Below are 56,919 nucleotides of genomic sequence, written 5' to 3' on the forward strand. Positions count from 1 at the left end.
TACCCGATCGGAGCATAGTTCCGTTAGCGCAGTTGGTGAAAGTACGTTAGCGGGGTCGGCGAAAGCGCGTTAGCGCATTCGGCGAGATGCGTTTGCGAAAGTGGTCAATTTTAGATTAGCGCTAACACCACTCCGCCGGGCCCAGGAAGGACGCCCGGCTGGTCAAGTCGGCGTTCGCGACGCTCTCCTTCCCCATCTCGGACATCGAGGTATTCCACACGGACCGCGGCAGCGAGCTCGACAACGCCGAGATCGACCTGATGCTCGAGGCCTTCGGCATAGAGAGGTCGCTGTCGGCCAAGGGCTGCCCCTACGACAACGCCGTCGACGAGCCGACCGACGGGATACTGAAGGCCGAGCTCGTCCACCGCGAGACGTTCGGCACGACGCGCGAGCTCCGGGCCAAGCTCTCGGACTACGTGCACCGGTACGACAATTTCAGGATCCACTCGACGCTGGGCTACATGTCGCCGGTCGAGTTCAGGGAGGCGGGGCTGTCCCTCCCGGAATCGTCCAAATAGGTGTTGCCAATCCATCCGCCGCACCCCGGAGGCCCGGCCGGCCAGGCTTTCCCCGGGCACTCCGCTGCCTCCACACCGGAGCGCCCTTCCCCTTCGATTGGATACCCGTCTGGCCTGGGACCTATCGCGGGTTAGGCCTATTGTTCGCTTGGATATCCCAGGTCAGACGCGTATCCAATTGCCGAAAGTTCCCGGTCGCGAGCGCGGCCGTCTTGATCGGAGTATCTATGTACCAGCGTATTTAATTACTGCGCTGGAATAGAACGCATGTTTGATAAATTAATTTAGCATCAGACAGCGGGCGCAGTTTCAGTCGAATCCGTGCCCGCTGCTGTATGTGTGAGCAGTGTGAATAGGGGACGTAGCCCTGTTCACACCTGGACCCATGTCGGCACCGGTCAATGCCCACGATGCTTTTGCTTGCGCTTCAGCTTCCGCTGCTCGAGTCGCGCCGCTTGGGGCTCGGGTCGCTTCTGCCCATCAGGGATGCATTCACGAAGGTCCTCATCGCCCGCGCGGGAGTTCGAACGCGCGCAAATCGATCCGGACGCAAGCGAAGCCCCAGTCAGCTCCATGACTTATGGGAAAGCCGCCCTTTGCAGGCTTCTTGCCCTTGTTGTGGCTGTTGTTGTTTACGGTGTTGTTTGCGTTCGCATTGGCAGAGGAGCTGTCGCCGTTGCCCCCCCCCGTTTTCGTCAGTACCGGGCTGGGTGGTTGCCTTTCAGCCTGCATGCAAGGTGAGCTCGGGCCCAGCGCCGTCTTTTTATAAGCGCTTTAGCGAAAACGTCCTGCTTATCAGGAGGATTTAAGTCCCAATTAAGAAAGGAGCGGAAAGAGAGCCATATGCAATAGCAATGATTTTGCTATTGCATCTTTTGCTTGCATTTGCCTTAATAAACCCTATATTAGAATGAGGCACAATCGTATCCTTTTACCAAATCTGAGCAAGCGCATGCATGTCCCAGCTCAGATTCAAAAGACTTTGAAAGCGAGATGCCATGAGCAAAAAATGCAGGGTGCTAACCTTTATCGCTGCATTGACACTCTATGTATTGACTGTGCCGATATCGGCCTTCGCGACAACCACTATCCCAGTAAGCAGCGGAGCTGAATTCAGTCATGCGGCGCAGACCGTAAGGACTGAAGAAGACGATGAGTACATCATTGAACTCACCGACGATATTCAAACTGGGGATGTTACGTTCGGCTATCGTAAGCATGTAAGTGTAAGTATTGTTGGCAACGGACACACCGTGACGCTTAATCCGAACAGCATGATTGCCGTAAATCCGAATGCTCAATTGAACTTGGGCGCGGCAGACCGTAATGACACGCTAATAATTAGCGGTGGAAACGTGCAGTGCGGCCAAGGATATTGCCTGTTGCGTATCGAAGGCATATGCAATATGTACCCTGGCGTTACCATTGCCGACCGTATGAACAATAACGACTATGGCGGCGGCGTAACCGTATGGGGCGGCACCTTCCATATGTTCGGCGGCACTATCACAAACTGCGGCATTACCGGCGGATCCGTTTGCTATGGCGGAGGCGTTGCGGTTATCTATGGTGGCTCGTTCATCATGGACGGCGGCGAGATCAAGAATTGCTTCGCCACTTCTCCCTTCAAAGCCTCGGATAGCGGCGGGCTTATGCATCCCCTCAATATCGTTTCTGCCGGCGGCGGCGTATTCGTTTCCGGCGGATCTTCGTTTGTCATGACGGGCGGAACCATTTCGAACAACAAAGCAAACGAAATGGGAGGCGGTGTTGCCGTTGTTGCATCACTAAAAGAAATCCAAAAGGTCAATGAATGGGGCAACCTCGAGAGCTCCGCGCAAATCCTTGGCGGTACCATCAGCGATAACGAAGCACACGACGGCGCAGGCGTGTTCGCTTCCGCGTTTTACTTCGCCAACGCACAGGGCCTGTGCGCTCCCATCCCGAACGTAGGCGCCGACGAAAACCCGGGCCTGTTCCTTAATAACACCACCATAACCAATAACACAGCGAATCAGGACCAAGGCTATGGTGCCGGCGTGTATGCAGTGTGGATGAAATCACCTGCCAAAGCAGAAATTCGCGGCTGCACGATAACAGAGAACAGCGGTGCAATAGGTGGCGGCGTTGCATCGTACGGCTACTTCCCCAGCTTGACCATCGACGGATGCACCATCACGGGTAACAAGGCGTCAAATTACGGCGGAGGCTTTGCCGCAGAATCGAATTCCGGCGAAGGTGCGGGCACCACCATCACCAGCACCAAACTGTGCAACAACAGCGCGGGCAAGGCGGGTTCCGACGTCTACCTGAGCGGCTCTGTTGCAAAATTGTCAGCCGCAAAAGACATGAACGAGCTTTACCTGGGCAAACCCGATGACGTGACTAATAAAAAGATTGACGGTTGGTATCTTGACAACGAAGATGCCCGCTACACAACGCAGACAAAAGATCAGCGTAGCGAGTACTCCAACTATGACAACATCGGCTCCGATAGCGAGGTTTATCTGGTTGCCGCCGCAAAACCGTCTTTGGTGAAAATCACCTTCGCGAATGAAGACGGCACCACTATCTATAGCGAAACCTTGTACGAGATCGGCACGAAAGCAGACCAAATCACGGCACCCACTCCTACGAAACCGTCTGACGACAAGTACGACTACGTGTTCGATTCGTGGGACAAGGAAATCACCGACGCGACAGAAGACGTTGTCTACAAAGCCAAGTTCAAAAAGGTGCCCAAGAACAATCCGGGCAATTCCGATGCCGGCAAACCCGACGCGGGCGCCCCAGGCAACAACACCCCTGGCGCGGGCGGATCTCAAGCTAACGGCAGCAACGCGAACGCCGATAGCGCCATTCCTCCGGTGGGTGATCATACGGCAACAGTGCTTGGCGCTGCTCTGACCGGAACGGGTGTGCTTGCATTGGCAGCTGCAATCTGCGCGCGCAAAAGAAAGCGCATCTGATAAAACAAGGCGCTCTCTTTTCGCTTGCCGCAAGAAGTCGGTACCGCGCGGGTGCGAACTGCGGCCCAAACTTATACGGCTCAATAAATAAGCTGCAAGGGACTGGCCCCGGATTTTCTCCGGGGTCAGTCCCTTCAATTTGACCCGACCCCTCCGAGCGTTTCAGTGGGTTGCGTAGGCGTCGAGGTCAGTCATCCCTAAAGGGCCCGAAGTCGAATCACGTCCGCTCCGATCCCGTCCTCGATATGACCGAAGGCCTGTTCCGCCGGCTCGCTATCCAGGTAGTTGTCCTTGACGCCTATTCCGAAGGAGGCATGCGAGCGATATCAAGTCGTCGCGATTCCCAATGCTCATCTTGACCGCCTGCCATCTGGGCAGGCGGCGCAACCATGGCTCCCTTGTTGGTTTTCGACGTTGTATAAGGCAATCGCAATCGTCTTGAGCTTCTTTAGGGAACTTGAACAAGAGATATGGCCTGCTGGCGATTGATTAAGTCCATACGTTTTGGTTACAAGAAAACACACTGCGCGCCTGCAGCATGAAGAAGAGGGAATCCATATGAATATCGTTGTATTGAGTGGTAGCCCGCGCAAGGGCGCCAATACCGACATTATGGTCGAGGCGTTTGCCGAGACCGCGCGCGAGGGCGGCAATACGGTCGACGTCGTCCGCGTTGCCAGCAAGAAAATCGCTGGTTGCCTGGGGTGCCAGTATTGCTTCGCCCACGAGGGCAATTGCGTGCAGAAGGATGACATGGCCAACGTGATCGAGTCGCTGCAAGACGCCGACATGGTCGTCTTCGCTTCGCCAATCTACTGGTTCGATATCACCGCGCAGGAGAAGGCCGCCATCGACCGCCTGTACGCCTTCGGTGCTACGGGCTTCCCGTTCACCAAGACGGCCCTTTTGCTCGATAGCCACAGCGAGGGCGCCTATGATGCGGCGATCGCTATGTACAAGTCAGCCTGCGCGTACTGCAAGTGGGAGAACCAGGGCATTGTCACCATCAGCGGTATGACCGAGCGCGACAGCATGGCATCGTCGCCCAAGCTGGAAGAGGTGCGAGATCTCGCTCGCAAGCTCGCCTAAGGACAAGAAGAACGCATGGCAATCGGTGTTATTTGAACTGCTTGCCGTCCTTGCCAGGTGAATCGTTGATTGCCATGCGCCGTTGCCCTTGCGGACAATCTCGGCGTGCTAGGAGGCCTTCTCACTCAGGAACTCCCTGAATGCGGGGATGTCAAAGCCAACGAGACCACGCCCGCGCTCTCCGATGACGCCGTCCTCGAGGAGACGGCGTTTATATTGGCTTGCATAGTTGCCGGCAACGCCCATGCGTTTGGCTATCTCCGAGACCCTGCTGGGGCCAGAGTCGGGCAGCATCGCGAGCAAAAACTCAATGTCTTTATCGGAAAGCTCCCGATAGGTCGTTTCGAGAATTCGATCGCGCAGCTCCATACGGGCAAGCAGAGAACCCTGCTGGACATCAGGTGCGCTGATTTTGGGCGAGTTCTCCGAAACATCCCATGTGCGATATCCGACGAGCTGCATCATGTAGGGGAATCCGTCGACGGCCTTCACAGCATCCTCGAGCGCTTCTGGTGTGATTGAACGTCCTCCGGCCTCAACAGTTTTGCGAAACGCGTTTGCAATTTCAACGTCAGTGATTCGTCCTAACTGATGATATTGGGAACGCCTGAGGAACGAGACGGAATCGTTACGCAGCAACGCCGATACTTTGTAGGGCAGTCCTGCCATGAGTAGGGCAACTTTTTTACCTTCGCGTACAAAGTGCTGGTAAACAGAGGCAAATTGAAGCATTTCTTCGAGATCGACGGTGACTTCATCGATGGTGATGAGAAGTCCGATGTCATGTTTTTCGAGTTGCTTAAAGATACCATTCATGCGTGTGCGCCAGTTGCCCTGGGCCTCTTGAGCATATGTCCAATCGATGCCCACTGGACCAATTTGAACGCCGTTTATGCGCGCGTGAGGCTGTGAGAGATAGCTGTCTGCGGCTTCTTTGGTTCGCTCGATAATATCTTCGAGCATGCCTGGCATGGCGGAGACATTTGCTGCGATCCAGCCGTGTTCAAGCGCCGTTTCTGAAAGGAGCGAGAGAAGCGCCGTCTTGCCCGTTCCCCTTGCTCCCGTAATAATAGTCGACAGGTTGGGATCTCCCGGGCCGTTGATAAAGCCACGGTTGATGTCGCGCAGGATATGCTCGCGACCCGCTAGAAAGGGAGGGACGCTTCCAAATGTTGGGGTAAAGGGGTTCTTGCTGTACTCCATGGTAGCTCCTTTGCAAGTTTTGCTAATTTTTGCAAGTTTTGCTAACTTTTGCAAGTTTTGCTAACGACAGACCAAAGGGCATCGAAGCAGTGGCGCTGACATGTTTTACGCAGAAAAATAAGCAGAAATCAATTTATCTGCGTTAAAAAATAGTTGAGAAGAAAAACGACGAGTCCCGGGCGCAATGCCGTTGCGTTCCGGGCCTCGTCGCTTTGCGAAGTGTCTAACGATCTCGTTGCCGTCGTCCTAGTCAAACAGACTCGGCATGTCGTTTTCTTTCATGAGGGCACCGGCGGAGGGTAGACTCTGCGCGGTGAACTTCTCGGCCGAGACGCCGGCGCCAAGGATTTCCTCGGTCGTGCCGACGGTGGTGACCGAGCGACCCTTCTTGGCGGTAAAGGCCTGGACGCCCTGCGTGTTGGTGGTCGTCTTGGTCTTGAGCAGCGACGTGTTGAAGTTCATCAGGCGGTAGTCGCTCGAGACCAGCGCGATGTCGCGGTCCTCCTTGAGTACCTGAGCATACAGCAGTTTGCTGCCGCCGTAGATGGCGTTCTTGAGGCGCTTGCGGTTGGTCTTGGTAACGTATCCGGCAAGTGCGACACGCACCACGCGGCCGTTCTCAAAGACAAACAGCACGTCGGCCCTGTAGTCCTCGGGGTCAATGACCCAGATCACGCTCTCGTCGGGTTCCATCTCGAGGTCGGTGGGCAAGTACGAGCCCAGCTGGGCCGACTTGGTGTCCTCAAACGCTGCGACCTTGCACTTGTACACCTGGCTCTTGTTGGTAAAGACCAGCAGCTCGTGGGTGTTGGAGGACGGGAACTCGATAAAGGGTTTGTCGCCGTCCTTGTATTTGAGCGTCGCAGCCTTCTTGAGCACGCGGTCGGTCATCTTTTTGAGATAGCCCTCGCGCGAGAGCATGATGGTAACCGGGTACTCCTCGAGCTCGGGCTCCAGGCTTACCTCGATAACCTCGTGGGGCTCAATCCTGCCCGTGCGGCGCGGCATCACGTACTTCTTGTTGACCGCAGCCAGCTCGTCGCTGATGACCTTCTTGATGTTGTCCTCGCTGGAGAGGATCTCCTCTAGCTCGGCAATCTCGCCCTCAAGCTTAGCGATGTCCTTGGTACGGTTGAGGATGTACTCCTCGTTGATGTTGCGGAGCTTAAGCTCGGCAACAAACTCGGCCTGGGTCTCGTCGATGTCGAAACCCTTCATAAGGTTGGGCACGACCTCAGCCTCGAGCTTGGTGCCACGGATGATGGCGATGGCCTTGTCGATGTCGAGCAAGATCGCCTCGAGGCCGTGCAGCAGGTGCAGGCGCTCGGACTTTTTGCCCAAGTCAAAGTTAATGCGGCGACGCGTGGACTCAATACGCCACTTGACCCACTCGTGCAGGATCTGGCGTACGCCCATAACGCGGGGGTAACCATCGACCAACACGTTAAAGTTGCATGAGAACGAATCCTGCAGCGTAGTCGAGCGATAGAGCTTGGCCATGAGCTTGTCGGGGTCAACACCGCGCTTAAGATCGATGGCGATACGCAGGCCCGAGAGGTCGGTCTCGTCACGGATGTCAGCGATCTCCTTGACCTTGCCCTCTTTGGAGAGCTTGACGATGCGATCGATGATGACATCGGTCTTGGTGGTGTAGGGGATCTCGTAGACCTCGATAATGCGCTCTTCGGGAATCCAGCGCCAGCGGGAGCGGATCTGGAAGCTGCCAAGGCCGGTCTCGATAATCTTTTCCATCTCCTCGCGGCGGTAGATAATCTCGCCGCCGGTCGAGAAGTCGGGCATGGGCATGTACTCGAGCAGATCGCAGTTGGGATCCTGCAGGTAGTGCATGGTGGCGGTGCAGACCTCGTTGAGGTTGAAGCCGCAGATGTCGGACGCCATGGCGACGCCGATGCCCTTGTTGGCCGACACAAGGATGTTGGGGAATGTGGTAGGCAGCAGGCGCGGCTCCTTCATGGCGCCGTCGTAGCTGTCGACAAAGTCGACCGGGTCCTTGTCGATGTCCTTGAAGATCTCGGCACTGATGGGGGCGAGCTTGGCCTCGGTGTAACGCGAGGCAGCGTAGCTCAGGTCGCCCGAATAGTACTTGCCAAAGTTGCCCTTCGACTCAACGAAGGGGGCGAGTAGCGCCTCGTTGCCGGTGGCCAGGCGCACCATCGTCTCGTAGATCGCGGCGTCGCCGTGCGGGTTGAGCTTCATGGTTTGGCCCACGATGTTGGCGCTCTTCTGGCGCTCACCTTTGAGCAAGCCCATCTTGTACATGGTGTAGAGCAGCTTGCGGTGCGAGGGCTTAAAACCGTCGATCTCGGGGAACGCACGCGAGACGTTGACGCTCATGGCGTAGGGCATGTAGTTGACCTCGAGCGTCTGCGTGATCGGCTGATTGGTGACCTCGGAGTGCAGGCCGATGACGTTCTCGGCGTTGACCTGCTTTTTCTTTGGCTGGTTCTTCGTCTTCTTCTTTGCCACGATTTCCTCTTGAACTTCTTATGGGCCGTCGTTATCGATTTGCTGCTACTGCAGGTCCAGCTGGTCCAGGTATTCCTTGCCGTGCTCCGAGATATGGCGCTTGCGGCCCGCCTCGTCGCTGCCCAGCAGAAGGTTGAACATGGTCTCCATCTTGGTGACGTCTTCGGACTCCACCTTGATCAGACGACGCGTCTCGGGGTTCATGGTGGTGAGCCACATCATGTCCGGGTCGTTCTCACCAAGACCCTTGGAGCGGTTGATGGAGCACTTCTGGTCGCCGATCTCCTTAAGAATGCCGTTCTTCTCGAGCTCGGTGTAGGCAAAGTAGGTCTTTTCTTTGCAGTTGATCTCGTAGAGCGGCGACTCGGCGATATACACGTAGCCTTCGTCGATAAGCGTGGGCACCAGGCGATAGAGCATGGTGAGCACGAGCGTGCGGATGTGATAACCGTCGACGTCGGCGTCCGTACAGATGATGACCTTGTTCCAGTTGAGGTTGTCCAGGTCAAAGGCACCGAGGTTCTTGATGCGCTTGTCCTTGATCTCCACGCCGCAGCCCAGCACGCGCATGAGGTCCATGATGATGTCGGACTTAAAGATGCGCGGATAGTCCTCCTTTAGGCAGTTGAGGATCTTGCCGCGGACGGGCATAACGCCCTGGAACTCGGCATCGCGCGAGGTGCGAATGGCGCCTGCTGCCGAGTCGCCCTCTACGATGTAGATCTCGCGGCGGCTCTTGTCCTTGGAGCGGCAGTCGATGAATTTCTGCACGCGGTTGGCCATGTCGGTCTTCTGCTGCAGGTTGGTCTTGATGCTCTGGCGCGTCTTCTCGGCATTCTCGCGCGAGCGCTTGTTGATGAGCACCTGCTCCATGATCTTGTTGGCGGCATCTTTGTTCTCGATCAAGTAGGTCGAGAGGCGCTCCTTAAAGAATGCCGTCATGGCCTGCTGGATAAAGCGGTTGTTGATGGCCTTCTTAGTCTGGTTTTCGTAGGACGTCTGGGTGGAGAAGCAGTTGGTCACCAGCACCAGACAGTCCTGGACGTCCTGCCATTTGATGCCGCTCTCGTTTTTGTTGTACTTGCCCTGTTGCTTAATGTAGGCATCGATGGCGCTGGTCAGGGCGCTGCGGGCCGCCTTTTCGGGTGAGCCGCCGTTCTCGAGCCAGGAGGAGTTGTGGTAGTACTCCTGCATCGTGAAAGTGCGCGAGAAGCACATGCAAGCAGTGATTTTTACGTTGTAATCGGGCAGATCCTCGCGATCGCGACCGCGACGGTCGGCCTCGATAAAAAAGGGCTCGGTAAGGTAGTCGGCACCGACCTTCTCGAGCACGTAGTCCTCGATGCCCTTGGGATAGCAGAAGTCCTCTTCGGAAAACTCGCCGTCGTCGCCCTCGATGCGCAGCCGGAAGGTCACGTTGGCGTTGACCACGGCCTGGCGGCGCATGGTCTCGCGATACCAATCGTGGGGGATGCTGATGGAGGTAAAGACCTCAAGATCGGGGCGCCACTTGATAGTGGTACCGGTGCGGTCCTCGTCGCTGGGCTCAACCTCGAGTGCTTTCTTTTTGGCGCCGACGACCTTGCCCTTCTTAAAGTGCAGGGAGTACTTGTTGCCGTCGCGCCAAACCGTGACGTCCATGTATTCGGAGGCGTACTGGGTTGCGCACGAGCCCAGGCCGTTGGTGCCGAGCGAGAAGTCGTAGTCGCCGCCCTGGTTGTTGTTGTACTTACCGCCGGCGTAAAGCTCGCAAAAGACGAGTTCCCAGTTAAAGCGCTTCTCGGAGGGGTTCCAGTCAAGCGGGCAGCCGCGGCCGTTGTCCTCTACCTGAATGGAGCCATCGCGAAAGGCGGTAAGGGTGATGAGCTTGCCGTAGCCCTGGCGCGCCTCGTCAACGGCGTTGGACAGGATCTCGAAGGCGGCATGCGCGCAGCCGTCGAGCCCGTCCGAGCCAAAGATGACGGCAGGGCGCAGGCGTACGCGCTCCTCGTCCTTGAGCTGACGAATACTGTCGTTACCATAGTTTGCGGTGTTCTTTGCCATGCTCGCTCTCTCGATGCTCCTTTGCTGCGTTTTAGTCATATAGATAGTCAAGGTAGCATAGCCCAGCCCTTGGGCGATTCCAACCAACACGAAATCCATCGAACAATCGTTCGGAGTTCGATAAGGTTTCGTTTACTCGCACAAAACCGAGTCGGTATTGTGCGAGTAAGTTTGAATTGCGAACCGAAGTTGTAATGTCCGCATAGCGATGACGAATGAGCCGAGTCGGCGTCTCTCACAAAAGCAACTAGGAGCTAGCGGGGCCTATCCGAATTGACCTCATTGGCGGTGTCGGTTTCGAGCGCCGTGCGGCGGGCGCTGTAGGCGACGAGGCTGGCGCCTGCCGCGGCGAGTGCTGCAGCGGCTGCCGTAAGGGGAGCGCATGTATCGCCCGTGCCCGCAAGCGCGCCCGCTTTTCCGGGGCGCTTGCTATTGTTGTGGTCCTTGCCGCTGCTGGAGCTGCTTCCGCCGGAGCCGCCGCCCTTGTCAGTACCGCCGCCACTCGAGCCGCCACCGTCGTCCACCGTCATCGGTGCATCGTGAAGCCCCGTCGTATCCGCGCTGTCGCATACGCCGACCTGAACTTCTGAGCGTTCGCATGCCGCGTCGGGCACATGAAGCTCGTGCAGTACGGCACCCAGCGCCGAGTTTGCACCCGGCCGAATTTCCTCGAGCGTTACGGGATCGAGCGCCACCAGATTATGCGCCTTCGCATACAGCGTTACGCGTTTGCCCACATCGTCGCTCCAGCTCTCGGGGATGGCGAAGCTCATGCGGAACTGTGCCGTGCAACCCGGTGCCAGCACGGCGTTGCCGTTGTCGGCTACCAGCGGGTGCGTTGCAAAACGTGCGCCCAGCGTCTCGAGCGCGTACTTCACGTGTGCCATGTCTTTGGCCGAAGCATCCTCGGCAAGCTCTGGATCGTAGATCGAAACCATGCGTGCGTTCAGTCCGAATCCGATGGATGCGCTGGAGAACGGCTGGCTGGAGCCCTCTCGGTACAGATCGATCGTGCCGGCGGTCAGCAAGGTGTTGCCGTCGTTTCGCACCGTGACCATGAAGGATTCGCCTGCTGCTCCGGGTACCACCGCGCCCGAGGTAGCGACCGCGCCCGTCGGAGTGGCACACGCCACCAAGGGCACTTCGATGCCGTGCAGCTCTGCCTCGCTCTTCTCCGCGCTCACAATGTGCGTGGCGAGTGCGGAGAGCATGCCTCCCGACGTCAAAAATGTCGTTATCTGATCGACGGGATGGTCCAGCTCGCACATCACGAACGGCTCCGTGAACAGATCGCCTGCCAAGGTGCTGGCGAAGATGCGGAAGTGCTTGCCCATCACTGCTACCGGGTTGCCTTCTTCGTCGTAGGTTTGTCCCACCTTGCCATCGGTGTTCTCTACATAGAGCACGCACCTGCCGTTGTTGCTTACGCTAAACGATGCCGGGCCACAGCCTGCGGCACCCACGGGCTGCGTTGCAAATGCCGATGCGCCACGCGTCCAAGTAATATGCTGCAGTTGCTCGTTGACGGTTGCCAAAAAGCCCGAATGTTGTGGCCATGGCACCGCATGGGGTACCGTGGCGTCTGGTGACATAACGTCCCAGCACGCAATGGACTGGCCGATCACAGCGTACGATGCGCAGCCGCAACCGTCTGCGGTCTCGTACGCAACGGACACCACCATTTTGCCGTTGATATTCTCGGGCTCGCCCAGCTCGATACTCGACGGTGCTTGCGGAAAGCGGAGGACCTGACGGAACGTGAGACTGTCGCCCAAATCATCCGACCACAAGGTAAAGCATTCCAGCGCAACATCGGCCTCGCTGCCGAGCGCCTTTTCTGCGGTGGTTCCGCGGCGGTGGAGGTAGGCACCCGACAGGCGCCCGTCGACGATCGTCTTGCCCACCGTGATACGCGGGCACTGCAGACAATGGTATCCATCCTCCTGAAGGCGGCCGCGCGAGATGCTGCGCCACGACGTATACGACACCACGCGAACTTCGCTATTACTTATGCGCAGGCGCACGACGGACAGTATGCCGGCTGTGCTTGCCGTATCGAAAAGGGTGTTGTCACCGGCGGGGCGCTCGCCCGAGATCAGCAGCACGTAGGCGTCCTGGTTTCCTCTTCCGTCCGTATATTCCACCACGTCGAAGTCGTAATCGAATATGCCGTCGCGCTCCACGTCGCCCTCGCCAAACCCAAGGGGAAAGTCCACGGGAGTGGGAGCGGACCACGTGCCGTTTGCCTTTGTGTGCACCACCAGGCGCGAGCGGCCATTGTCGCCGTAGCGCACCGAGGCGATACGGAACTGGCATTCTACGCCGGCAATCATTGCCAGCTTCATGTGAGCTTCGCTGAGCACGCCAGTAAACAGCACGTTGTCGCTCGAGGGTTTTATGCCGCCACGCTCGTCCTCCGATACACCAGCAGAATTGGCGTTGGGGTCCGCAACGGCGTTCGTCGCCTGCCCGATATAGGTGTACTTATACATCGGCGCGGCGTTTTCTATCAGTGTATGGACGAAATGCTCGATCTGTCCCGTGTCGTCGCTTTCTGCATCCGCCTCGAGCTCAATGCGCGTGACCGCTTGATCCCAATCGCGCACGACAGGCGCGACGTTTACGGCGGTGGCCTTAACCTCGGCGCGTGCGAGCAGCTCGGCGTTGGTGACGATGGTGGCCGATGCGATAAATTGCGGCACGCCGCCTGCCTCGGCGTTGTCGGCCGTGCCGAAGCAGGCATCCAACGTGTAAGGCGTATCTCCACCCAATGCGAGCTCAGAGCGCTGGAGCACATACTGGTTGCCATTGTTCACCGACATATTCCACGAATCGAGGAGTGTGGGCCACGACCCCGACCAAGCCTTGGTGGTCCACTTGAACATTACGAACTGGAGTATCACATCGACATCGACGTCTGCACCTACGCGCAGTCGCGGAAGCTGGTGTCCATCTGCCTTCTCGTACCCAATGAACAGCGTGAGGGATGCGGCGCCGCGCACGGCAGACGAAGCGACGCCTGCAACGCCGGCGCCAAAGGTGACGGCAAGACCGATCTGGATGGTGAAGGAGCCCGAGGTGTTTGAATAGTCGAGCGAAATGTTTTTAAAAAACGCCGCGCCGCTGCCGTGCGTGTGGGCACCCACGGCGAGCGCCAGCTTCGCCAGCACCCAGGGGTTGACGTTTAGGAAAAACGGCACCGGTCCTAGGGTAAACTGCTCGGTCCAATTGAGGTCGGTTCTTACCTGGAAGAGGGCCTTAATATTGCCAAATGCGGGGTCGTTGTTGTCACCCCAGGTTTTGCCCACCCAGTCGTAGGCGAGCGATCCGTACAGCTGTGTGGCGATATCCATCGTAAAACGCGGCGTGCAGTGGTGACGAAGCAGCTTAGTGTTCCTTGGATCGGTGCCCGAACCGGCACTCATACTTTTGTACTGATTCCACTTCCCCTCCATCTCGTCGAGGTAGCGGTTTGCCTGCTTGGCGCCCGACTCGCGCGGTGACTTCTTCCAGTACTCCGGATCCGGATTGCCCGAATCGTTCCTGTAGCCGACTGGTTTGTATCCTCCGCCAAACAGCACGTATCCGGCAAAAGAGAAATCGAACAAAATGGGGAACGAGGGCATCCAGCACGTGAACTTATTGCCGCCGATGCCGGGAAACGCCGCCGGGAAATCAAACGGAGTAATCTCTTGGTCCATGGTGGTGGGGACGATAGTGGTCGAGCCCGATTCTGCCTTTGCGGCCGGCGCGGCGACAACGGCCATGGGGGAGGAGAGTGTATAGGTCTTGCCCTGATAGTCGAGGACAAAGCGCAGCTTGCATCCTTCCTCCAGAAGGCCCGAAGCTGCATCGAGGAACGTGTCTTCGAGTGTGAACGTTGCCAGATTATCCGAACCCGATGCACTGGCCTTGACTTGGCCAATTTGCGTGACGGTTTCGGATGAGCTGCTCGTGGCGGGCATTACCTTGTTGATGCACAGCGTTGCCTGTCCACCCTGTGGCAGATGTGCCTGCACGGTAAAGGCGTGCGTGTCGGGTTGGTCGTTTCCGGCGTCGTCCTTCGGCAGTGCCATGAACGTGGCGTCGGCGTACTGGATGTCCCACTCGTCGAACGTAAGCTGGCGAAAGTACGGCTCACCGTCGGAAAGCGGACGTGTGGGCGCGGTAATGGCGGTGCCGCCCTGGATGCGCGTGAGGGGGATCTCGACATCACGGTAGCCCGCCATGCTGATGGAGATGCCACCGTTAAAGTCGTACGCGTCGAGAAGCGTTGCCTCGTCCACGTAGCCTTCCGAAAGCGGCGCGACCTCGAAGATGGCCGTGCCCTCGTCGTCGGTAGTGGCGGAGAGTTGCTTGCCCGCGGCATAACGCGACGCGAGCGTGACCTGGGCTCCTTTGATGGGCATATTCTTGTTGGCGACGTCGACCACGACCACACCAAACACGGTGCGCGAGAGAACGAGCACCTTGAAGGGGTCTTCTTCGTCGGCATAGGCCTCGGTGGGGGCGAATGGCAGTATGAAGGCGTTTGCGCTGCTCGGCACGCGAGGCAGCATGATGCCTGCCAGCGAGGATGCTCCGGCGATAAGCAGCGAACGACGATCAAGCATTTTGGGCTCCCATCCCGCAAATATCGGAGGAAATAATCCTATTTTGCGAGAAGGTGCCCCGTGGCGGTAGTGCCGTTCAAGGGTCAAAATGTCCAAATTGATCGAGCGAAGCGCCGGGTTCCGGAACGCGTTCGATGCGCTTGGCAGCTCGGTCGCTAACGCAACATATGCGCGACCAGCTCGGCGCGAGTTCCGATACCAAGCTTGGCATACACTCCTGATAGGCGGTTTTTAACAGTGCCCGGCGATACTTCCATGTGGCGTGCGATTTCGGCGTTGGTCCATCCGCGGCAGGCGAGCATGGCCATGGTGAACTCCGTGGTCGTTAAATCGTCGGCCACGTCCTCGCCCGAATCGGGGTTGTGGATGCGCCGCCAGCCGTAGCTGAATCGATACGTAATCTCGATGATGCGTGCGAAATCGTCAGGGTATTGCGCTTTTAGGCACGCCTCGATGAGCCCCTGTAAAAGGCCGTGGTGCGCGCCAATGAGCTCGATAAGGCCGTCGGGGCGCGCAATGTCCCAAGCGGCTCCGAAATGTGCCTTTGCGGCGTCGATGTCCTTGAGGCTCATGCATGCCATGGAAGCCGCCAAGTGCAGGAACAGTTCCGAGATGGGATAGCTTCCCTGTTTCATGATCAGGGCATTTTCCACCATGCCAAGGCTGCGGCCGTATTCGCCGCGCAGATACAAGGCGTGCGCCATCACGTAGCTGGCGAACAGGCGCAGGCCTTCGGGCAAATGCGCCGCAAGCGGATAAAACTCTTCGGCGGAATACGGGGAAGGCAAGTGCAGCAGGACGCTCGCGGCCGAGGCGAACAGGATGTGCATGGCGTGGACGGCAGGCGATTCCTCGTCGGCCGGCGTATCGAGGATGCCAGTAAGGCACCGGCGGGCATCGGCGATACGGTTGAGCGACAGACTGGCGTATCCGCAGATAAAGCATGCGGAATAGCGCAGTGCGGGGTCGGTGGCGTCAAGATAAGGGCGCGCCGTCTTGGCAGCGAGGGTGGCCTGTCCGCGAAAGTACAGCGCTTCTGCCGTGGCAATGGCGCGCGAATCGGGGTCGGAAATGCCTGCAACCGCAGCGTCAATCTGCCCCGGCACAAAGGCGGTGCACATCAACGGCATGGGAACGCATGGGTAGCCATCGCAGTCCATCTTCCATCTCCCAACAGTTGGCAACAATAGCAGCAATTGTACTCCTGTTACTCGGGACTGGAATTTGCGGGTATGGCATACGATTACGAAGAACGTATAAAGGAAGAGTCTATTGGCGATGCTGCAAGGTGGCTACCGAAGCCTAGCTGACCTTGGAATATAGAAAAACTGCCACCCCTGTAAAAAGCTCTGACGCAGCGATGGGAAACGTATCTCGTTCTGCATATAATGATGGCATATGACGGTGCGTCTGCATACGCGCGACGCATTTCCATCGAACCGAGAAGGAGGCCCGCAAGGTTGGCGACGAGGTCAGCTTCCTCGCCCAGGGCACCATCTACCCCGACATCCTGGAGTCCCAGGATGGCGTGAAGGCCCACCACAACGTGGGTGGCCTGCCCGAGGACCTGCAGTTTGAGCTTTGCGAGCCCGTCAAGCTGCTGCACAAGGACGAGGTCCCCGGCATCTGCCGCGTGTGCTACGACCTCACGCCCAAGCCCGTCGGCACCGTTGAGTGGGAGTAAGCTTTTTGGGCTGCTTTGAGCATAGTTCCATGAATGGGGAGGCCTCGCGCGATTGCGCGGGGCCTTCTTTTTCGAAAAGGGCTGCCGTCGTGGTGTTGCCACTGTCCATCGTGCCTGCCATCGCCTCTGGTGTTGCTCCTGAGCAGGGCTGATTTGCGACGAGAACTAGCAGGGCTTGTTAGCGGCACGAGCGAAGCAGGTTGTTTCGCATTGAGCGCGCCGGGCAGAAGAAGGCCATAATGGAGTGCGCGCACAATTTGTTTTAGAGGAGGATGCCGCATGGCAAAAGACGAACAAACAAGCTGGATTGTTGAGATGCTCATGGCCAGTACGTCGGTGGCGCCCGCGGCTCTTTTGGAAGAGGTTATGGCAGATGAGCGCAGCGTGGCTTTTGGCCCCATCCACCATTTTATTGTGGGCGCGGTGCTGCTTGCGTGCTGGCGCAACGCCGAAGCATCTGGGGAGCGAGATGCGATGCTCAAAGACGATCTTGCCGATTTGATGTCTCGGTCGGATTGCGTGCCGGGGGCAACGTGTGCCCGTTGGGGCGTGTGCGGGGCAGCTGCGTCTGCGGGCATGGCATATGCAATCGTGCGCGGCAATGCGCCGCTGCGCAGTGAAGGCTGGCAGGAGGGGCAGCTTATGGTTTCGGAGCTGCTTGCCGCCATCGCGCGCTCGGGAAGCCCACGGTGCTGCAAGCGAGATGCGCGCGTGGCGATTCGTGAGGCCGTTTCGTTTTTTAACGCGCTCGGCGGACCACAGCTTAAAGCATGGGAGAAGACGCCAGCCTGCGATAGCTATGCGGTCAATACAGTGTGCATGGGCGAAAAGTGTCCGTATCATCCTGCGATGCTGAGCGCTGAGGAGAGATTGAAGGCACAAGCGACGAAGCCAGAATGACCGACCTTGCGGCGCCACAAGTTGGCGCCCATATGCAACGGACGCCCGCTGTCGAGTAGGCGTCCGCTAAGTTAATCAAATGTAGATGGGATTATCGGGGCATTAGACCCTTGTCGTCCTCACCAGATGGGCCATGTTTTCCCCGAGCTGGCGCAGCATGTCCTCGCCAAAGGGGTCGTCGCCGCTGTTAAACATCATGTTCCAGTAGGTCGACGAGGCCACTGGCATGCCACTGAATGTAAAGCAGCGGTTCAGTTCATCGAGTGTTGAGGTGGACCCCGCCCGCCAAAGCGTCGTCACCGCGCATGCCGGCTTGCCGGCGAACCGTCTTCCGTGCACGCTCGCGGCGTAAAACGCGCGGTCGAGCAGCGCGAGCAACGCGCCGTTTGCCCCTGCAAAGTAGACCGGCGTACCCACCACGAGCTCCTGGGCGAGCGTCTCGGATATCGCCTTTACCGCGCGCTTGGTGGCACAGTACACGCCCGAGAGCGGTCCGACGTTGTAAGCGCCCAAGCTGCTCACGTTGAACACGTGGCCGGAGCGGCGGGCCCTCATACCGGGCAGCACCGCGCGCACGGCATGGCGTTGGTTCTGTGCGCATGGGCCCCTTGCTTTTGTGTGCGCGAAAGGGGCAGTTATTCGTCACATTCCCGCGCAACGTGCTCGTTAAGCTCCTCTTGGCTTACCGGACGCCCCTGATTAAGCATCAGGTATTCCATGATTCCCGTTTCCTTGCGCGTAAGAGATAGAGCCTCACTGTCCACGGAAGCGATGCGCGCCTTGGTGTCAAAGCTGAGCTTTCCGCAGGTTAAAACTATGTCGCTTTGTGCAAAGCGTCTGAGGGTAAGGCTGCGGATCCTTGCCGCAAGCTCGTCCAGATGAAACGGCTTGGTGAGGTAATCGTTGGCGCCGGCATCGAGTCCGGAGACTTTAACGGATACTTCACCACGCGCGGACAGAATCAGTACCTTGGTCTCGCAGTCGGGCAAATACGTCTGTCCGCAGGGTGTGCTCGAGGGCGCCATTCCGCTGGCCATTGCCAACGCCGGTATTTGATCTGCGCTGGGGTGGCTCTTTATCTGGAAACTTGTCGTTCTCATTGCCGTGGTAGAGCTGAGCGTTTTGTTCTACCGCCTCTTCTGCAAATGGATTTGTTCACTCGGCGCATTCTATGCGCTCATGAATAAGGTGTCCCTATTGGGGATTCGGGTTGACGCATGCAAATGTGTCTCGTGCGGCAAGTGTTCAAAGGTTTGTCAGATGGACGTCGATGTGGTCCGCGCGTCCAATCATGCCGAATGTATCCGGTGCGGAAAGTGCATCGGGGCCTGTCCCGTCGATGCCATCAGCTATCGCTATGGCCTGGATGTGTCGGCAGCAAAGCTCCCTCTGACCGCCGATAAAAAGTAAACAAGCTTCGACAAAACGGAGGAATGACCATGAAGCTTTCTAAGATTGCGGCCTTGTTTATGGTGCCGGTGCTGGCCTTGTGTCTTGTGGCATGTCCGGCGCCCGGTGGCAACGCGAGCGAATCTACGAGCTCCGATCCTAAGATCGCGGAGCTCATCGCGCAGGAGCCGACCAATGCCGACGAGGCCGCCGAGCTGTATGCGAAGCTCATGCAAAAGGAGAACGATATCCTTTCGAGCGATAGCGCACTGTGGGAAAAGGTGTTTCTTGCCGCCAATAAAGATATGCCGATGATTGAGGACGGCAGCAATTACGGCGATTTCCTGCTCAAGACCATCGACGGCGCCAAGGTAAACATCTGATCCTGCCATGGAGGGACTCCATGGCAGGATCAGATCATTGATGTTGATAAGACGCGCGAAAGTGGCACTTAGCGGTCAATCACAAAATTGTCCATCTCGACGAGCTCACGAGCCTTCTCCTGACCTTCGATGGCCTCGCGGAGACGCTTGGCGTAATATGTCATGCCATTGGCGATGTCGATGCGCAGACCGATTTCGGCGCGTTGATAGAGCGCCAACGCGCGCAGGGGATTACGGTCGATGCCACAAGAGGGGGCGTCGGGGTCAATGAGCATAGAGGCTATGCGAATGGCGGGCTGGGCGAACTCTGCATCGTCGCGGGCAAGCTCAAGACTGCGTTCGTACAGGCGGTATGCTTTTGACCTATCTTGCGGTACGGCGCGACCGCGGCTGAACATGTCGCCGAGTTTGTACACCGCCTCGCTGGAGGGCGCAAGCGCTGCGGCAAGCGAATACCACTGATAGGCTTTGGCATGGTCGGGCTTGCCAGTCCTTCCGTACTCGTAGATATAGCCGAGGTTGATGATGCTCTGGAAGCAACCTGCGTCGGCCGCCATTTCGTAGAGTTCCGCGGCCTTGGCGTAGTCCTGCTCAACAAGGTCTCCCATATAGTAGAGGGCGCCTAAATCGTTCATACAGGCTCCGCTGCCGGACGAAACTCCCAGCCTGTAGCCCAAGACGAGCATTTCCCTAACTGCTGAAGACATACGGGCCGCACGGTAGACGCGCTCTCTGTTTTCGGAGATATACTGGGCATAATCATCGCCAGGCGTGGAGAATGCAACGTTTGCCATCTCGGCGAGGAGGTCTTTTTCCTGCTCGGGCCCATAGATAAGATCTTCGGAAGGAAAACCCTCGTTGTATTCGTCCTCGCCATGGTCGACAAACTCCATGCCGGCAAGTTCTGCCATGCGCGCGACGTCTTCCTTTTCGACTCCATATGCGTTGTTGGGATTAAGGTCCATCGTTTGCTCCTTTCGGATTGTCTACTGTTTTGTATCGTATCAAGTGATGGAGACCGCGGAATTCCCATTTCGCTGTACGGCAGGTCAACGCGCTTACCGCTTTTCAAGCTCACCCACAAAGACGGGTCAAAGTGCCTCCGCAGGCTTAGGCTCGGGTGAATACAGTTCTCCTTGGGGGTTTACGCCGATGGGGTCTGAGCAACAATCGGGCCATTCTTCGGATGCTAAATCGCTGATGGGCTGCTGTTCGCATACGGCACTGAAATTGATGCGTATGGCATCAATTTCAAGTTCGGGTGCTGCCGGCACCGCATCGATAAAGTAACGCCAGCGTTCGTCGTCCAAAAGATGCAGCAGCGTAATTTGTGTCTTTCCGTGGTATTCGTACGCATCGAGCACTAAAAAACGAGACTCCGACGGGGTCGCACAGTGTCCTCGATCGGCGTCTTGCTCCAATTCGGTTAGATCGATGATGCGGTTCAACAGGATGAGAAGACGATGCGATGTGCTCATGCCGCCAATGTGGGACGATATGTCAGCGGGGTTCTTGCTGCGAAAGATTGTGCCGGGCTTGTAGAGCGCGGCGACCTGAGGTGAAAGATCGGTGTCTCGTACATAGGGATTCAGCCCGGACAGCATGTAATCGAGGGCACTTTTATAATCCTTCGCACTGGCGCTGTCCTTAGGCGTGCCTGTTTGGCCGCAATCGTTCATGGTCGCCTTCCGTATTGTTGCCGCGGAGAAGATTGCGGCATGGCTGCTCTTTATCGGCGAGCATATCAATCAGTGTGGACATCTTTTTGATTATCACGGCGGCTTGCGCTATTCGGCAAAGGTTCTCATCAACCGCGCCGCCACGGGACTCTTGAAGTGGTGGATGTTTCCAACGCGATTCTTGGCAAACCACTGCCCGCCGTCAGTACGATCGACAGCTCGGATCTTATCCTCGAGAAAGGTGGCTTACAGGAAGGCTGGCACGGCGTGCTGGCGCTGGGCAGCGAGGTTTCGGATATCGCTCCAGGGGATGCACTCACAATTGACTAATGTGACAAAGTGACAGTTCCTTTGTCACATTATCGACGGTATGCGCGGGATGGTGCGCCACGCGGCGTGCCGTCCCATTCGTTTTTTTGGTGCGGTTTGTTACATTCCTCACTGGCGCCGGTAAAAAATGGGGATAGAGTAGGACAAACACGTCGAATACGAACGGCGGGGGAGAGCGGGCAAGGTGCCTGCGCAGGAGAGGCTGCCGTCCATGCTGGAGCTCAAAGGAATTTGCAAAAGGTACGTTACGCAGTCGTTTACGCAGGTGGCGCTCGACAGCGTGAGCCTGTCTTTTCGGGATAACGAGTTCGTGGCCATTCTGGGGCCCTCGGGTTCGGGTAAGACCACGATGCTCAACGTTATCGGCGGACTCGACCACTTTGACTCGGGTGACCTGCTGATCGACGGTATTTCGACCAAGGACTTTCACGATCGCGATTGGGATGCCTATCGCAACAACCGCATCGGCTTTGTGTTCCAAAGCTATAACCTCATTCCGCATCAGACCATTTTGGAAAACGTGGAGCTGGCGCTTGCGCTCACGGGCGTGGGGCACGCCGAGCGCCGCCAGCGTGCGCGCAAGGCGCTCGAGGCCGTTGGTCTGGGCGAGCACGTGAACAAGCGCCCGAGTCAGCTTTCGGGTGGACAGATGCAGCGCGTGGCCATCGCCCGCGCCCTGATTAATGATCCCGAGATTGTGTTGGCAGACGAGCCGACCGGCGCTTTGGATTCCACAACGTCCGTGCAGGTCATGGACTTGCTCAAGGACGTCGCGCGCGACCGTCTGGTTATCATGGTCACGCATAATCCCGATCTGGCGTACGAGTACGCCACGCGCATCGTCAACCTGGCGGACGGCAAGATTACCGACGATTCTGATCCTTTCGATGTCGCTGACGCCACGCGCCGCGAGGCCAAGCCTACGCGCAAAACCTCGATGAGCTTTGTGACGGCGCTGGGGCTTTCTGCCCGAAACCTTATGACCAAGAAGGGCCGTACGGCCATGACGGCCTTTGCGGGCTCGATTGGCATTATTGGCATCGCGGCGATTTTGGCGCTGTCCAATGGCGTAAACGGCTACATCAAAAAGGTCGAGGAGGATACGCTTTCGAGCTACCCGCTTACCATTTCCAAGCAGGATTACGACCTGTCGTCCATGATGGGCGAACAGGGGGCCACGGATGACGATACGTCCAAGAACGAGGGTTCGTCCGACGACGGCACCGACGGCAAGGCTCAGGGAACCAAAAAGATCCCCGTGGTCACGGCCGTAAAGGATATGTTTGCAAGTGTTAAGTCCAACGACATGACGAGCTTTAAGGCATGGCTCGATGCCGGCGGCGACGGTATCGACAAAGAGGTCAACGCCATCCAGTACGGTTACGGCGTGACGCCGGTTATCTATCGTGCCGGCAAGGGCGATGAGAAGCCTGTCCGGCTGGTGCCCAACGCTATGACCGAGGCCATGAGCGGTGGTGCGAGCTCGGCGGCAACGGTGAGCATGGACTCCATGGGGACCTCGGTCTTTAACGAGATGATCGACGATCAGAGTCTGCTCGACAGCCAGTACGATGTCGTCGCCGGCCATTGGCCTACGTCTGCTCACGAAGCCGTAATGGTGCTTTCGAGCCGTGGAACGGTGGGCGACTATACGCTTTACAGCATCGGTGCGCTGGATATCGATGAGCTCAACGACCTGGTGAACAGTGCCATGGCCGCCGACGGTAAGATTGAGACGCCTGAGAGCGGCGCCGACTTTACTTACGACGATGCGCTGTCCACGACGTTTAAGGTGTTGTCGCCGGCCGATGCTTATCGCAAAAACGAAGAGACCGGCATGTGGACTGACATGTCCGGCGACGCCGACTTTATGACGGCCAAGGTTGCCGACGGTATTGACGTGCACATTGTGGGCGTGGTGCGACCTAACGAGACGGCCAATGCGAGCGCGTTGTCTCCGGGCATAGCCTATACGCATGCGTTGACTCGCCAGCTTATGGAGCGCGCCGCCGATTCGCAGATCGTGCAAGAGCAACTTGCCCACCCCGAGACGGATGTCTTTACGGGCAAAACCTTCGACGAACTGCAAGGCGAGGCCAAGCAAGGCGTGGATCTGGGCAGTATGTTCAGTGTGGACGAGGCGGCGCTCAAGAGCGCGTTCTCGTTCGATGCGTCTGCACTCTCGGGTGCTGCCGGTGGCATGGATCTTTCGGGCATCGATTTGTCGGGCCTGGATATTGACCTCTCGGGCGTTGGCAAAGACATCGACTTAAGCGACATCATGGCCAAAGCGCCGACCCCCGATTTCTCGGGCATCTTTGACGGTCTGGAGCTCACGCCCGAGCAAATGCAACAGGTGGGAACGCTTGCCAACCAACTATTTGAGGGCTTTTTGGAGTCTGATCAGTTTAGGGCGCTGTCACCCGAAGATCTCAAAGACGCGTCAAAGCTTGCTGCCGCATTCTCGGCGTATCTCGAGAACGATGTTGTGGCGCAGCTCAAGGCGCTCGGCGGCGATGCCCTGGTCGAGCGCCTGCAACAGGCGATGACCGACTATGTCCAAAATCAGTTGGCTCCGTATCTGCAGCAGGCTATGGATCAGGTGATGAAGGCGATCAGCGAGCAGGTGGCAACGACCGTGTCGACCCAGCTCAAGGCCGGCGCGGCAGGGCTCATGGACCAGATGGTGACGCAGATGTCTTCGAGTTTTGCCAACCTGGCGAGCGCCATGCGCGTGGATGCGAGCGCCTTTGCTCGTGCCATCCACTTCAACATGGACGCCGAGGACCTGAGCTCGCTCATGATGAGCTATGCCAAGGCGTCGAAGCTCACCTACGACAACAATCTGACCACGTTGGGCTACGCGGATGAAGCGGATCCCATCTCGGTCAAGATTTTCCCGCGCGACTTTGAGGCCAAGGAGCGCGTACTCGACCATATCGATGCGTACAACAAGCAGGTCAAAGCCGCCGGCCACGACGAGCAGGCAATCTCGTACACCGACTACATGGGCATCATCATGGGCTCGGTGACTGATATCGTGAATACCATCAGCTTGGTGCTCATCGCGTTCGTGAGCATCAGCCTGGTCGTGAGCTCCATCATGATCGGCATCATCACCTACATCAGCGTGCTGGAGCGCAAAAAGGAGATTGGCATCCTGCGCGCGATCGGCGCGTCGAAGCGCAACGTGGCAAACGTGTTCAACGCCGAGACCTTTATCGAGGGCCTCATTGCCGGTGTCTTTGCTATTGTCGTTGTGGTGGCCGTGAGTTTTCCGGTTAATGCCTGGGCGCTTGCTGCCAAACAGGTACCCAATCTGATGAGCTTGCCCGTGCAGGATGCGCTGGCGCTCATTGCAATTTCGGTGCTGCTGACGGTCGTTGCCGGCCTGCTGCCGGCCCGCAGCGCATCCAAAAAAGACCCCGTGGAAGCCCTGCGCTCCGAATAATGTGACAAAGGGACTGTCCCTTTGTCACATTGAGTGACATGTAAAGCGAGGTCTAATACTTTTCCCGAGAAGTGAACGAGTCAAATTGGACCCCCGAAGCATCGACACTTATTGAAGGCGGTTTCCTGCGGTTTTGCCAGCCAAATCCTGCGGGTTTGGCGTCTAAAAATGTCGATGCTTCGGGGGTCCAAATATAGCCGTTCACTTCTCGGGAAAAGTATTAGACCTTGAGATATAGACGGCGTTTGCGAGCGTCAATTAGAGCGTAAGTTGCTAGTCCTCCTTTGCGGAGAGCATGAGGCTAATTTCCGGATGGGTGTACTTGTCGAACTCTTCTTTGGGCTCGGTGTCAAAGGTGTAGTACGACTCGATAGATTCGTTCTCCGTCTTGATGCTGATTTGTTCAGACATGGCGGTCAGCAGCGTGCTGTTGGTGATCGATTGATCGCGAACGTCCTCTTTTGGACAAGGAAAAAGTGGCGAGTGAGGGAGCTGCTGTGGGGTGGCCCTGCTTGCTGTTTGTGGGCACCATTCACCTTCGTTGCACAGGGATGGTCGGAGGGCTGGTTGACATCAAGCAACCGCCTCCGCCTTGTGGGCCGCCTCGGGGACAAGGCATAATGCATGTGACAAAGGGGCGGTTCCTTTGCCGCATTGATTTGAGAGTAGATGTTGATGATTCTATCGTTGGCCCCCATGGAGGGGATTACCGGGCATGTGTTCCGTCGCGTGCATGCGGAGTGCTTCGGTGCGCTCGACTGCTATTACACGCCGTTTTTGCCGCCGCCGCGGGTGGGCAACCGCTTTGGCGGCAAGGCGTTTAAGGAAATCGATCCGGCTAACAACCAAGGGCTTAACGTGGTGCCTCAGCTGATGTCCAAGAACGCGGATGAGTTTGTGTGGGCGGCACAGGTGCTCGCCGACATGGGCTACCGCGAGGTTAATCTCAACCTTGGCTGCCCCTCGGGTACGGTTGTTGCCAAGGGTAAAGGATCGGGCTTCTTGCGCAACCTCGATGGGCTCGAGGTGTTCTTGCTTGATGTGTGCGAGCGATCGCCGTTGCCGGTGTCGGTAAAAACCAGGCTGGGGCTGGAGAGCGACGACGAATACGAGCGCGTGCTCGACCTGTACTGTCGCATGCCGCTGGCAGAGTTGATCGTGCATCCGCGCGTACAGAAGGATCGCTATACGGGCTCGCCGCGCAAAGAGTTTTATGGCGAGACGTTGGAGCGCGCGCCGTTTCCGGTGGCATACAACGGCGATATTTTTGATCTTGAGGACATGGAGGCGCTGGTGGAGGCCTATCCCGGTACACGCCATGTGATGCTGGGGCGTGGCTTGCTTGCGAACCCCGCGCTGGCTCGCATGGTCAAGGGCGGCCCTGCTGCCACGGCAGCCGAACTGCAGCGCTTCCACGACACGCTGTTTGCGGCATATGCAGAAGAGATTGGCGGCAACGCGGTCTTTCGCATGAAGGAGTGGTGGTTCTACGCTAAATGCGCCTTCGCCGATCCTGCTACCGTTCACAAACTCGTACGCAAGACTAAAAAGGTCGACGAATACCGTGCCGCCGTCGAGCGCGTCTTTCGCGAGCAGCCACTTGCGCCCATAGCCCGCTTCCACGGTTAGCTAGTCATTGGGGACGTTCTTTAACGGCTAGTCATTTAAGAACGTCCCCAATGACTATGTTGCAAAAGCTGTACGTCAGCATCCAAAGATATCGAAAAATGTCGACTTTGGATGCTGGCGTACATGTTTGGATTCGGTGGGGGACTAGGCAATCATTGCGTCAAGGGTAATGAGTTCTCTGAGTCGCTCTGTGCGTGTTTGCCCATGGCGCTTTGCCTTCTCGTCAAACGCTTCAAGAACCGATTCACCCACACGTGCCGATAAAACAACGCTTGGCTCATCAGAGATCGACGGCCTTCCCAGCTTGATGGTGCGACCCTTCGGCCACTCATCTTTTTCGTATGCCTCCGCGGCTTTCTCCAACTCTCCGGGGGCAAATCCGATCATCTTTTCGAGTTGCTTAGCGTCCATAGTGCCTCCTATCGATCGATCCCGATTTCCCTGAGCACCTTGCGCGTAGGAGGGACAAGGGCGTGGTAAATGATGTAGCCATCTCGATTGGAGCAATATCGAGCGATGAGCTCCATGAGACGGCTTCTTCCATCAAGTCCAACGAGAACGTAATCGATACCTCCGTTTTCAAGATCACGCCTGAACCATGCAAAAGCGGAGTTCCAGGCGCAGGTGATATCCGTCTCCGTCAGCCCGTGTTTGAGGGCGTGGGGGTGGATTGCGATGAGCTCCATAAGGGCCTCTCTTTTTGTATACAGTTTTGTAAACAAAAATGCAAGCAGTTAATAGGCTTAAGCGACTTGTTTTGATTGGACTTTTCGATGTAAAGCCGACATCGGAGGCTCCACTACTCCTTCGCTTTTTAGTTCGGTATGTGAACGTCCGTTGAACTCCCAGAGGGGAGCGTTTTCATAGATTATCGAGAGGAGCTTGGAGACTTCGGCTGTTTTCTTGCGTTCGTAAAACTCGGGCCGTACGACAATCAATAAGAAAGCTGCGTCTTCGGTAATTTGCTGTGCTGTCGGCATACCGTTGAGTCCAACGGAACGCAAAAGCTTTGTCATGATGAAATCGAACTCATCTTCTCTTGCATGGAGATCGGATGCCTTAATCTCAGGGTCTCTCAGGACGTACTGCTTGAGTCGTTCGACAGATCGACTGCACTTTATATGCCCGCAGATGACTTCGTCATAACTGAGCCTTTTGATTGGGAGACGTTCGTGACCGGCGAAGATGGCTGCCACTCTGATGCCAACGCGCCGTTCGCGCAGCGCGCGCATCTCACCGGTGTATTCGCTGCGTCGTTCATATTTTCGATAGGAGTATCCGTAGTCATCGTAGTAATAAGGGGCTTCATCGACAGCGTCATCGAGCTCAGGCGCTATGAGATAGAGTTTTCCATCTCTGGATATGACGCAGGGATTGTCGATTTGCCCCGATTCGTTCCTGATTTGCCAAATAGTTTCATTTATCTCAAATCTCGAGACTGGATTGGGGGCACAGGAGTTGTAGAGCTCAATAAGTTCATCGAGTGAAATGATTCCACAGGCATCTGTGTAGGCGCGGGCGAAGCGCCGTACTTCTTGATTTGATTCAAGCGCACGGCGCTCCCAAGCATCCAAAACGTCCTGCGGACTTCGATAGCGGGCATGACGATCGATGCGCGATGCGCTCCAACGGTTATCAGCGGCAACGTTCATCAGATCCAAGCGCAGATCTTTGTCGGCGATGCGAGCGAGCGACTGATAGTGTTCTAGATCAAGCTCCGGTCGAAAACTCATGTCTTCCGGAACAGTTCGTGCGAGCTTTATGCAACGCTTGAGATAGGTCGGGCCCAGGCTTGGGCTAAAGTGCTGCTTGAGGTGGCAAGCGATGGGCGAGAGTAGGCCATTTAGATTGGAAATGGGGTATCCGGCAATCTCTTGCTCGAGACGGCGCCCGATGAGCAGAGCCCCTTCCGAAGAGGCCTCATGGTCGGTGCCTTTCTGGCCGAGGTGTTTGGCCTCGACAATCCTGCTGATATCCGAGCAGGTGTTTGAAATAATGTCGGGTGAAAGGGTTGGTATCTTTTTTGCCATAGCGATGCGCTCCTGTGTGACTCACGGAAAAGAAACAGTCTGATTGTGAGTGCCGTTCTTTGATGGCGACGGCGAACAGGAGCGCAGCCTGTCTGAGATGGGCGAGTGCGGTAACCACCGATCTTACTTACCGAGCTCGCTCCAGCGTGTCATTGGGGACCTCCGCAGGAGCTCTCGACCAGTCTCATGCCTTGGGATGAGTATAACACAGAGAGCAAACATATGTTCTATAAATTTGAGAAACCGAATTCCTACCCACTCATTTAAGTGCGTCCCCAATGAGTACTCGCACGCTAGAGCAGGTTCTCCTGTACCCATGCGATGATGTCGCTCGATTCGTAGAGTGGTTTGCCGTCGATGAACAGACAGGGAACCTGGCGTTTTCCGCCGACGGCGATGAGCGTCTGCTCGGCATCGGGGTCGGTCGAGATGTTGCGCTCAGGGATGGTCACACCGTTATCGGCAAGGAAACGCTTGACCTTCATGCAATACGGGCAGCCGGTCATAACGTACAGCGTGAGCTCATGATTAGTAGCCATAGGTCTCCAATCGGTTGAGGTTTTGATTGAAATACCCAAAGCCGCCGCGGTCTATGCATGAGCTGACGACGACTCGATGGCCTGTACCAGAAACGCCGTGGCTCCGGTGCCGCAGGGCTTGTCGTAGTAGTCGATAAAGCGCTGGTCAGCAAGATAGCCGTGGGCGAGGCCCAGGTATGCTTCGTCTTGGGGCTTGTGCCCCCAGTTAAGGCCAATCCATCGACGGTGCATCGCGACAAGTTTGCGGGCCTCGCTTCCATCCGCATCGCCGTCGCCCATGGCAATCGAAAGCTGACCCAGAATAGCGCGTTCAAGTTCCTTCATGTCGTTCCATGTCTCGGGGTCCATGTCCAGCAGTGCTTCGTTTGCTGCGTCGATCGCCTCGTCGCCATAGCGCGCCCGCGCCTCGGCACCGTAGCGCTCCTCGTTTTCCTGCACGGAGCGCCAGCGCTCCAGTTGCGGCAGGACGGCGCCCATGAGCGAGACGGCTTCGTCGAGCGACATGCCGGTGTTTTGCGCCAGCCGCGGGGCACAATCCTCGATCATCGCCTCCATGGTGGTGTCGTAGGTGTACTTGCCGTGGTCGTAGCACCACTTGCAGTAATGGTCGGTCGTGGCGCCCACAGCATCGGTGCCGCAGTCGTCGGGTGTGAGTATCATGCCGCAGCTCTGGCAATAGTGCTCGGGCATTTCGAGCAGGTGGGACAGCGGTTCTCCGGTTACGGCGGCAATGAGCTTCATCATGTCGATGCCCGGGGTGACTTCGCCGCGTTCCCAACGGCTGACGGCTTGGCGTGTGACGAAGAGCTTGGCGGCGAGCTGCTCTTGGGTAAGGTGATGGGCGCGGCGAATGGCAATGAGCTTTTCTGCAAAGGCCATAGCGACTCCTTTCTGCTGGTTGATGGCTTAAGCATACGCGGCGGCCGGCGCCCTTCCAAGCAACCGTTGGTTGCACGACGGGAGACCGCGGCGAAGAATTGCGCGCTGCACCCCGCACCTCCATGCCGTACAATGACCGGCATGGAACCTATCGCACACATACATACCGACCTGCCGCAGAAGTTCGGCATTCCGCGCAACAGCTTTTTGGCGCCCCACCTGCAGGGACGCATCGTCTTTGAGCCGGAATTTGCCTCCAACGCAGCAGTTGAGGGTCTGGACTCCTTCTCTCACCTATGGCTGCTGTGGCGCTTCGAAAACGGAACGCCCGGCGGCACGGCTAAGGATATAGCTGCCGATGCCAAGACGCAGGACAGGTCCGGCACCAACGTCAAGTGGTCGAAGACTGTGCGCCCGCCGCGTCTGGGCGGAGCCGAACGCGTGGGCGTGTTTGCCACGCGGAGTCCGTTTCGCCCCAATCCCATCGGTCTTACCTGCGTCAAGCTCAGCCGCGTTGAGCGCACCGACGACGGCCCCATCATCCATGTGCTGGGGGCCGACCTGCGTGACGGCACGCCCATCTACGACATTAAGCCCTACATCCCGTTTGCGGACTGCCACCCGGATGCGACCGGCGGCTGGATTGAGGGTGCTCCGTGGCAAGAGCTCGATGTTGAGTTCCCACAAGCGCTTCAAGACATGGTCCCGCCCGCAAAGCTCCCCGGCCTGGTCGAGGTTCTTCGCCAAGATCCGCGCCGCGCGGGCAGCAAGCACGAGCCAAACCGCGTTTACCACTTGGCTTACGCCGGACTCGACATATCGTTTACGGTTGACGGGGCCAGGTTGACGGTAACCGCAATCAACGACGCGCGAGACTAGTCAGCCATTCGTCCGCACCCATCAAATTAAGCGCCAAACCCCATGCCAAAATCGCCTACGCTGGTGGACAATAACGCTTACCGAATCATTCCGCTCTGCACGGGGGCTCAGCATGAAATACGACTTCACTTCAATCATCGACCGCCACGGCATGGACTCCATCGCCGTTGACTCTTGGGGTGAGATCCCCGGTATGGCTCCAAACGCACCCGACGAGGGCTTCGACCGCATTCCCATGTGGGTGGCGGACATGAACTTCGCCACGGTGCCTACGGTCCAGGAGCACATCATTCAGCGCGCCCAGCACCCCATGTTTGGTTACTTCAATCCGCGTTCCGAGTACTTCGACCGCATCATCGAATGGCAGAGCCGCCGTAATGGCGTCGAGGGCCTGGCGCCTGAGCATATCGGCTACGAAAACGGCGTGCTGGGCGGTGTCGTGTCGACGCTGCGCGCGTATGTCCAGCCGGGCGATGCGGTGTTGGTCCACAGCCCCACCTACATCGGCTTCACCAAGTCCATCGAGGCCGCGGGCTATCGCATTGTCCACAGCCCGCTTCAGCTCGACGACCAGAGCGTGTGGCGCATGGACTTTGAGGATATGGAGCGCAAACTCGCCCAAAACCACATCCATGCCGCAGTGTTCTGCTCGCCGCACAATCCCTGCGGCCGCGTATGGGAGCGCGACGAGATCGAGCGCGCCATGGACATTTATCGCGAGCACGATTGCGTGGTGATCTCGGACGAGATTTGGTCCGATATCATTCTGCCGGGACACAAGCACATCCCGACGCAGTCGGTGAGCGAGGATGCCCGCATGCGCACGGTTGCCCTCTATGCGCCGAGCAAGACGTTTAACCTGGCGGGTCTGGTCGGCAGCTACCACATTGTCTACAACGAGACACTGCGCGACCGCATGTGCGCTGTGTCTAATAAGACCCATTACAACGAGATGAATGTCCTTTCGATGCATGCGCTTATCGGTGCCTACCAACCGCAGGGCTACGAGTGGGTGGACGAACTCAACCAGGTGCTTGCCGACAATATCGAGTACTTCTGCGATTACGTGGACGAGCATTTTGAGGGCGTGTCCTATTCGCGTCCTCAGGGCACGTACATGGTGTTTCTGGACTGCACCGAGTGGTGCCGCGAGCATGGCCGTGATATTCAGTGGTTGCTCGACGAGGGGGCACGCGTGGGCGTGGGGTATCAGGATGGACGTCCGTTCCATGGCCCCTGCCACATTCGCGTGAATCTGGCGCTGCCGCTTTCGCGCGTAAGGGAAGCGTGCGACCGCCTAGACCGTTACGTTTTTGGGGTATAGGGGTCGCACGATTCGGGTACTGCGGCTTGCGCCCGTGTCGTCAACGTGCGTGGGCGCATAGGGCGCAGAGGGTTGCGAGCGCGTTTTTCCACGTTTGCTACTTTTCTTGAATTTGCTTGCCGCAAAGGTGTTCAACCGTAATTTCATACAGCTGGACGCCCCTGATACTTTGCTTGATCTCCTCTTCGACCTCTTCGGCAGAAGGATAGTACTTGAGGGCAAACTGTCGGACTTTGTCTTCGACAAACGCCGGGTCATCGTTCACGAGGCGGCAACGGCCGAAAACCACAGTGCTTTGAACATAGGGTGCCCAGTCGTCATCTTTGTACCAATCGTTGCCATAGACGGTAAAGCAGACTTTGTCGCTGCGTTTGAGTGCGTCGACCTTATGCCCCGCCTTGGCTCCATGAAAGTAAATTTTGTCGTGCTCGGGGTCAAAGTAGTAGTTAACGGGAATGGCGTAAGGATAGCCGTCGTCTCCGTTGACGGCAAAAATGCCGCGTTTGCAATTAACAAGCAGCTCTCGTGCCTCTTGATCGGTGATAGCACGCTTCTTTCTACGAAGAGGTCTAAACATCGTGGGTTTCCTTTCTTTCCGCGTGTTGCGTGCACGGCGGTGGGTGGTATGTCTATATCAAGATACTAGTTCAGGCTGCGAGACCGACGGGAACATCCTATTTGTCGCGGATTGAAACGCACTTTTTTGTTGTGGAAGGATTGTCCCTCACAACTCGTCGTCTAGGGGCATTCTCGATGGCTGGTTCCGTTTGCGGGGGAGGCGTGGGACAATACCGACCAAAAGCGATTGCTTGTCCTGAAAAAGGGGGTCTCGATGAAAAAGCTGAGGACGCTGGCCGATGTGTTGCGTCAAGCCGGTTTCGTGCGCATCACGGGCCTTTTTCTCGTCTTTTATCTTCTGTGTTCAATGGCTGTTTGGCTCTCTGAGCCAACAACTCTTACGTTTGGCGATGGCCTTTGGTTTAGCTTTGAGACCGTATCGACGATCGGCTTTGGCGACATTCCGGCCGAGACGCCGGTCGCCCGTGTCATCACGGTCGTCCTGAGCGTTATCAGCATTTTTTACATTGCCATGCTCACGGGCGTGGCGGTGAGCTACTGCAATATGCTCATCAAGATGCATCAAAAGGACACTATGGCGCGCTTTATGGATGATCTTGAGCATTTGGAAGAGCTCGATCGTGACGAGCTCGCCGATCTGTCGCGCCGCGTGCGCGAATATCGCCGGCGCCAGCGCTAAAACGGGCGCCGCGCGTCACGATGAGGGGGACTGAATTTGAATATCACCGTGTATCTGGGTGCCAGTATCGGCAATGACCCGGCGTTTCTGTCTGCGGTGCAGGAGCTGGGCAACTGGATTGGCGCCAACGGGCACGCGCTCGTGTACGGCGGATCCAAATCGGGCCTGATGGGCGCGCTCGCCGATAGCGTGCTTAATGCCGGCGGGCACGTGACGGGTGTGGAGCCGAGCTTTTTTATCGAGGCCGAGTTTCAACATGACGGTATCGACGACCTCATCGTGACGAGCGATATGGCGGAGCGTAAGGCAAAGATGATCGAGCTCGGCGATGCGTTCATTGCCTTTCCCGGTGGGACGGGCACGCTCGAGGAGATTGCCGAGGTTATGTCCGCGGTGTCGTTGGGGCACCTGAGTGCTCCGTGCATCCTGTATAACCTGGACGGTTACTACAACGACCTCAAGGCGCTGCTCGGACACATGATTGATAAGGGTTTATCAAGCCCACGGCGCCAGCAAGGCATTTACTTTGCCGAGGATTTGTACGAAATCGCATCAATTATCAACGGATAAGCCTTGAGCCTGTCCCGCTGTGGCCCCCGGTGGCTCCGTTTGCAGCGCAGACGGTTGGCTCGTCTGGGCCACACTCGCTCTACAATAAAACGTATCTATGTCGACTTTGACCGCGGGAGGACCCGATGGATAAGCTCGCTAAACCCACAAACCGCGCGCTGTTTTTAGTTAGCGTTGCCGTGACCGGTGCGTTCGCAGGTGCCGCGGTCTGGCTGTTCTTTTTTGTGATGGAGCACGGCATCGACTATCTATGGACCGAGATTCCGCACGCACTGGGCGTCGCTTCGCCCGAGCTCGCCAGCGGCCCGTTTGGCTTTCTGCCGTACCCGTTTTTTGTCTGCCTGCTGGGCGGCCTGTTAATCGGTCTGTACGAAAAGATGACAGACACCAAGACCGATAACCTGAATCAGGTGATGGCTAAGGTCAAGCAAGATGGGCGCTACCCGTACGACAATCTGGGCAAGCTTTCGCTTGCGGCATTGCTGCCGCTGCTGTTTGGCGGAAGTATTGGACCGGAGGCCGGCCTGACCGGCGTTATCGCGGGCCTGTGCAGCTGGGTCGGCGACCGCATGCGTCGCTTTGGCGCCGAGTTTAGGGAGCTCACGCTGCTAGGTACCCAGGCTGCCCTGACGGCGCTCTTTACCGCGCCTGTCTTTGGCTTTGTGGCGCCGCTCGCCGGTAGCGCCGACGGCCAGGGCGAAGATGCCGACGATGAGTCCGCGTCCGACGAGATCACCATCAAGCTGCCCAAGGCGCAAAAGACCGTGGTCTATGGCATTGCGATTGCCGGCGGTCTGGGCACTTACCTGTTGCTTGGCCAGCTCGTGGGCGGCGGCATGGGCATGCCCAGGTTCGAGTCCGCCGAGGTGGGCAACCTGGAGCTTGCCTGGCTCATTCCGCTGGCGTTGCTCGGCACCGTTTGCGGTTGGCTGTACTTTGTCTCCGAGCATGCAAGCGAGGCGCTGTCCCATGCAATAGGGGAGCGTCCTGTCGTCAAGGCCATGATGGCCGGTCTGGCGCTCGCCATCTGTGGCACGCTCCTGCCCTACACCATGTTTGCCGGCGAGACGCAAGCCGACGTGCTCATGGAAACCTATCTGACCATTCCCGCCGGCATGCTTATCGCGACCGGTCTTGTCAAGGCCATGCTGACCCCTGCCCTCATCAATATGGGCTGGCGTGGCGGTCACTTCTTCCCGGTTATCTTCTCGGGCGTAAGCCTGGGCTATGGTCTTGCCATCCTCACCGGCGCCGATCCGGTCTTTTGCGTCGCCGTCTGCACGGCCTCGACGATGGGCGCCGTCATGCGCCAACCCGTTATGGTCGTGGGCCTGCTGCTCATGTGCTTCCCGCTCAAGGGCATCGTCTGCATGATCATCGCCGCAGCCATCGCCGCCGGCATTCCGCTGCCCAAGCCGCTGCGCAAGTAGCATATTGCGCTTTGCGTTTGTTCAGAACTCGTTTTGAAGAAGCCGCGCGAGATACCGAGCGAATCGAAGAACGCACGGTTTTCGACGGGGTCGCTCCACAGATCGACAGCGTAGGTGTCAAACCCGTATTCGCGGGCGAGTAGGGCGCTGGTGATACCGGTGCCCGATCCAAGGTCGCAGACGCGGACGCCGCAGGGGATATGCACATCGCGAAGCAGCTCTTCGCAGAGCTTGAGGGGATTGGGGCCCATAATCTTAGAGCGTACGAGTGTCGCGCCGAAGCTAGTTGCTTTTGGGAAGGGTTGAGATTCCTGGGTTTGCATTGTTCTTTCCTATCAGGTGCAAAAATGGCAGATGACGGAGGCGGAACGGCGCAACAAACCACGGCCGTTGGACGGCCGTTTTCGTGGTTCTATGCGATTGACCGTTCCCTAAAGAACAATGACCAAAAAGACATCCCCTTGGATGATCGAGACTGAGCCGAGGCCCGTGACGTTTATATTGTAAAACGTCACGGGCGTGCCGGGATATGCCGTTTGTCACGGATTTGCGAGCGTCTAGATCTCGCTTGGCATCGGCGCTATTTCCAAATCGCGAGCGCGGCGGTGCCCAGGACGATGAAGGCGAGACCGATGGCGCTGCGCCGTGAGAGTTTTTCGTTGAATGCCAGGCGCGCAAATAGTACCGATACGACAATCGATAGTTTGTCGATCTGCACCACGACGCTCACCTGGCCTGTGGCGATGGCGTAGTAGCACAGCAGCCACGATGCGCCAGTCGCAATGCCCGATGCCGCGAGAAATACGAGTTCGTAGCGGTCTACGTGCACGGCTTGGTCCATCTTGCCTTTAGCTGCCACGATTGCCCATGCCATAACCAGTACCACACAGGTACGGATTGCCGTGGCCAGGTTGGACTCGACGCCTTCGATGCCAACCTTGGCAAGGATGGACGTGAGCGCCGCGAACACGGCGGCGCCGAGGGCGTAAGCGAGCCAGGTCCGGTCTTGCTGCCGCTCGGATCCGGCAAACTGCTTCTTCTCGATCATTAAAAACGTACCGAGGGTGATGACAGCGGTTCCCACGAGCTTAACCGCAAGGTTGCTCGTCTCGCCAAAAAGCACGATGGCGATCAGTGCAGCGAGTACGGTGCTCATCTTGTCGACCGGTACGACCTTATTGACGTCTCCGATGCCCAACGCCTTAAAGTAACAGATCCACGAAGCACCGGTAGCGAGTCCCGAGAGGACGAGAAAGAGCCAAGATCTGGGTTCGATGCTGCCGATGGTTCCAATGGATCCAGAAATGCCCGCCATTGCCCAGGCGAAAACGAGCACCACGCAGGTGCGAATGGCCGTCGCGACATCGGAGTCGGTCTGCTTGATGCCGCATTTGGCCAGGACTGATGTGACGCCGGCAAAGAACGCCGACACAAATGCTGCTGCGACCCACGACACGGGTGAAATGCCTCCCCAAAGAACGACCGCGCCAGATTTACGGCGCTCGTCCGATGATACCGTCCCGCCATGAAGCTTTGATATCGCTGTGGTGAGACAGGGGCCATAGTTCGAGAGGGCATTTGGTTAAGGCTCGAATCGAAGGTGAATGATTTTCCGCGAAGTGAACGAGTAAATCTGGACCCCTGGAACATGCACACTTTTTTCGAACAAAACTGCAGGATTCTTAGACAAAAACCGCAGGAATTGAGTCCTTAAAAATGTCGATGCTACAGGGCACTGTTTTTACTCGTTCACTTCTCGGAAAAGTATTCACCTTCGATATGCTGACGGTGTCTTTTTGGTTGCCAAGAACTAGACGGCCTGCTGTGAAGGGCGGTGGTGACGCTATGCCGCCTCGTTTCATTGAAAAAATAAGCGGGGTACCACCTAAGCTTTTTTAGCCGTCGATTACAGATCGCGTACTCGATAAACCTTGGTGCTGACAGCGCAGCTGATTACACATAGTGCGAGCGCCAGTACTGCAGTTCCTGCACACAGACAGCCAAGGACGGTGGGATCGGGATTCGCCCCGGCAATCGACATGAGCCAGTTACTGATGGGGTTGGAGGAGCTTAGCGTGGCCATGGCAAGGCATCCGAGCAGGGCAAACAGGCCAACGGATAGGCGCAGCGCCTCCATGTGTCCAAATCGAAAGAACAGCGGCTGCGCCAAGAATACCATCATGAGGGAGATAAGCATCGATGCTGCCGAGGCGATTGCGATTTCAAAGACCGTCTGTCCCGTCGAAGGAATGCCCGCGCTGTTGAAGAGCGGGATGGAGGCGATGCTCAAAAGCGTGGCGGCGCACGTCATGACGGCCGAGAAGACAACGATGCTCAGGTAGCGTGCGCAGATGATGTCTTTGCGCGAGAGGGGCAGCGTTGCCCGATAACGCTCCCATCCGTTTTGATTGTCGAAGCCTGCCAGCGAGCTCATGACCATGATGGGTGACATGGCGCTGAGCGCGCAGGCGCCGGCACTCATGCCGGAGTCGCCACCTGACGTGTTGGCGAGGGTCAGCACAACGAATATGAACAGGCCGACGCCCGCTATGCTCGGGACAAGCGTGCGAACGATGGCGAGCTCGGACATAAAGGCGCGTTTCATTTCGAAGCCCCTTTCAGCGTGAGGCGTAGATAATCGTCAATGGTTGCCCGATCGCAGGGAATCTCGGGGAAGGCCTCGAGCGTTTCGCGACGGTTGGGCACGAGCACGTCCACGCTATAAGCGTGGTGGGCGGCACGGGCGCCTTCGACGCAAGCCATAAGCTCGGCGGCCTGCGCTTGGGTACAGTGGGCGATGCCGGCGCGGTCGGTAATGTCCTCGCGCGGCAGGTCAAACACAATCGAGCCGTTATCGATGCAAATGATGCGGTCGGCAGCGCGATCGAGGTCGGACGTAATGTGACTCGAGAGCAGCACGCTGCGTTGGCCGTCGGCGACAAAGGCAAGCAGCTCATCGAGCAGCTCCTCGCGTGCCATGGGATCAAGACCCGCGGTGGCTTCGTCCAAAACGAGCAGCTTGGCCTTGTGACTGAGCGCACAGGCAAGCTGCAGCTTCATGCCCATGCCGCGGGAGAGGTCCTTGACCTTCGCCTTGGGATCCAAGCCAAATCGGTCGATGAGGCTGGCGAAGGTGTCGTGGCTCCAGGTGGGGTACGCCGGGCTTACGAGTGCCTCAACTTCGGTCACCTTGAGTGTGGAAGGGAAGGGGCATGTGTCCAGCACGAGGCCGACACGAGTGCGCAGACAACGCTGCGCTTCACCGGGCGCGTCGGCGCCGCAGTGCTGCCCAAACAGGTGCACCTCGCCGGCATCGAGTTTGATAAGCCCGAGCGCGGCGCGAATGGTCGTTGTCTTGCCGGCGCCGTTTGCGCCCACAAAGCCAACAATCTGGCCGGGCTCCACGGCGAGCGTGACATCGTGTAGTGAAAAGCGGTCGCTTACAGCGCGTGAGATGCCTTTGAGTTCAAGCAAGTTTTGCATGGTATAGCCTTTCTTGCAGATGGCTACTGCATGGTTTCGGGGGCTACCAGGTCGAGCATTTCGTGCAGTTTGTCGCGCGTGACGCCCAAGGCTTCGGCTTGGCTCGCCGCTTTCGCAAGCAGGTCTTCGATATGGCATAGCTGGTTTTCGCGCAAGAGCTCCTGGTTGCCCTCGGCGACAAAACAGCCCTTGCCCTGCACGGTGCAGATAAACCCGAGTTGCTCTAGGTCGGCGTAGGCGCGCTTGGTGGTGATGACGCTCACACCTAGGTCGCTCGCGAGTGCACGGATGCTGGGGAGTTTGGCTCCCGCAGCGAGCGTGCCCGATAAGATCTGAGCTTTGACTTGCGAGGTTATCTGCTCGTAGATGGGCTTGTCGCTCGAATTGGATAGGATGATGTCCACAGCGGCTCCTTAGCTGTTGGGCTACACGTGTATATAACCGGTAAGCACAGTATATATACACTATGCACAGTTATGCAAGAGGCAAATAAGGATTGTCCGCTCGTTCATTCATCTCAATCTGTAACATCTGGAACCGATTTGGACGGCTACCTGTTACAGATTGAGATTTTGCTGGTGGGCCCCACCTGGTTGTCTCAATCTGTAACAACTGGAGAAGTTTTTGGCTGCTAGATGTTACAGATCGAGATCTTTCTGGGACGCCCACCTGTTTGTCTAAATCTGTAACAGGTAGAGGTTCAAAAACCGTCTAGATGTTACAGATCGAGACAAACTGCTGCGGAGTGCCGTCATCGACTGCTACACAGGCCCCAACTGATGAATTTGTCCTGATAGGCGCCCTAGAGCGGAATTTCGCGGCTACAATAATGCGGTTACAACGACGTAATGCACTCAATGCAAGAAAGGATCCGCATGGCAAGCCTGTCGGATGAAATCTCGTCGCGCCGCACATTCGCGATCATCAGCCACCCGGATGCCGGTAAGACCACGCTTACCGAGAAGCTGCTGCTCTATACCGGCAGCATCCAGACCGCCGGCTCGGTCAAGGGCAAGAGCTCGGCCAAGCATGCCGTCTCGGACTGGATGGACATCGAGAAGGAGCGCGGCATTTCCGTCACCTCCTCGGTGCTGCAGTTCACTTACAACGGCGCCTGCGTCAACATCCTCGATACCCCCGGTCACCAGGACTTTTCGGAGGATACCTACCGTACCCTTATGGCCGCTGACGCCGCAGTCATGGTCATCGACGGCGCCAAGGGCGTCGAGGCCCAGACCAAGAAGCTCTTTAAGGTCTGTACGCTGCGCCACATTCCCATCTTCACCTTTGTGAACAAGCTCGACCACGAGGCTCGCGATCCGTTTGAGCTCATGGAAGAGATCGAGAATGTCCTGGGCATCAATACGTATCCCATGAACTGGCCGATCGGCAGCGGCCGCAATTTCCGCGGCGTGTTCGATCGTCAGACTCGTCGTGTCATTGCCTTTGAGGGCGACGGTCATGCCAACGCTACCAGGAAGGTCGCCGAGGTCGAGGCCGAGCTGGGCGATTCTTCCATGGATGAGCTCATCGGCGAGGAGAACCATAAGAACCTGATGGACGACATCGAGCTGCTCGATGGCGCCGGCGACGAGCTCGACTTGGATGCCGTGGCCTGCGGCAAGCTGAGCCCGGCGTTCTTTGGCTCGGCGCTTACCAACTTTGGCGTGGAACCCTTCCTTAAGGAGTTCCTGCGTCTGGCCCCGACGCCGCGTGCCTATACCGATACGCTTACCAGTGAACCGGTCGATCCCTGCCGCGACGACTTTAGCGGCTTTGTGTTTAAGATCCAGGCCAACATGGACAAGAACCACCGCGACCGCATCGCCTTTGTGCGCATTTGCTCGGGTAAGTTCGAGCGCGGCATGGATGCCTTCCACGTGCAGGGCAACCGCAAGCTCAAGCTTGCCACGGGCACGTCGATGATGGCCGACGACCGCGCCATCGTGGACGAGGCGTACGCGGGCGATATCGTGGGCCTGTTCGACCCGGGTATCTTTAGCGTCGGCGACACCGTGTGCTCCGGCAAGCGCCATGTGCAGTACCCGCAGATCCCGACGTTTGCCCCCGAGATGTTCGCTCGCATTACGCAGGTCGACACGCTCAAGCGCAAGCAGTTCGTCAAGGGCATGGAGGAGCTTGCCCAGGAGGGCGCCATCCAGATCTTCCGCGAGTTGGGTGCCGGCATGGAGAGCGTCATCGTGGGCGTGGTCGGCGTGCTACAGTTTGAGGTACTCGAGCGCCGCCTCAAGGCCGAGTACCGTGTTGAGGTTCGTCGCCAGCCGCTGCCCTATACGGACATTCGCTGGATCCAGAACGACCCCGACACCATCGATATCCCGGGCCTTTCGCTCACGCGCGACACGCTGCGCGTCGAGGACATGCGCGGTGGCAAGCTGTTGCTGTTTACGAGCCCGTGGAACGTGGATTGGGCAACCGACCACAATCCCGACCTTATCCTGTCGGAGTTTGGCAACGTAGTCTTTTAACGCATCGGCGCGGTGGCCCTGCGGGGCTGCCGCGCTGCCTGCTTGCCTGATGCCGCGTGAGCGGCTATCATGCCCACCGTCGTCTCAAGACCGGGGCGTCCGAGCAGTTCGGGTCCGATATCCTGCTCGTTAAACCTAAAACCAAAGGAGTACATAATGATCAAGAAGGTCATGGAGGACTACAAGGTCCTGTTGCGGAGCATTCCCGCGGCAACGGTTTCGCTGTTTTTCGTGAGCGTTATCATGATGAACCTGCTGGCCAACAAAGAGCTCATCAGCCTGCCGTATCTGGCACTCGATTGCGGCTTTGTGGTGAGCTGGGTCTCGTTTTTGTGCCAGGACATGATCTGCAAGCGCTTTGGCGCCAAGGCATCCATCAAAATCTCTATCCTCGCACTGGCGGTCAACCTTGCCGTGAGCCTGTGCTTTTGGGCATGCTCGCTCACGCCCGGCATGTGGGGCGCCTACTACGACACGGGCATGATCGAGGTCAACACCGCCCTTAACGCCACCATCGGCGGCACCTGGTACGTGGTGCTGGGCTCTTCGCTGGCAATGTTCGTTTCTGCCGTGGTTAACTCCACGCTCAACCAGTCGCTCGGCCGTATGCTCAAAAAGAATAACTTTGCGAGCTTCGCCTTCCGCTCCTATGTGTCCACGGGTGTTGGCCAGTTTATCGACAACCTGGTCTTTGCCATTGTAGTGAGTCACACGTTCTTTGGTTGGACCTGGGTGCAGGTCCTTATGTGCTCGCTGACCGGCGCTGTCGCCGAGCTGCTGTGCGAGGTCTTCCTGAGCCCCGTGGGCTACAAGGTCGTGCGCGGCTGGGAGCGTGAGAATGTGGGCGCCGAGTACCTCAAGCGCCACGCAACCGCCTAAGGAGCAAGTATGCGGGTTTTGATTACGGGCGCTTCGGGCGGTATCGGAGCCGCGTGCGTGCGGCGCTTTTTGGACGAGGGCCACGAGGTCGTGGGCTTTGATCTGCTGCCGGCGGTGATCGAACACGAGCGCTACCGCCATCTGATTGTTGATGTCCGCGAGCCGGGCTCGTTTCCAGGCGACCTTGAACCCCAAGTGATCGTGAACGTTGCGGGTACGCAGGATTCGGTCGACGATATCGCCACCAACCTGTGTGGCACCATCAACGTGACCGAGCGCTACGCCTTTGTGGGGGAGGGGCTTGCTGCCAAGCCGGCGCCCGCTATCAAATCCGTGGTCAATGTGGGGTCGGCGAGCGGGCATACGGGATCGGAGTTTCCCGCCTATGCTGCCAGCAAGGGCGGCGTTATCGCCTACACCAAGAACCTTGCAAACCGCCTGGCACCGCAGGCCATCGCCAACAGTGTGGACCCGGGTGGCGTTATCACGCCGCTCAACCGTTGCGTGATGGAAGACGAACACCTGTGGAACCAGATTATGGAGCTTACGCCGCTTAAACGCTGGGCAACCGCCCAAGAGATCGCCGAGTGGATCTACTTTGTGGGCGTGACCAACCGGTTTATGACCGGGCAGAGCCTGCTCATTGATGGTGGCGAGGCCGGCCGCACACAATTTATTTGGCCCGAATAGGAAACGCGCCCGATGGAAAGCCGTCGGGCGCGTTTTTGATGTATCGATTTTTAGCCGAGACAAGTCCAGTTGACGGGGGTCGAGCCGTGCTGTTCGAGTAGCCGATTGGCTGCCGAGAAGGGTCGCGACCCCATAAAAGCGGGGAGTTCTGCCGTGGCACGGTTGGCCGAAAGCGGCGAGGGGTGCGTGGAGGCAAGGCAGAACTTGCCGGTTGTTTTGCCCGCGTCGATTGCGGCGAGCTTGCCCTCAACCATCTGCTGGGCAAAGCGGCCCCATGCCAAAAAGACTACCGGTTGGGGTAGCTGGCAGCAGCGTTCGATAACGTAGTCGGTGAGCGTACTCCAGCCCAGCTTGGCGTGTGAGTTCGCGGCATGCTCGCGCACGGTAAGCGTAGTGTTGAGGAGCAGGACGCCCTGTTGTGCCCATGGCGTCAGATCTCCCGTGGCGGGAATGGGACAACTCAGATCGGCTTTGAGTTCCTTATAGATGTTGCGCAGGCTTGGCGGCAACTTGGTTTGCGTCGCGGGGACCGAGAACGATAACCCCATGGCCTGGTTGGGCCCGTGATAAGGATCTTGGCCCAAGATGACAACTTTGACCTGGTCGGCCGGCGTGTAGGCGAGGGCATTGAGGATGTCGTCTTGTGCCGGGTAGATGGTCTGCTCGGCACGCAAAAGGGCGATGCGCTCGAGCAGCTGGTTCGTAGTGTCACGTACCGGCTGCGGCGCATCGTCCAACCAAGTTGCTATGTTGCGGTCGCGAGTTGCGGTGTCCATGGAGCTCCTTTATGGCAAATGCTATGTTGGCATCTATTGTAAAGGCGCACCGGTTGCCTTTATGCCGCGGCTGCATGAAGAGCGGGGTCTACGAGACGTGCTCGATGCATTCGCGGCGCATGGGCTGTCGCCGCACGTGACGAGCGAGGTGACCGACGACTACACCATCATGGCGATGGTGGAGGAGGGTCTAGGCGTGAGTATGCTCTACCGTCGTACTGTGGAGGGCATGCGGGCCGATATTCGCGTACGTCCCATCGTGCACGCCCCCTCACGCGACGTAGTGGCGGCCTGGCGCAGCTGGGACACCATGCCTATCGCCACGAGGCGCTTTATCGACTATATGAGCTCGCATATTGTCAATTAATGACTGGCGTGGCGTTGAGTGCGGTGTTTAGCAGGCTGTCGCTTTGGCTTGGGTAGCGCGATGGGTGCGTGCCGGGTGGCAGAGTAGTACCGCCACGACCATAAAGAACGCCGTGGTGCCCAGGCTGATGGGGTAGACCATCATGATGTTCGCAAAGGTGCGGAAGTGCGGGAACACGCAGAATACCCAATAGAAGCGGATGCCGCAGACGCAGATCATGGTGATAAGGGCGGGCATGAGCGAGATGCCAAAGCCGCGCAGGTAGCCGGACATGTTCTCGTAGAGCATGATAAAGGCGTATGCAGGGAAGATAGAGCACACGCGGATATAGCCGATTGAGACGATGTTGGGATCGCTGTTGAACAACGACAGGATCTCGCGCCCCAGGCCGACAATAACAATAATCGTGGTGAGCGCGACGACACCGCCTTCGACCAGGCAGACCTTAAGGGTCTTGGTGCAGCGGTCGATCTGACGGGCACCGTGGTTTTGTCCCACAAAGGTGGTGCAAGCCTGGCTAAAGCTGTTGAGCAGGTTGTAGCACACGCACTCCAGGCTCATGGCGGCGCTCGAGGCCGCCATGACCTCGGTGCCCAGGCTGTTGATGGCGGACTGGATGATGATGTTGGCGACGGCAAAGACGGCGCTTTGGATGCCGGCGGGCAGGCCGATCTTGACGATGCGCTTGAGGGCGACGGGGTCGATAGCAAGGTCGCGCGGGGTGACGCGGACGACGGAGTCGGTCTTGAGCAGGCGGATAAAGAGTGTAGCGGCGCTGACGGTGTAGGCGATGACGGTGGCGATGGCGACACCCGCGGCGCCCCAGTGGAGTACGGGGACAAAGATGAGGTCCAGGCCAATGTTGAGGACGGTGGACACGGCAAGCGCTTGCAGCGGCATGCGGGTGATGCCGACGGAGCGGAAGATCGCGGCCTCAAAGTTGTAGAGCAAGATTGAGGGCATGCTGAGCAAAAAGACGCGTAGATAGAGCGAAGCGAGCGGCATGGTCTCGGCGGGAACGTTGAGCGCGGCGAGCATGGGCTCGGCAAAGATCTCGCCCAGAGCGATGACGACAAAGCCCACGAGCGCCATTAAAATCGAGGTATGGACGGCGCGTTTGACCATATTCTGATCGTTGCGGCCGATAGCGTTGGCGATGACCACGTTGGAGCCAAGCGACATGCCAATAAACAGGTTGAGCATAAGGCTGGTAAGCGGAACATTGGAGCCGACTGCCGCCATGGCGAGGGTTCCCTGGTCGCCCGAGAAGTTACCGATAATGACCGTGGCGATGAGGTTTGACAGCTGCTCCAAGATGCTCGTGGCGGCCACGGGCAAGGCGAACAGGGGGATATTGCGCCACAGTGAGCCGGTGGTCATGTCGATGTGCTTAGATGCGGTATCAGCCATACGCTCTCAATCTCTAACGTGCTATTTCGTGCTTATTTGCGCAGACGATGATACTCCTAATCACCTAGTCATTGGGGGCGTTCTTAAACGACTAGTCATTCAAGAACGCCCCCAATGACTAGGTGGGGAAGGCGTGCGACAATGGTGTACGTTGTATTGTTCGCGCTAAGGAGTTGCCATGTTGTTGTGTCCCGTTTGCCATGAGCCGTTGGTGGACGACGAGCGCGGTGCTGCATGCGCGGGCGGACACCGGTTTGACCGTGCGCGCGAGGGTTATCTATATCTGCTACGTTCGTCCAAGAGCGGCGACTCCATGGGCGATCCCAAGTCGCAGGCACGCAGCCGTCGTGACTTTTTGAACCGTGGCTACTATGCGCCGCTGCGCGATGCAATGGTCGAGCTGGTGCGCAAACGGGTTTCTGGGCGTGCTGCGTCTACAGGCGGTCCCATGACGCTGCTCGATATTTGCTGCGGTGAGGGTTACTACACCAGCGCGATGGGCGCGGTACCGGGCGTGGACGCTTATGGCTTTGACCTGGGCAAAGAAATGGTACGCCTGGCCGCCAAGCGCGGCGATGCGACCTATTTTGTGGCCAACATGAAAGACATCCCAGTGGCCGATGGCGCCTTCGATATGGTGACCGAGCTCTTTGCTCCCTTTAACGAGCGTGAGTTTGCCCGCGTGTTGGCGCCGGAGGGTTCGCTCTACACCGTGGTGCCGGGTGCCCGTCATCTCTTTGGGCTCAAGGAGGTGCTCTACGACACGCCGTACCTCAACGACGAAAAGCTTCCGAAGACGATGGAGCTTAAACTGGTCGGCACGCAGCGGGTGTCCGCGAATATTACGCTCCAGACCCAGGCCGACATCGAGGCGGTGTTCCAGATGACGCCGTACTACTACCGCACACGCCCTACCGACAAAGAGCGCCTGGCAAACCTGGACACCCTTAAAACCGACATCGACTTCATCATTGCCGAGTACCGCCACAGCTAACCAACCTGCCAAAAAGGGACAGGTTTATTTTGGCAGGTTTTATCTGGGCAAATGTAAAGGGCCGACCGCGTTACTGCGCGATCGGCCCATGTTAGTTGCTTGGCTGCAGGGGTTATGAGAAGCGAGTGCCTACAGGCGGTCCTTGTTCTCGGCCTTAACGGCGTGCGCCTGCTGAACAAAGAACAGGTCGTAGACCACGATGACAAAGGCACCGATATTGACGGCGCTGCCGCCGAGTGCGGGAAGCGTGAGCACGGCCTGCGCAATCGTGGCGATCGCGGCAACGATGCCAAGCTTAAACGCGCTATCCACCTGCGAGGGCTTGTTGGCGCCCTTGATGCCCGCAACACCTGCGGAAAGATCGACAATGCCCTTGACGACAAGCACGACCGCGGCGAGCATGGCGTTCGACCCGTACGTGGAATCGAGGCTGCCCCTGGCGATACCGATGCCGGCGATGACGAGGCTGGCGATGCCCAAAACAAAGTAGACGAGGGCAAGGATTTTGAGAGTCTTGCGAGCGGAGCTCATGGCTGGTCCTTTCGATACGAGTACGCCGATCTGGCGTAGCCCATGTGCTGCACATATGGTGAAGCACATTGTAGTTCAACGCAGCGATGCGTGCGCCTGAAAGCGCTTTGAGCCCGCGCAGCCCAATTCGACCTTTCAAAAAGGAAAGCTGGACGTAAGCCAAATCGATGGCAGCTCATGTGCGGCGCTGCGATGATGAGACCGTAACAAGGAGCTGTTCTTAAGGAGGAGCCATGATGTACGGAGCAGGGCGAGTGCATGAGCCGCGGTCGTTGGGAAGGCGCATGGGCGATTCTGTGATCGCTGCCGTGTGCACGGGATTGATGGCGGTGCTTTGCATTGGGATGCTGTGGGCCATGTCGCATGTGGGACAATAGCGGACGGTTGGGTGCCGGCATAAACGGCGCTCACGTATTCATTTTGCTTGTTAAGGAGTACCCATGGGCGTCGTCGATCCCTTTTCTGTTGCTCGGGCCGCGGGGCTTGAGCTGATCGGGAAGTCCGCGGGCCTCACGCTCACCGACGGCACGATGGAGTTGCGTGCCGATTTTGTCCGCATGCTGCCACGGCTCAAACAGGGCCGTCTGCAGCAAGAGCTGTTGGTAAAGGCTGCGCGCGCAAAAGGCGTCGAGTGCCCATGGGCGATTGATGCCACGGCAGGCTTTGGCGAGGATTCGCTGCTGCTGGCGGCTGCGGGCTTTACTGTCGATCTGTATGAGCAGGATTGCGTGATCGCGGCGCTCCTCAAGGATGCCTTGGATCGCGCGGCAGATGATCCGGCGCTTGCGACTGCCGTGGCCCGCATGCGCTTACATGCGGGCGAGGACAGCATTGCCGGCCTTCACCATATAACTGAGTTGATCGGGCAGGGCGAGCTCACCGCTCCCGACGTGGTGTATCTGGACCCCATGTTTCCCGAGCGCACAAAGAGCGCGGCGGTTAAAAAGAAGTTTCAACTCTTGCATCATCTGGAACAGCCGTGTGCCGATGAGGAGACGCTGGTCGAAGCTGCGCTTGCGGTGCGCCCGCGCAAGGTCGTTATCAAGCGGCCGGTGAAGGGGCCGCTGCTTGCCGGCGTTAAGCCGAGCTATCAACTTGCGGGCAAGGCCGTTCGTTACGATGTTTTGGTGCCGCCGCGCCCGTAGCTTGCGTGCGATGGTTGGCGCTCCGTCGGTGTCGTGCCGATGCGGGGGTCTATTTCCAAGGGTGCGACGTCAGGTGCCAGCCGCCGCAGTATTCGCATTTGTAGCAGGCCAAACCACGCCGCCCGCGGCTTTCGCAGTCGGCCATAACGGCCTCGGCCTCGGCGCGTGTGCCGTAACGGTTTTTGCGCTCGCACGACTTGTAGCGCCAGGCTTCATCGCGCTCGGCGTTCAGGGCGTCGCGGCGCTCGTCCTCGCGCGCAAACAGGTCGCTCATAGCGCCACCGGTGGCAGCGCCCAAAAACTCGCTTTTGGCCTTTGACCAGGCGGCTCGCTTTTTGCTTCCCATCTGCTTCTCGCCCCTCTTCAAACGCTGGTATCATAGCTCAATCAAAGTGATACCAATAAACGTGAGGTCGCCGCGTGATGATCAGAAAAACCCTCGATACCGACATTCCCGCCGTCATGGCTATCTATGACGCGGCCCGTGCCTTTATGCGCGCGCATGGCAACGCCACGCAGTGGCCCGAGGGCACGCCTTCTGCCGAGCAGCTGGCTGCCGATATCGCCGCCGGTGGTAGCTATGTGTTCGAAGTCGACGGCCGCGTGGTGGCGACGTTTGCCTTTTTACCGGGCCCGGACGAGTGCTATGACGTAATTGAGGACGGGCAATGGCGTAGCGACACTCCGTACGCCGTGCTGCACCGTGTGGCGTCCGACGGCACCGTGCACGGTATCGCGGCTGCGATGTTCGCCTTTGCCAAAGAGCGTGCCGACCATCTGCGTATCGATACGCATCGGGACAACCTGCCCATGCAGGGCGCGAGTATTAAAGCGGGGTTTGAGCGTGCCGGCGTCGTATATGTGTCGGACGGCACGCCGCGTGTTGCGTTTGACTGGCTGCGCGAGGCATAAGAGCGGGGGCGCGTATCTACGCTCCAAGTAAGCGAAAATGGCCCCGGGTGGGGCCATTTTTGATCGCTGCGCTGTTTTGCAAGGTGGTAGATGTCGCTCGCTGTCGGCTCTAAGGCACCTACGCTCGGGGCAGCTCGCTTCCGCAGTGGCAACACTTGGTCGCGCCTTCGTGCACCTCTTCCAGGCAATACGGACAGACGGGCGCCGGTGCGGCTTCCTCGGCGGTGGCACCGGCGAGCCTGTCGCCGATTTCCTGCGCCTTGTTGAATGCCTTGACGATGGCAAAGACGATTGCCGCCACAATCAAAAAATTGATGCACGAGCCGATAAAGGCGCCAAAGTCGATATTAGTGCCCGGCACCACCAGCCCCGAGATCTCGGTAGCGCTACCGCCGGCAATCACGGAGATAAGCGGGTTGATGATGTTATCGGTAAGTGAGGTCACGATGGCGGTGAATGCGCCGCCGATAATCACGCCGACGGCCATGTCCATCACGTTGCCGCGATTGATGAATTCCTTGAACTCGTTGAGCAATGTCTTCATGGTGACTCCTCGCTGTTGTGGGGTTCGCGTTGTTGCCGCCCCGGATGAGCCCGTGCAGGCAAAAAGGGGAGGTGCCGGCTTTCGCAAGGCGCGAACCTACGAAAATCGCCGCACGGCAACGCGGGGCGATGAGCTCGGTCGGGGGATAGGGCCCGCTTCGCCCGCCGGCCTGTAAATTGTATCATCCAGTGTGGAACGAGAGCGCCCGTTGCCGCGTGCGACGGGCTTGCAATAAGAGGAGAGCCATGTCGAAGCAAGCGGTCGTTGGAATCTTGGCGCATGTCGATGCTGGCAAGACCACGCTGGCCGAGGCCATGCTGTTCGATGCGGGTCGCATTCGTAAGCGCGGCCGCGTGGACGATGGCGATTCGTATCTGGACACTGACGCGATCGAGCGCGAGCGCGGCATTACGATTTTCTCGTCGCAGGCCGTGCTCGACCACGGTGATACCCGCGTCATGCTCGTGGATGCACCGGGGCATGTCGATTTTTCTGCCGAGGCGGAGCGCACGCTGCGCGCACTCGACTACGCGATTTTAGTTGTGGGCGCCAACGACGGCGTGCAGGGGCACACCGAAACCCTGTGGCGCCTGCTTGCACGCTATGACATTCCGACGTTCATCTATATCAACAAAATCGATTTGGAGAATCCCGGCCGCGATGTTTTGCTGGCACAACTTGGGCGGCGTCTTTCCGAAGGCTGCCTGGATGCCAACGAACTGCTGGAGGGCGGCGCCGTTCAGGAGGACGCTGCAGCGTTGGACGAGGCGGCGCTCGAGGAGTTTCTTGAGGCAGGTGAGCTTTCCGTCGCAACGCTGTCGCGCATGGTTGCCGAGCGCAAGCTCTTTCCCTGCTTTGCCGGCTCGGCGCTCAAGGACCAGGGCGTGAGCGAGCTGCTGGATGGTATATGCGTGCTGATGCGCGAACAGATATGGCTTCCGGAGTTTGCCGCGCGCGTCTATCGTGTCAGCCGCGGGGATCGCGGCGAGCGTTTGGCATGGGTTAAAGTGACCGGCGGCACGCTGTGTGCAAAACAGATGATCAGCGGACGTTCCGGTGCCGAGGCATGGGAGCAGAAGGTCGATCAGGTGCGCATCTATAACGGCGAAAAGTATGAGCTTGCCCAAGAAGTTGCTGCTGGCGGTATTTGTGCCGTGACGGGTCTTGCGCACGTTCGCCCAGGGGACGCCTTGGGTGCGGAGCCCGTGTGTGATGCGCCCGTCATCGCTCCGGTCCTCACCTATACGGTGCTTCCGGGCGAACACGATGTCCACGCGGTGTTTAAAGCGCTGACTGAGTTGGCGGACGAAGATCCCATGCTCGGCGTAAGCTGGAATACTCATCTGGAGCAGATTCACCTGCAGCTGATGGGCGCCGTGCAACTCGAGGTCGTGCAGCGGGTGTTGGTCGATCGCTTTGGCCTTTCGATTTCGTTTGAGCCCGGCGGCATTCTCTATAAGGAGACTATTTCGCAGCCGGTCGAGGGCGTGGGCCACTTTGAGCCACTGCGCCACTATGCCGAGGTGCATCTGAGCCTGGAGCCGTTGCCAGCGGGTTCGGGCGTGCAGTTTGGCACCGTGACTTCGACCGACGAGCTCGATCTTAACTGGCAACGCCTGGCGCTTACAAACGCCATGGAGCGAGATCACCTGGGCGTGCTGACCGGCTCGCCCATCACCGATGTGCGCATTACGCTCACAGGTGGCCGTGCGCATGCCAAACACACCGAGGGCGGCGACTTTCGCCAGGCCACGTACCGCGCGATTCGCCAGGGGCTCATGCAGGCGCGTGAGGCCGGCGCGGCGGTGCTGTTGGAGCCGTGGTATCGCTTTGAGCTCGAGGTGCCGGGGGAGTGTGTGGGCAGGGCGTTGTCAGACGCCACGCGTATGGGAGCCGACTACGAGCCGCCGACGATGGCGGGCGAACGGGCAAAGCTTGTGGGTCGCGTGCCGGCATCCGAGGTCCAGGATTATGCGCTGGAGGTGGCCGCCTACACGAGCGGTCGCGGGCATCTGTACCTGGAGTTTGCCGGCTATGCGGCATGCCATGATGCCGAGCGCGTCATCGAGACTGTCGCCTATGAGCCCGAGGCCGATCTACCCAACACGCCCGACTCGGTCTTTTGCTCTCACGGCGCCGGCTACACGGTCAAATGGTACGACGTCCCCGAGGCAGCCCACGTAAAGGTCGATCCCGCCACCTTCCGCCCCTGGCGAGCGGCGGACGTCGAGTTTTTCCGCCATAGGTGATAGAGGGTCAGTCTCTTTGTCGCATCCTGTTGGTATAACTCGGTATAAGTTGGTATAACTGTTACCAGGGTTTGCCAATCCGAGGAGGCCGACATGAATCCAAATCCCTTTAAGCCCACGGCTGGCAAGCGGCCTCCGATACTCATCGGCCGCGAGTCGGTCATCGAAGATTTCGAGGAAGGGCTCGATAACGGCGCCGGAGCGCCGGGCAGGCTCATGCTCATTACGGGAAACCGCGGCTGTGGCAAAACAGTTCTCTTGCGGGAGCTGCAGCGTTTAGCTAGCGAGCGCGGATGGGCGGTTGTCTCCGATTCCGCCTCGCTTGGCCTATGCGGCCGCTTGGCCGACGCGCTTCGCTCGAATAAACCCGTTGTGACGTCAATGGAGTTTGGTCCGTCGTTTGGCCGAATGTCGGTCGAGGCGGCGCGGGCAAAAGGCGAGACGTTGCGCGGGTTAGTCAACGAACGCCTCAAGAAACTCGGGCCGGGAAAGGGCTTACTGTTTGCGATTGACGAGGCCCAATCGGCATCTATCGAGGAGCTGGCGGCGCTGGCCGTTCTCTATCAGCAGGTGCTCGGAGACCAGGATGCTACGGGCTTGCCCGATAGCGACCAGCGCGGTCTTGCGCTGGTTTTTGCCGGCTTGCCCAGCATGGTTGATGACTTGCTCGAAGAGCCGAGCGTAACGTTTTTGCGCCGCGCCCAGCAGCGTACGCTGGGGGCGATTTCTTTGCCCAAAGTGCGCGATTCATATATCCAGACGGTCAAAGGCACTGGTCTTTGCGTTGATGCGGAGACGGCGGACCTTGCGGCGCGCAAGAGCATGGGGCATCCCTATATGGTTCAGCTGGTGGGATATTACATGTGGAGGTCTGCTGTCCGGCGTGACTCGCGGGTCATTGAAGTGTGCGATGTCGAGGCTGGCTACGCCGATGCCATCTCCGAGTTCTATGAAGCAGTGGACGCTCCCTTGTATTACGGGTTGCGCAGTCCGCAGCGCCTCTTTATCGAGGCCATGGCGGCTGATGGGGGCAAGCCGACGCGCATGGCTGACATCATTGAGCGCTGCGACCGCACCCAAAGCTGGGCGAGTAAATATCGCGCAAGCCTGATTCGCGAGCGCGTCATCGAGGCTGCCGGATACGGCCTCGTCCGGTTTACCGTGCCCATGCTGGGCGAGTACATCCGCGACCGCGTTTTATGGCATGAGTAGGGTGATAAAGGTGACGGAACAGAAGATGAGCCCGCAGGCTATAGAGGTACGTGGCGCGCGTGTGCACAACCTCAAGGACATCGATATCGATATTCCGCTGGGAAAGCTCGTGGGTATTGCTGGCGTATCGGGTTCGGGCAAGAGTTCGCTGGCACTGGGCGTTCTTTACGCCGAGGGCTCGCGTCGCTACCTGGAGGCGCTTAGCACCTATACCCGCCGCCGTCTGACGCAGGCCGAACATGCCCAGGTGGACGAGGTGCTGCACGTACCGGCGGCGCTCGCATTGCATCAGCGTCCCAGCGTGCCGGGTGTGCGCTCGACCTTTGGTACCATGACCGAGCTCAACAATAGCCTGCGTCTGCTCTTTAGCCGTTGCGCCCATCACGTGTGCCCGCATTGCGAGGCGCGCGTGGAGCCGAGCCTTAACGTGGCCGCGGGTCTGTCGCTCACGTGTCCCGAGTGCGGCCGTGAGTTCTACGCGCCGGGTGCCGAGGACCTTGCCTTTAACAGCAGCGGCGCGTGTCCCACCTGCGGCGGCACCGGTGTCATGCGCGAGGTGGACGAGGCGAGCCTGGTGCCCGACGAGTCCAAGACCATCAACGAAGGTGCGGTGCTTCCTTGGGGCACGCTCATGTGGGACCTGATGAAGCAAGTGGCAGGCGAGATGGGTGTGCGCATCGACGTGCCGTTTAACCAGCTCACGCCTCAAGAGCGCGACATTGTGTTTCACGGTCCGGCGGTTAAGAAGCACATTCTCTACGTTCCCAAAAACGGCGAGGGCGCTACGCCGCTCGACTTCACCTATTACAATGCCGTCTATACCGTCGAGAACGCGCTCGCCAAGGTCAAAGACGATAAGGGCTTAAAACGCGTGGCGCGCTTTTTGCGCGAGGGGCCATGTCGTGACTGTGGCGGCATGCGTCTCTCCGAGACCGCCCGCCAGCCCCAGGTGCGCGGTATCAATCTGGCGCAGGCCGCGGCCATGACGCTGGGCGAGGCGATTGAGTGGGTGCGCGGGGTGCCCGCATCCTTGCCGGCCGAGATGCGGCCCATGGCGGCGGATATCTGCGATTCGTTTTTGAGCGCGGCCCGTCGCCTGGTCGATCTGGGTCTCGACTACCTTTCGCTCGATCGCGCCGGTGCCACGCTCTCCACGGGCGAGCGTCAGCGCGTGCAGCTCGCCCGCGTGGTGCGCAACCGATCGACGGGCGTGCTCTATGTGCTGGACGAGCCCTCAATCGGCTTGCATCCTGCCAATGTCGACGGCTTGGTGGGCGTGATGCGCGATCTGGTTGATGACGGCAACACCGTGGTTGTTGTCGACCACGATACACGTGTGCTGGCGGAAGCCGACTATCTGGTCGAGATGGGCCCCGTTGCCGGAGCTGGCGGCGGTAATGTGATTGCCGCTGGCACGGTGGACGAGGTCGAACAATCGCAGGGCAGCCGCATCGCCCCGTTTTTGCGCGCAGACCCCAAGCGTATGCGCCCGCAGGTGACTGACGACGAACTGTTCGACCAGGGCCACATCCGCATGGCAACCGATGCCATCCATACCGTCAAACCGCTCGAAGTCGATATGCCGCGCGGTCGCCTTGTCGCGGTGACGGGCGTTTCGGGTTCGGGTAAGACGACGTTGGTGCTCGAGACACTCATCCCGGCGCTTAAGGCCCAGGCAGCTGGCGAGCGCGTGCCAAGCCATGTGCGCTGGGTCGACGCCGAGGGTATCGCACGCGCAAACCTGATTGACGCTACACCTATCGGCGCCAACGTGCGCTCGACGGTAGCGACCTATGCCGACATCCATGATGAGCTGCGTCGTGCCTTCGCCCGTACGCCCGAGGCCAAGGCAGCCGGCTACAAGGCGGGTGCCTTTAGCTACAACACTGGCGCCTTGCGCTGCCCTACATGCGATGGCACGGGCTCGATATCGCTCGACGTGCAATTTTTGCCCGACGTCGAGATCATCTGCCCAGCATGTCGAGGCTCGCGTTATGCAGACGCGGCTTCGCATATCCATCGCGAGGGCAAGGACGGGAGCAAGCTTACGTTGCCGCAGCTCATGGACATGAGCGTGGACGAGGCTCTCGACGCCACGGTGGGGCTCAAGAAGGTTCAGGCGCGCTTGCTGACCTTGCACGACCTGGGCTTGGGCTATCTTACACTCGGTGAGCCCACGCCGGCGCTTTCGGGCGGCGAGGCGCAGCGTTTAAAGCTTGCGAGCGAGATGGGCCGCGTGCAGGACGATGCCGTATTCGTATTCGACGAGCCCACGATCGGCCTGCATCCGCTCGATGTTCAGGTGCTGCTGAACGTGTTTGACGGCCTCGTCGCCAAGGGCGCCACGGTTATCGTGATCGAACACGATCTCGATCTTATCCGTAACGCCGATTACGTGATCGACATGGGCCCGGGCGGTGGCGACGCGGGCGGGCAAGTCGTCTGCGCCGGCACTCCGGCGGATATCGCTGCTTGCTCCAAGAGCATTACCGGCCGCTACCTATAGGCAAAGCGACAAAGTGGCAGCCCTTTGTCGCTTTGATGCCAAAACCAATTTCTCAAGGGTTAGAGGGTTTGAAAGACTACCATTTCTGCCCCGTCCCCTAATGGCAGGTTATTACATGCCGGCAAAGCCTGTCTGGCGCAGGGCTTCGTAGAGGACGATGGCGGCGCTGTTGGAGAGGTTGAGTGCGCTGATGCGGTAGTCGTCCGGATTGACGAAGTTGCCGCAGATATCCTGCCGAAGGATGGCCTCATGGCCGTTCTCGGTATGTCCGAGCGATTCCTCGTGGGCTTCCCAGGCCTCGGCGTTGCCAAGCGAATCGCAATCGCGCAGCATGGGGATGCGCTCACAGCGCTCGGGCGCTGCGGCGAGCAGCCCTTCGGGAATCCCCGAGCTTTCGCTGCCAAAGACCAAATAGTCGCCGTCACGGTAAGTGCTTTGCGCATAGGTTCGGCGTGCCTTTTTGGTCAGCAGATGCAAGCGGTCGTCGGCGGGGGAGAGGTCATTGCGCGCAAGGAAATCCTCCCAGCTGGCATAGGTCGTCACGTCCAAGTTTTGCCAGTAGCCCAGGCCGGCGCGACGCACCGTTTTGTCGTCGAGCGAAAAGCCCAGTGGCTCCACCAGATGCAGGCGGGCGCCGGTAACCACGCAGGTACGGCCGATATTACCCGTATTGGCCGGAATCTCGGGAGCATACAGCACGATATTGAACATGAATCTCCTTGGCATAGAACGAAAAACCACCACGAAGGGTACCTTCGTGGTGGTTTGGCGGTTACGAAGGCAGAAAAACGCCCACTTGGATAGCCTAAGCGCGGTGCCAGTCGGTCAGGCAGGCATCAAGGGCGGCGATGAGCGCATCCTTGTCCATGTGACGGCCGATGATGCACAGGCTCGTCATGCGGTCGCCCGTCTCGTCGTCCCAAATCTGCATGATCTCGGGGTTCTCGTCGATGATCTTCTGCTTCTCGCCCTCGGGCGCCGAGTCAACGAACAAGCCGTTCTCCATCAGGCGCATCTGGCGGCCGGCCTGCTCGAACATGTAGCACATGTCCGGATCGCCGGTCTGCCACAGCGGACCCTTGACGCGAATGACCTCGTCGGGCCACTCCTGCTCAACAAAATCGGTGAACTTCTGCAGGTCAAACGGCTTACGGCGCGAGTACACAAAGGTCTCGATGTCGTACTCGAGCACCTCGGGATCGTCGTGCTCCTCGGGATGCTCCATGGCCTCGATCCAGGCGGCGGAGTTGTAGGCGCGCATAAAGTCGAAGCGATCGGTATCGAGCAGCTCCTCCATGGGGACCTCGCCGTTTTGAGCCTCGACAATCACGGCGTCCTTCTGCAGACTGCGCACGATGGCCTTGAGCTCGGCGATCTGCTCAGGGCTCACGGTATCGGTCTTGTTGAGGATCAGCGTGGAGCAAAACTCGATCTGCTGGATGAGCAGGCTCTC

General features: G+C 58.4%; 51 protein-coding genes and 1 pseudogene (1 of these 52 only partly in view). 25 read left to right on the forward strand and 27 right to left on the reverse strand.

Annotation, left to right across the window (positions count from 1 at the left end):
- Positions 1–260 precede the first annotated feature (260 nt).
- The 3 genes from FYJ40_RS06745 to FYJ40_RS06755 all read left to right on the forward strand — a co-directional run bounded on the left by FYJ40_RS06745 (position 261) and on the right by FYJ40_RS06755 (position 4,579).
- The gene (locus tag FYJ40_RS06745; RefSeq protein WP_229770705.1) at positions 261–521 is read left to right on the forward strand and encodes an IS3 family transposase; all 261 of its coding nucleotides are present in this window, start codon (positions 261–263) and stop codon (positions 519–521) included.
- 998 nt (positions 522–1,519) lie between these two features.
- Positions 1,520–3,490: a hypothetical protein gene (locus FYJ40_RS06750; protein WP_154516904.1), complete on the forward strand. Its 1,971-nt coding sequence runs from the start codon at positions 1,520–1,522 to the stop codon at positions 3,488–3,490.
- Between the two features lie 558 nt (positions 3,491–4,048).
- Positions 4,049–4,579, forward strand: a complete 531-nt coding sequence (locus tag FYJ40_RS06755; protein ID WP_154516907.1) for a flavodoxin family protein — start codon at positions 4,049–4,051, stop codon at positions 4,577–4,579.
- A 108-nt stretch (positions 4,580–4,687) separates the two neighbouring features.
- Here FYJ40_RS06755 and FYJ40_RS06760 read toward each other — a convergent pair whose 3' ends face one another.
- The 5 genes from FYJ40_RS06760 to FYJ40_RS06780 form a co-directional block, all read right to left on the reverse strand.
- Complete coding sequence (locus tag FYJ40_RS06760; protein WP_154516910.1) at positions 4,688–5,782, reverse strand: ATP-binding protein; 1,095 nt, start codon at positions 5,780–5,782, stop codon at positions 4,688–4,690.
- A 246-nt stretch (positions 5,783–6,028) separates the two neighbouring features.
- Positions 6,029–8,269 (reverse strand): DNA gyrase subunit A, encoded by a 2,241-nt coding sequence (locus tag FYJ40_RS06765; RefSeq protein WP_370450616.1) that lies wholly within the window; start codon positions 8,267–8,269, stop codon positions 6,029–6,031.
- 45 nt (positions 8,270–8,314) lie between these two features.
- Complete coding sequence (locus FYJ40_RS06770) at positions 8,315–10,312, reverse strand: type IIA DNA topoisomerase subunit B (protein WP_154516913.1); 1,998 nt, start codon at positions 10,310–10,312, stop codon at positions 8,315–8,317.
- A 254-nt stretch (positions 10,313–10,566) separates the two neighbouring features.
- Complete coding sequence (locus FYJ40_RS06775) at positions 10,567–14,925, reverse strand: hypothetical protein (RefSeq protein WP_154516916.1); 4,359 nt, start codon at positions 14,923–14,925, stop codon at positions 10,567–10,569.
- A gap of 155 nt (positions 14,926–15,080) precedes the next feature.
- Complete coding sequence (locus FYJ40_RS06780) at positions 15,081–16,085, reverse strand: helix-turn-helix transcriptional regulator (RefSeq protein WP_154516919.1); 1,005 nt, start codon at positions 16,083–16,085, stop codon at positions 15,081–15,083.
- 311 nt (positions 16,086–16,396) lie between these two features.
- Here FYJ40_RS06780 and FYJ40_RS06785 point away from each other — a divergent pair.
- Together FYJ40_RS06785 and FYJ40_RS06790 are read left to right on the forward strand one after the other, a co-directional pair.
- A pseudogene (locus tag FYJ40_RS06785) lies at positions 16,397–16,609 on the forward strand (hypothetical protein); the annotation flags it as partial.
- A gap of 279 nt (positions 16,610–16,888) precedes the next feature.
- Positions 16,889–17,509, forward strand: a complete 621-nt coding sequence (locus FYJ40_RS06790) for a DUF5714 domain-containing protein (RefSeq protein WP_154516922.1) — start codon at positions 16,889–16,891, stop codon at positions 17,507–17,509.
- Between the two features lie 102 nt (positions 17,510–17,611).
- Here FYJ40_RS06790 and FYJ40_RS06795 read toward each other — a convergent pair whose 3' ends face one another.
- Entirely contained in the window at positions 17,612–18,085 is a 474-nt protein-coding gene (locus FYJ40_RS06795) for a flavodoxin family protein (RefSeq protein WP_370450617.1), read from the reverse strand.
- A 59-nt stretch (positions 18,086–18,144) separates the two neighbouring features.
- Entirely contained in the window at positions 18,145–18,498 is a 354-nt protein-coding gene (locus FYJ40_RS09165; protein ID WP_304515506.1) for a response regulator transcription factor, read from the reverse strand.
- A 271-nt stretch (positions 18,499–18,769) separates the two neighbouring features.
- Here FYJ40_RS09165 and FYJ40_RS09030 point away from each other — a divergent pair, with 271 nt between their 5' ends.
- Positions 18,770–18,919 carry a 4Fe-4S binding protein gene (locus tag FYJ40_RS09030; protein WP_229770712.1) on the forward strand — a complete coding sequence of 50 codons (150 nt, stop codon included), beginning with the start codon at positions 18,770–18,772 and terminating at the stop codon, positions 18,917–18,919.
- A 29-nt stretch (positions 18,920–18,948) separates the two neighbouring features.
- Positions 18,949–19,281 (forward strand): hypothetical protein, encoded by a 333-nt coding sequence (locus FYJ40_RS06810; RefSeq protein ID WP_229770706.1) that lies wholly within the window; start codon positions 18,949–18,951, stop codon positions 19,279–19,281.
- A gap of 68 nt (positions 19,282–19,349) precedes the next feature.
- Here FYJ40_RS06810 and FYJ40_RS09035 read toward each other — a convergent pair whose 3' ends face one another.
- Positions 19,350–20,246 carry a tetratricopeptide repeat protein gene (locus FYJ40_RS09035; protein ID WP_229770707.1) on the reverse strand — a complete coding sequence of 299 codons (897 nt, stop codon included), beginning with the start codon at positions 20,244–20,246 and terminating at the stop codon, positions 19,350–19,352.
- A 126-nt stretch (positions 20,247–20,372) separates the two neighbouring features.
- Positions 20,373–20,960, reverse strand: a complete 588-nt coding sequence (locus FYJ40_RS06830; protein ID WP_154516928.1) for a hypothetical protein — start codon at positions 20,958–20,960, stop codon at positions 20,373–20,375.
- Between the two features lie 156 nt (positions 20,961–21,116).
- Here FYJ40_RS06830 and FYJ40_RS06835 point away from each other — a divergent pair, with 156 nt between their 5' ends.
- Complete coding sequence (locus tag FYJ40_RS06835; RefSeq protein WP_154516931.1) at positions 21,117–21,290, forward strand: hypothetical protein; 174 nt, start codon at positions 21,117–21,119, stop codon at positions 21,288–21,290.
- A gap of 211 nt (positions 21,291–21,501) precedes the next feature.
- Positions 21,502–24,741, forward strand: coding sequence for an ABC transporter ATP-binding protein/permease (locus FYJ40_RS06840; RefSeq protein ID WP_154517219.1), 3,240 nt, complete (start codon positions 21,502–21,504; stop codon positions 24,739–24,741).
- Positions 24,742–25,014: 273 nt separating this feature from the next.
- Here the strand turns inward: FYJ40_RS06840 and FYJ40_RS06845 are convergent, their stop codons facing one another.
- Complete coding sequence (locus FYJ40_RS06845) at positions 25,015–25,152, reverse strand: hypothetical protein (protein ID WP_154516934.1); 138 nt, start codon at positions 25,150–25,152, stop codon at positions 25,015–25,017.
- 264 nt (positions 25,153–25,416) lie between these two features.
- On the opposite strand from FYJ40_RS06845, the gene FYJ40_RS06850 reads away from it, so the two are divergent.
- Positions 25,417–26,370, forward strand: a complete 954-nt coding sequence (locus tag FYJ40_RS06850; RefSeq protein WP_154516937.1) for a tRNA-dihydrouridine synthase — start codon at positions 25,417–25,419, stop codon at positions 26,368–26,370.
- 144 nt (positions 26,371–26,514) lie between these two features.
- On the opposite strand, the gene FYJ40_RS06855 is transcribed toward FYJ40_RS06850, so the two are convergent.
- From FYJ40_RS06855 to FYJ40_RS06875, 5 genes are all read right to left on the reverse strand, one after another.
- On the reverse strand, positions 26,515–26,781 hold the full coding sequence (locus FYJ40_RS06855; protein ID WP_154516940.1) for a ribbon-helix-helix protein, CopG family: 267 nt from the start codon (positions 26,779–26,781) through the stop codon (positions 26,515–26,517).
- An 8-nt stretch (positions 26,782–26,789) separates the two neighbouring features.
- A complete protein-coding gene (locus FYJ40_RS06860; RefSeq protein WP_154516943.1) occupies positions 26,790–27,056 on the reverse strand; it encodes a hypothetical protein in 267 nt (88 codons plus the stop codon).
- A 57-nt stretch (positions 27,057–27,113) separates the two neighbouring features.
- Positions 27,114–28,400: a hypothetical protein gene (locus tag FYJ40_RS06865; protein WP_154516946.1), complete on the reverse strand. Its 1,287-nt coding sequence runs from the start codon at positions 28,398–28,400 to the stop codon at positions 27,114–27,116.
- A 293-nt stretch (positions 28,401–28,693) separates the two neighbouring features.
- Entirely contained in the window at positions 28,694–28,939 is a 246-nt protein-coding gene (locus tag FYJ40_RS06870; protein WP_154516949.1) for a glutaredoxin, read from the reverse strand.
- 51 nt (positions 28,940–28,990) lie between these two features.
- A complete protein-coding gene (locus tag FYJ40_RS06875; RefSeq protein ID WP_154516952.1) occupies positions 28,991–29,818 on the reverse strand; it encodes a TipAS antibiotic-recognition domain-containing protein in 828 nt (275 codons plus the stop codon).
- A gap of 141 nt (positions 29,819–29,959) precedes the next feature.
- On the opposite strand from FYJ40_RS06875, the gene tsaA reads away from it, so the two are divergent.
- Both tsaA and FYJ40_RS06885 read left to right on the forward strand, forming a co-directional pair.
- Entirely contained in the window at positions 29,960–30,697 is a 738-nt protein-coding gene (gene tsaA / locus FYJ40_RS06880) for a tRNA (N6-threonylcarbamoyladenosine(37)-N6)-methyltransferase TrmO (protein ID WP_229770708.1), read from the forward strand.
- A gap of 112 nt (positions 30,698–30,809) precedes the next feature.
- A complete protein-coding gene (locus tag FYJ40_RS06885; protein WP_154516958.1) occupies positions 30,810–32,021 on the forward strand; it encodes a MalY/PatB family protein in 1,212 nt (403 codons plus the stop codon).
- Between the two features lie 97 nt (positions 32,022–32,118).
- Here FYJ40_RS06885 and FYJ40_RS06890 read toward each other — a convergent pair whose 3' ends face one another.
- On the reverse strand, positions 32,119–32,598 hold the full coding sequence (locus FYJ40_RS06890; RefSeq protein ID WP_154516961.1) for a pyridoxamine 5'-phosphate oxidase family protein: 480 nt from the start codon (positions 32,596–32,598) through the stop codon (positions 32,119–32,121).
- Positions 32,599–32,853: 255 nt separating this feature from the next.
- Between FYJ40_RS06890 and FYJ40_RS06895 the strand changes: the two genes are divergently transcribed.
- The 3 genes from FYJ40_RS06895 to FYJ40_RS06905 all read left to right on the forward strand — a co-directional run bounded on the left by FYJ40_RS06895 (position 32,854) and on the right by FYJ40_RS06905 (position 35,279).
- Positions 32,854–33,279, forward strand: coding sequence for a potassium channel family protein (locus FYJ40_RS06895; RefSeq protein ID WP_154516963.1), 426 nt, complete (start codon positions 32,854–32,856; stop codon positions 33,277–33,279).
- Between the two features lie 36 nt (positions 33,280–33,315).
- Positions 33,316–33,849, forward strand: a complete 534-nt coding sequence (locus tag FYJ40_RS06900; RefSeq protein ID WP_154516966.1) for a TIGR00730 family Rossman fold protein — start codon at positions 33,316–33,318, stop codon at positions 33,847–33,849.
- Positions 33,850–33,974: 125 nt separating this feature from the next.
- Positions 33,975–35,279 carry a chloride channel protein gene (locus FYJ40_RS06905; protein ID WP_154516969.1) on the forward strand — a complete coding sequence of 435 codons (1,305 nt, stop codon included), beginning with the start codon at positions 33,975–33,977 and terminating at the stop codon, positions 35,277–35,279.
- 580 nt (positions 35,280–35,859) lie between these two features.
- On the opposite strand, the gene FYJ40_RS09240 is transcribed toward FYJ40_RS06905, so the two are convergent.
- From FYJ40_RS09240 to FYJ40_RS06925, 4 genes are all read right to left on the reverse strand, one after another.
- On the reverse strand, positions 35,860–36,735 hold the full coding sequence (locus FYJ40_RS09240; protein ID WP_370450619.1) for an EamA family transporter: 876 nt from the start codon (positions 36,733–36,735) through the stop codon (positions 35,860–35,862).
- Positions 36,736–37,185: 450 nt separating this feature from the next.
- Positions 37,186–37,884 carry an ABC-2 transporter permease gene (locus FYJ40_RS06915; RefSeq protein ID WP_154516972.1) on the reverse strand — a complete coding sequence of 233 codons (699 nt, stop codon included), beginning with the start codon at positions 37,882–37,884 and terminating at the stop codon, positions 37,186–37,188.
- On the reverse strand, positions 37,881–38,762 hold the full coding sequence (locus tag FYJ40_RS06920; protein ID WP_154516975.1) for an ABC transporter ATP-binding protein: 882 nt from the start codon (positions 38,760–38,762) through the stop codon (positions 37,881–37,883). The genes FYJ40_RS06915 and FYJ40_RS06920 overlap by 4 nt, the downstream gene beginning before the upstream one ends.
- Before the next feature lie 23 nt (positions 38,763–38,785).
- A complete protein-coding gene (locus FYJ40_RS06925; protein ID WP_370450620.1) occupies positions 38,786–39,166 on the reverse strand; it encodes a GntR family transcriptional regulator in 381 nt (126 codons plus the stop codon).
- Positions 39,167–39,637: 471 nt separating this feature from the next.
- On the opposite strand from FYJ40_RS06925, the gene FYJ40_RS06930 reads away from it, so the two are divergent.
- The 3 genes from FYJ40_RS06930 (at position 39,638) to FYJ40_RS06940 (ending at position 42,820) form a co-directional block, all read left to right on the forward strand.
- Entirely contained in the window at positions 39,638–41,251 is a 1,614-nt protein-coding gene (locus FYJ40_RS06930; protein WP_154516978.1) for a peptide chain release factor 3, read from the forward strand.
- A gap of 156 nt (positions 41,252–41,407) precedes the next feature.
- Complete coding sequence (locus tag FYJ40_RS06935) at positions 41,408–42,130, forward strand: VUT family protein (protein ID WP_229770709.1); 723 nt, start codon at positions 41,408–41,410, stop codon at positions 42,128–42,130.
- Between the two features lie 9 nt (positions 42,131–42,139).
- On the forward strand, positions 42,140–42,820 hold the full coding sequence (locus FYJ40_RS06940) for an SDR family NAD(P)-dependent oxidoreductase (protein ID WP_154516980.1): 681 nt from the start codon (positions 42,140–42,142) through the stop codon (positions 42,818–42,820).
- Between the two features lie 50 nt (positions 42,821–42,870).
- On the opposite strand, the gene FYJ40_RS06945 is transcribed toward FYJ40_RS06940, so the two are convergent.
- The gene (locus FYJ40_RS06945) at positions 42,871–43,596 is read right to left on the reverse strand and encodes a uracil-DNA glycosylase (protein ID WP_154516983.1); all 726 of its coding nucleotides are present in this window, start codon (positions 43,594–43,596) and stop codon (positions 42,871–42,873) included.
- Between the two features lie 61 nt (positions 43,597–43,657).
- Here FYJ40_RS06945 and FYJ40_RS08945 point away from each other — a divergent pair, with 61 nt between their 5' ends.
- Positions 43,658–43,963, forward strand: coding sequence for a LysR family transcriptional regulator substrate-binding protein (locus FYJ40_RS08945; protein ID WP_195838574.1), 306 nt, complete (start codon positions 43,658–43,660; stop codon positions 43,961–43,963).
- Between the two features lie 27 nt (positions 43,964–43,990).
- On the opposite strand, the gene FYJ40_RS06955 is transcribed toward FYJ40_RS08945, so the two are convergent.
- Complete coding sequence (locus FYJ40_RS06955) at positions 43,991–45,373, reverse strand: MATE family efflux transporter (RefSeq protein ID WP_154516989.1); 1,383 nt, start codon at positions 45,371–45,373, stop codon at positions 43,991–43,993.
- 178 nt (positions 45,374–45,551) lie between these two features.
- Here FYJ40_RS06955 and FYJ40_RS06960 point away from each other — a divergent pair, with 178 nt between their 5' ends.
- The gene (locus tag FYJ40_RS06960) at positions 45,552–46,367 is read left to right on the forward strand and encodes a putative RNA methyltransferase (protein ID WP_154516992.1); all 816 of its coding nucleotides are present in this window, start codon (positions 45,552–45,554) and stop codon (positions 46,365–46,367) included.
- 129 nt (positions 46,368–46,496) lie between these two features.
- On the opposite strand, the gene FYJ40_RS06965 is transcribed toward FYJ40_RS06960, so the two are convergent.
- Positions 46,497–46,898, reverse strand: coding sequence for a hypothetical protein (locus tag FYJ40_RS06965; RefSeq protein ID WP_154516995.1), 402 nt, complete (start codon positions 46,896–46,898; stop codon positions 46,497–46,499).
- Between the two features lie 440 nt (positions 46,899–47,338).
- On the opposite strand from FYJ40_RS06965, the gene FYJ40_RS06970 reads away from it, so the two are divergent.
- Complete coding sequence (locus FYJ40_RS06970; protein WP_154516998.1) at positions 47,339–48,043, forward strand: class I SAM-dependent methyltransferase; 705 nt, start codon at positions 47,339–47,341, stop codon at positions 48,041–48,043.
- A gap of 49 nt (positions 48,044–48,092) precedes the next feature.
- On the opposite strand, the gene FYJ40_RS06975 is transcribed toward FYJ40_RS06970, so the two are convergent.
- Positions 48,093–48,389: a hypothetical protein gene (locus FYJ40_RS06975; RefSeq protein WP_154517000.1), complete on the reverse strand. Its 297-nt coding sequence runs from the start codon at positions 48,387–48,389 to the stop codon at positions 48,093–48,095.
- A gap of 77 nt (positions 48,390–48,466) precedes the next feature.
- On the opposite strand from FYJ40_RS06975, the gene FYJ40_RS06980 reads away from it, so the two are divergent.
- Positions 48,467–48,955 (forward strand): N-acetyltransferase, encoded by a 489-nt coding sequence (locus FYJ40_RS06980; protein ID WP_154517003.1) that lies wholly within the window; start codon positions 48,467–48,469, stop codon positions 48,953–48,955.
- 118 nt (positions 48,956–49,073) lie between these two features.
- On the opposite strand, the gene mscL is transcribed toward FYJ40_RS06980, so the two are convergent.
- The gene (mscL, locus tag FYJ40_RS06985) at positions 49,074–49,499 is read right to left on the reverse strand and encodes a large conductance mechanosensitive channel protein MscL (protein ID WP_154517006.1); all 426 of its coding nucleotides are present in this window, start codon (positions 49,497–49,499) and stop codon (positions 49,074–49,076) included.
- A gap of 245 nt (positions 49,500–49,744) precedes the next feature.
- Here mscL and FYJ40_RS06990 point away from each other — a divergent pair, with 245 nt between their 5' ends.
- The 3 genes from FYJ40_RS06990 to FYJ40_RS07000 all read left to right on the forward strand — a co-directional run bounded on the left by FYJ40_RS06990 (position 49,745) and on the right by FYJ40_RS07000 (position 55,466).
- Positions 49,745–51,748 (forward strand): translation factor GTPase family protein, encoded by a 2,004-nt coding sequence (locus tag FYJ40_RS06990; protein ID WP_154517009.1) that lies wholly within the window; start codon positions 49,745–49,747, stop codon positions 51,746–51,748.
- Between the two features lie 93 nt (positions 51,749–51,841).
- Complete coding sequence (locus FYJ40_RS06995) at positions 51,842–52,960, forward strand: AAA family ATPase (protein ID WP_154517012.1); 1,119 nt, start codon at positions 51,842–51,844, stop codon at positions 52,958–52,960.
- Between the two features lie 10 nt (positions 52,961–52,970).
- Entirely contained in the window at positions 52,971–55,466 is a 2,496-nt protein-coding gene (locus tag FYJ40_RS07000; protein ID WP_370450621.1) for an excinuclease ABC subunit UvrA, read from the forward strand.
- A gap of 111 nt (positions 55,467–55,577) precedes the next feature.
- On the opposite strand, the gene FYJ40_RS07005 is transcribed toward FYJ40_RS07000, so the two are convergent.
- Both FYJ40_RS07005 and FYJ40_RS07010 read right to left on the reverse strand, forming a co-directional pair.
- A complete protein-coding gene (locus FYJ40_RS07005; protein ID WP_154517015.1) occupies positions 55,578–56,177 on the reverse strand; it encodes a tRNA (cytidine(34)-2'-O)-methyltransferase in 600 nt (199 codons plus the stop codon).
- 94 nt (positions 56,178–56,271) lie between these two features.
- Positions 56,272–56,919, reverse strand: partial view of a GTP-binding protein gene (locus FYJ40_RS07010; protein ID WP_154517018.1) — the 3' portion only. The gene runs 483 nt beyond the window's last position; only the last 648 of its 1,131 coding nucleotides appear in the window; its start codon lies beyond the right edge, outside the window — the gene reads right to left on this strand; it ends in the stop codon at positions 56,272–56,274.

The sequence above is a fragment of the Collinsella sp. WCA1-178-WT-3 (M1) genome (genome assembly GCF_009696325.1).
Lineage (GTDB): Bacteria > Actinomycetota > Coriobacteriia > Coriobacteriales > Coriobacteriaceae > Collinsella.

Coding starts and splice junctions, on each gene's coding strand:
- FYJ40_RS06745 (WP_229770705.1), top strand. CDS start 261: ATGCTCGAGGCCTTCGGCATAGAGAGGTCGCTGTCGGCCAAGGGCTGC.
- FYJ40_RS06750 (WP_154516904.1), top strand. CDS start 1,520: ATGAGCAAAAAATGCAGGGTGCTAACCTTTATCGCTGCATTGACACTC.
- FYJ40_RS06755 (WP_154516907.1), top strand. CDS start 4,049: ATGAATATCGTTGTATTGAGTGGTAGCCCGCGCAAGGGCGCCAATACC.
- FYJ40_RS06760 (WP_154516910.1), bottom strand. CDS start 5,782: ATGGAGTACAGCAAGAACCCCTTTACCCCAACATTTGGAAGCGTCCCT.
- FYJ40_RS06770 (WP_154516913.1), bottom strand. CDS start 10,312: ATGGCAAAGAACACCGCAAACTATGGTAACGACAGTATTCGTCAGCTC.
- FYJ40_RS06775 (WP_154516916.1), bottom strand. CDS start 14,925: ATGCTTGATCGTCGTTCGCTGCTTATCGCCGGAGCATCCTCGCTGGCA.
- FYJ40_RS06780 (WP_154516919.1), bottom strand. CDS start 16,085: ATGGACTGCGATGGCTACCCATGCGTTCCCATGCCGTTGATGTGCACC.
- FYJ40_RS06790 (WP_154516922.1), top strand. CDS start 16,889: ATGGCAAAAGACGAACAAACAAGCTGGATTGTTGAGATGCTCATGGCC.
- FYJ40_RS09030 (WP_229770712.1), top strand. CDS start 18,770: ATGGACGTCGATGTGGTCCGCGCGTCCAATCATGCCGAATGTATCCGG.
- FYJ40_RS06810 (WP_229770706.1), top strand. CDS start 18,949: ATGAAGCTTTCTAAGATTGCGGCCTTGTTTATGGTGCCGGTGCTGGCC.
- FYJ40_RS09035 (WP_229770707.1), bottom strand. CDS start 20,246: ATGGACCTTAATCCCAACAACGCATATGGAGTCGAAAAGGAAGACGTC.
- FYJ40_RS06830 (WP_154516928.1), bottom strand. CDS start 20,960: ATGAACGATTGCGGCCAAACAGGCACGCCTAAGGACAGCGCCAGTGCG.
- FYJ40_RS06840 (WP_154517219.1), top strand. CDS start 21,502: ATGCTGGAGCTCAAAGGAATTTGCAAAAGGTACGTTACGCAGTCGTTT.
- FYJ40_RS06845 (WP_154516934.1), bottom strand. CDS start 25,152: ATGTCTGAACAAATCAGCATCAAGACGGAGAACGAATCTATCGAGTCG.
- FYJ40_RS06850 (WP_154516937.1), top strand. CDS start 25,417: ATGATTCTATCGTTGGCCCCCATGGAGGGGATTACCGGGCATGTGTTC.
- FYJ40_RS06855 (WP_154516940.1), bottom strand. CDS start 26,781: ATGGACGCTAAGCAACTCGAAAAGATGATCGGATTTGCCCCCGGAGAG.
- FYJ40_RS06860 (WP_154516943.1), bottom strand. CDS start 27,056: ATGGAGCTCATCGCAATCCACCCCCACGCCCTCAAACACGGGCTGACG.
- FYJ40_RS06865 (WP_154516946.1), bottom strand. CDS start 28,400: ATGGCAAAAAAGATACCAACCCTTTCACCCGACATTATTTCAAACACC.
- FYJ40_RS06870 (WP_154516949.1), bottom strand. CDS start 28,939: ATGGCTACTAATCATGAGCTCACGCTGTACGTTATGACCGGCTGCCCG.
- FYJ40_RS06875 (WP_154516952.1), bottom strand. CDS start 29,818: ATGGCCTTTGCAGAAAAGCTCATTGCCATTCGCCGCGCCCATCACCTT.
- tsaA (WP_229770708.1), top strand. CDS start 29,960: ATGGAACCTATCGCACACATACATACCGACCTGCCGCAGAAGTTCGGC.
- FYJ40_RS06885 (WP_154516958.1), top strand. CDS start 30,810: ATGAAATACGACTTCACTTCAATCATCGACCGCCACGGCATGGACTCC.
- FYJ40_RS06890 (WP_154516961.1), bottom strand. CDS start 32,598: ATGTTTAGACCTCTTCGTAGAAAGAAGCGTGCTATCACCGATCAAGAG.
- FYJ40_RS06895 (WP_154516963.1), top strand. CDS start 32,854: ATGAAAAAGCTGAGGACGCTGGCCGATGTGTTGCGTCAAGCCGGTTTC.
- FYJ40_RS06905 (WP_154516969.1), top strand. CDS start 33,975: ATGGATAAGCTCGCTAAACCCACAAACCGCGCGCTGTTTTTAGTTAGC.
- FYJ40_RS06915 (WP_154516972.1), bottom strand. CDS start 37,884: ATGAAACGCGCCTTTATGTCCGAGCTCGCCATCGTTCGCACGCTTGTC.
- FYJ40_RS06920 (WP_154516975.1), bottom strand. CDS start 38,762: ATGCAAAACTTGCTTGAACTCAAAGGCATCTCACGCGCTGTAAGCGAC.
- FYJ40_RS06930 (WP_154516978.1), top strand. CDS start 39,638: ATGGCAAGCCTGTCGGATGAAATCTCGTCGCGCCGCACATTCGCGATC.
- FYJ40_RS06935 (WP_229770709.1), top strand. CDS start 41,408: ATGATCAAGAAGGTCATGGAGGACTACAAGGTCCTGTTGCGGAGCATT.
- FYJ40_RS06940 (WP_154516980.1), top strand. CDS start 42,140: ATGCGGGTTTTGATTACGGGCGCTTCGGGCGGTATCGGAGCCGCGTGC.
- FYJ40_RS06945 (WP_154516983.1), bottom strand. CDS start 43,596: ATGGACACCGCAACTCGCGACCGCAACATAGCAACTTGGTTGGACGAT.
- FYJ40_RS08945 (WP_195838574.1), top strand. CDS start 43,658: ATGCCGCGGCTGCATGAAGAGCGGGGTCTACGAGACGTGCTCGATGCA.
- FYJ40_RS06955 (WP_154516989.1), bottom strand. CDS start 45,373: ATGGCTGATACCGCATCTAAGCACATCGACATGACCACCGGCTCACTG.
- FYJ40_RS06960 (WP_154516992.1), top strand. CDS start 45,552: ATGTTGTTGTGTCCCGTTTGCCATGAGCCGTTGGTGGACGACGAGCGC.
- FYJ40_RS06965 (WP_154516995.1), bottom strand. CDS start 46,898: ATGAGCTCCGCTCGCAAGACTCTCAAAATCCTTGCCCTCGTCTACTTT.
- FYJ40_RS06970 (WP_154516998.1), top strand. CDS start 47,339: ATGGGCGTCGTCGATCCCTTTTCTGTTGCTCGGGCCGCGGGGCTTGAG.
- FYJ40_RS06975 (WP_154517000.1), bottom strand. CDS start 48,389: ATGGGAAGCAAAAAGCGAGCCGCCTGGTCAAAGGCCAAAAGCGAGTTT.
- FYJ40_RS06980 (WP_154517003.1), top strand. CDS start 48,467: ATGATCAGAAAAACCCTCGATACCGACATTCCCGCCGTCATGGCTATC.
- mscL (WP_154517006.1), bottom strand. CDS start 49,499: ATGAAGACATTGCTCAACGAGTTCAAGGAATTCATCAATCGCGGCAAC.
- FYJ40_RS06990 (WP_154517009.1), top strand. CDS start 49,745: ATGTCGAAGCAAGCGGTCGTTGGAATCTTGGCGCATGTCGATGCTGGC.
- FYJ40_RS06995 (WP_154517012.1), top strand. CDS start 51,842: ATGAATCCAAATCCCTTTAAGCCCACGGCTGGCAAGCGGCCTCCGATA.
- FYJ40_RS07005 (WP_154517015.1), bottom strand. CDS start 56,177: ATGTTCAATATCGTGCTGTATGCTCCCGAGATTCCGGCCAATACGGGT.